The organism is Streptomyces sp. NPDC093018, assembly GCF_040684035.1.
GTDB lineage: Bacteria > Actinomycetota > Actinomycetes > Streptomycetales > Streptomycetaceae > Streptomyces > Streptomyces murinus.
Window position 1 is genome coordinate 170594 of record NZ_JBFBFF010000009.1, and the last position, 56611, is coordinate 227204.

Sequence of the window (56611 nt, forward strand, 5' to 3'; positions counted from 1 at the left end):
ACGGCGAGGTCGGAGGTGGCCTGGCCGGGCCCGGCGATGTGCCGTCGGCGGATTCCGGTGCGGGTACGGATCCAGGTGTCGTCGGTGTCCAGCCGTTCGGCGAGTTCCTCGTTGGCGACCACGCGGGGCGGCACCCATCCGGCAAGTCCGCACAGGACGGCCGCCGGACCCGACGGCCCGCGGGTGTTGCTGGGCACAGCTGTTCTCCTCATGAGGTTCATGGGTGGGGCGGGGCGGGCCGGTTACGCGGCGGGCGCACGGCTCGTGCGCAGCGCCAGGGTGAGCGGGGCGCCGCAGCAGAGGGCGGCCGCGACGGCGAAGACGGCGATGCGTATGCCGGTGAGCCGGCTCTCGTCCGGTGGGCCTTGACCGGCACCCGAGGACAGCGCGACCAGCAGGGCGAGGCCGATCGCGCCGCCCACCTGGAGGGTGGTGGAGGCCATGCCGGAGGCCACCCCCTGGTCCTCGGCGGCCACCCCGGAGGCGGCGGCGATCCACATGCCGGTCCAGGCGGCGCCCTGCCCGAGCCCCAGGAGCACGATGCCGGGCAGCAGCAGGAGGTACGGCCCGTCTCCGGTGAGCGCGAGCCCGAGCACGACGGCCCCGCACGCGCCCAGCGCCATGCCGCCGCCCAGCACCCGGCCCAACCCGGCGCGGGCGACGGCCAGTTCACCGGCTTTCGTGCCCAGGGCGGTCACCACGGCGGGGACGAGGAACGCGAGGCCGGTCGTGAACGCGCTGTAGCCGCGCACGTTCTGGAAGTAGAGGGTCATGAAGTACGGCAGTGAGCTGAAGGTCGCGCTGTAGAGGGCGGTGAGCGCCATCGCGGCGAGCAGCCCTCGGTGGGCGAACAGCCGTACCGGCACCAGCGGATCGCGCGCACACCACTCCACGACCGCGAAGACGGCCAGCAGGCCGACCGCGAGCGCGGCACCGAGCAGCGCGGACGGGCCGGCCCAGCCCGCCTCGGGGGCGCGTACCAGCGAGAACACCAGGAGCGTGATGCCCCCGGTGCCGGTCAGGGCGCCCGTCAGGTCGTACCGGCGAGGTCCGGTCCGCGGGCCGTCCCCGGGGAAGAGCCGCCGGCCCGCCCATGCCAGCGCCGCCGCCACGGGCACGTTGACGAAGAAGACGGACCGCCAGCCGAACGCCTCGACGAGCACGCCGCCCAGCAGCGACCCGAAGCAGAGGCCGCCGGCCCCCGCGGCGCCCCAGACCGCGAGGGCCCGGTTCCGGGCGGGGCCCTCCTCGTACAGGGTGTTGATCAGGGCGAGGGTGGCCGGGAACAGCAGCGAGCCGCCGATGCCCTGCGCCGCGCGGACGGCGACCAGGGCGCCCGCCGACTCGGAAAGCCCGCCCGCCAGCGAGGACCCGGCGTACACGAGGGCCGCGGCGACGAAGGTCCGGCGCCTGCCCAGCAGATCGGCCGTCCGGCCGCCCAGCAGGAGGAAGCCGCCCGTCGTCACGACGTAGGCGCTCACCACCCACTGGAGATCGTGCGCGGAGAAGCCGAGACCGGTGCCGATGTCGGGCAGGGCGACGTAGACGATGTTGTAGTCGAGCGCGATGACCAACTGGGCCAGCGCCAGGACGAGAAGGGAGAGCCGTGCCCGCACCGGATTCAGCCGTCCCCCAGGAGGCGCCTGATCTCACCGATGAGCGCGGTGAGAGCCAGCCGCTCCGCAACGGTCGTCTCCGGATGCCAGAGGTCCACGAGGAGGCAGGTCCGCGGCCTGTCACCGTCATTGCGCGCCGCGTGCTCGAAGGAGTAGTCGAACAGCAGGCACTCGCCCTCCACCCAGGTACGGGTCTCCCCCGCCACCGTGAGGGCGCAGCCGTCCGGTATGTCCACGGCGAGATGCATATTGATGCTGAAGTTCCACAGGTCGCAGTGCGGGGCGATGACCGCGCCCGGCAACAGCGTGGAGAAATGGGCTTCCAGGAGCGGGCATATCTTCTCCGTCCGCACGGCGAACTCGTCGAGCACCTGGTACGCCGTGGGCGCGATGCCCGCCGATTCCTGGACCAGTTGGCCGCCTCGGTACAGATGGAGGGCCTGCCAGTCCTCCTGGCGGGTCAGATAGTGCGCGTAGTGCGAGAACGCCTCCCGGCGTCCCTCCCATGCGGCGGTCAGCTCCTCCTTGATCAGCGGCTGGGCGGCTTCGAACGCCGCGATGAGCGGGGTCAGTTCGGGATGGCCGTGCGGGTCGTGCCAGGGGGTGGGCGACAGCCCCGGAAGGATCCACTTGGCGCCTCGCTGGAGCGGGTGCCGCGGGCCCCCGCCCCCGGGCCGGAGCATGAGTTCCACACGTCCGATGGAGTCCGCGCCGTGCTCGCTTCTGATCGCCGCGAAGGCGCTCTCTGTCTCGGGTGTCATGCGGGCCCCCTGGTCTCTGCGGCCGACCGTCGGGTCGGTGCCGTCGCGGTAGGAGTCGGCGCGAGGGGCTGGGGAGTTCCCGCGAGGTCCTGCCGATTCCGGCTCAGGGCACGGCAGTTGCCTCGCGTCATCCGCTTGTCGTCGATTCCCACACCCCAGTAGTCGGCCGCCCCCGCCGTCGAGTTCCCGGCGGCACGATCCCCGGCAGAGGACCGTGCCGCCGCACACGCGGTCAGGAACGTCCGGCCCCGAGAGGGCTCGGGGTCAGCCGCCGAGGGTGCTCGCCGACTCCGCCTCCCGCAGCACCCGTTCGAGAGTCGCGCGGGCACGGGAGACCCGGGAGCGGACCGTGCCGACGGGACAGCCCGCGAATCCGGCCGCTTCCTCGTACGACAACCCGACCACCTGGGTCAGCAGGAACGCCTCCCGGCGTTCGTCGGGCAGGGTCTCCAGGAGGTCGAGCAGGGCGATGCCGTCGTCGAAGCCGGGCAGGCCGCGGGGCTGAGTGCCCTCCACCGCGGTCTGCCAGTCGACGCTGTCCGCGATCTTGGGGCGGACCGCGGCGCGGCGCAGGCTGTCGGCGACGGCGCGGCGCGCGATCGACAGCAGCCAGGTACGGGCCGAGGCCCGGCCTTCGTAGCGGTGCAGGCTGCCGAACGCCCGCGCGAAGGTGTCCTGGGTGAGGTCGTGGGCGGTCTGGGGGTCGCCGCTGAGGTAGGTGACGTAGCGCAGGACGTCGGCGTGCAGGGCGCGGACGAAGTGGTCGGCCGCGTCCGGGTCGCCGCCGCGGGCGGCCAGCGCCCAGGCGGTCGCGGAGGCGTCCGCGGAGGCACGATCCGCCCGTGGAGCGGGCATGACAGAGATCATCGTGTGATGTCCTTCTCGGTCTTCCGGGGCCGAGCCCGCACAGGGGCATGGCTCACCGGGGCATGGGGTGCGCCCGTACGCGGAGGTAGGGCGAGGCCCGGAGCCCGTCGGGACCGGTCCGCTCACGGCGGCGCGTGGGTGTGCCGGGCAGCGAGGCGTGGGCACGACCGCGCGCGAGAACACCGCGGGACGAGACGAGGAGGGCGAGGAGCTCCGGTGGATCCGGCTGTCTCAGCGGACAGCGGCACCCACGGGTGGCCCGCGGAAGGTGAGGGAACAGCACAGCAGCAGACGCACCGGGGCGGGCGCGTCGACGGCGCGGCGCCTGTGTACGCCGGGGCGGTGGTACGGCGTGGGCAGGGCGCCGAGCAGCCGCAGCGGGGCCGCGAGCCAGGCCGCCGTCGCCCGCAGGACGCGGAAGACGGCCCGCTCGCCGTAGGCGAGCCACAGCCCGCACAGGACCGCGGCCAGGAAGTGGGCGGCGAACATGCCGACCGAGGCCGCACCGCTCATACCGGCCATGTCGTGCAGGGGCCCGGGACCGGCCATGCCGTGCAGGGCGTGCCCGGCGGAACCTATCTCCGCCCCGCCCATGGAACCCATGTCCATCCGCATGGACCCCATGGAGCCCGCAGAACCCATGTCCATCGAGCCCATCGAGCCCATCGACCCCATGTGCATGGCGCCGGTGCCCGTCGGCGGACCGCCGTGGGACATGGCCATGGAGCCGGACGCCGACCCCTGCGCCAGCGAGAAGGTCTCGTGGAGCACCACCTGGGCGGCGGTCACGACCGCGACGATCGACACCCGGCCGCGCTCCCGCCCGGCGAGCAGCCAGCCCGCCGCGCCGGTCCCGAGCGCGCCCGCGGCCATGGCCCACCAGGGGACGGGAGTTCCCGACATGGTGGCGTGGCCGAGGGCGGCCAGCAGCACACAGGCCGCGGCGAACACGCCGGCCCGCGCTGCGCGGCACCACCCCGGGACAGTCATAGCCCGCTCATCCTCGCACCCGGGGCCCGCTCGTCGGCAGGGGGGCGGCGGGAACCCTCGCCCTCCGGTTCGCCGACAACGGGGGGACGCAACGCGCCAGACGGAGCGGCGGACACATCAGACACAGCGGACACAGCAGACACAAGGGAACCCGGGAAGCACAGGGAACGACTACTGGAGCGCCACCGTGCCCGGCCGCACCACCACGGCCAGGACCCTGACCGGGCCGCCGCGCCGGAACTCCAGCGTGAACGGCACGCGATCGCCCGCATGCCACGCCTTCGAGGGCGCGGGCACCGTGAGATCGACCCCGGTCGGCGACATGGCGAGGCCCTCGCCCGCCGGGACGGCCACGGAGTCGATCACGGACCGGTAGGCCGCGTTGCCCGGCTTCATACGGTGCCGGGAGAGGGTGACCGCGCCGGGGACGTCACGTGCGGTGATCCGTACGAGGGTGTCGGCGGAGCCGCCTTCGTTGGCGATGCGGAAGAACGCCGCCGTCTCCGCGACCCCGACGGAGGGCAGCAGGACCCGCCCCTCCGCGACACGGATACGCGCCGGACTCCCGGCCCGGCCCGCGCCGACCCAGCCGGTCAGCCCCACCAGCGCCGTACAGGACGCCACGACGGGCACCAGGACGGCCAGGGTGCCGTCCCTGAGCCGCCGCCGGCCGAGGCCCCTCAAGAAGGAGGCCCGGTCCGTGATCCGCCTCATCGCACAACCGCCTTCCCGCCGCGCGTCCCACTCGTCCTGCTCGTCCCGCGCATCCCATACGTCCCGTGCGCCCGGCCTCGGGTCCCGGACGGCCGGCGGCCGCGCAGCCGCAGGCTGTTCGCCACCACGAGCACGGAACTCGCCGACATCGCCGCGGCCGCGACCATGGGATCGAGCAGACCGACCATGGCCAGGGGCACGGTGACGACGTTGTAGCCGAACGCCCAGACCAGGTTGGCCCGGATGGTGCCCAGGGTGCGCCGGGCCAGCCGGACCGCGTCGACCAGCGCCTCGATGTCCCCGCGGGCCAGGGTCAGATCGGCCGCGCCGATGGCCACGTCGGCGCCGCCGCCCATGGCGATGCCCAGGTCGGCACCGGCGAGCGCGGCGGCGTCGTTCACCCCGTCGCCGACCACCGCGACCCGGGCACCCCCGCGCGTCAGTTCCCGCACGAGGGCGGCCTTGCCCTCGGGGGTGCAGCGGGCGTGCACCTCCTCGATGCCGAGCGCGGCGGCGACCGCCTCGGCGGGCGCCGCGCCGTCGCCGGTGGCCAGCACCGGGCGGATACCGAGCCGGCGCAGCCGGTCCACGGTCCGGTAGCTGCCGGGGCGCAGCACATCGCCGACGGCGATCAGCGCTTCGGCCCGCCCGTCCACCCGCACCAGGACCGGGGTGTGCGCGGCCGCCTCCGCCGCGGTCAGCGCCGCGGCCAGCTCGTCCGGCAATCGGCCGTCCGCCGCTCCCACCTCGATCATCAGACCGTCCACCCGGCCGCTGACCCCGTGCCCGGGGACGGCGGCGAAATCCGTCACCTCCGGCAGTGGTCCGGCGTCGCCCGTACGGCGCGCATACGCGGTGACGGCCTGTCCGATCGGATGCTCGGAGCCCTGTTCCACGGCTCCGGCCAGTCGTACGACCGCCTCCTGCCCGAGGGCGCCCGGCAGCGCGGTGACCCGGGCCACCGTCATATGACCGGTGGTCAGCGTGCCGGTCTTGTCCAGGACGACCGTGTCCACCTGCTGAAGGGCCTCCAGCGTCTGCGGCCCCCGCACCAGCACGCCCAGCTGCGCCCCACGCCCGGTGGCGGCCATCAGCGCGGTCGGTGTCGCCAGCCCCAGCGCGCACGGGCAGGCCACCACGAGCACGGCCACGCAGGCGGTGAGAGCCGCCTGCGGATCGGCTCCGGCTCCCAGCCAGAAGCCGAGGACGGTCACCGCGAGGGCGAGGACGACGGGTACGAACACACCGGCGACCGCGTCGGCCAGCCGCTGTGCCCGGGCCTTGCCGGCCTGGGCCTCCGTGACGAGACGGGTGATCCGCGCCAGCCTGGTGTCCGCGCCGACCGCCGTGGCCGCCACGAGCAGCAGTCCACCGGCGTTGACGGCGCCGCCGACCAGAGCCGATCCGGGGCCCACCTCCACGGGCTCGCTCTCGCCGGTGACCAGGGACAGATCCACGGCGGAGGTGCCCCGCGTCACCCGCCCGTCGGTGGCGACCCGTTCCCCCGGGCGCACCACGAAGGTCTGCCCCACGCGCAGCCGCTCGATCGGGATCGACCGTTCGCCGAGCTCGTCCTCGTCCCGTACCGTCACGTTCTTGGCAGCGAGTTCGGCGAGCGACCGCAGCGCCGCCCCGGTCCCGCGCCGGGCCCGCCCCTCCAGGAACCGTCCGGTCAGCACGAACAGCGGGACGCTCACGGCCGCTTCCAGATACAGGTGCGCGCTGCCGTCCGACGCGGCGGGCAGCAGGCTGAACGACATCCGCATCCCGGGCCCGCCCGCCCCGCCGAGGAACAGCGCGTACGCCGACCAGGTGAACGACGCTACGGTACCCAGCGAGACCAGCGTGTCCATCGTGGCCGTGGAGTGACGCAGGCCCCGCAGCGCCCTGACATGGAAGGGCCAGGCGCTCCACACGGCCACCGGGGCGGCCAGCACGAAGCACAGCCACTGCCAATCGCGGAACTGCAGGGCCGGCACCATCGAGAGCACCAGCACGGGTACGGCCAGCAGCGCGGTGACCGTGAGCCGTTCCCGCTCGCGCCGGGACTCGGCCTCTTCACCGCCTGCGGCCCCGGAGTCCTCTTCGTCCTCGCGCACCGGCAACGCGGCCTGGTACCCGGCCTGTTCGACCGCGGCGAGGAGGCTCTCGGGCGCGACATCGGCCGGGTGGCTGACCCGGGCGAGCCCCGTGGCCAGATTGACCGAGGCCGTGACGCCCGCCAGCTTGCCGAGCTTCTTCTCCACCCGACGGACACAGGCCGCGCAGGTCATTCCGCCGACGGTGATGTCGGTGACAAGGAGTTCCGCCGCCGGTTCGACCGCGGTCACTCGCCGCCCCCATGGCTCATCCCGGGCATGTCGTCATCGCCGCCGCTCCCGGTGCCATGTATGCCGGGCGCCACCGGCCCCGCCGCCGAGCCGACGGCGTAGGAGACCGCGAACAGCAGCGTCAGCAGGAGCAGGAATCCCCAGAGCGCGGGAGACGGCAGCGGCCTGCCGCGGGTCGTACCGGTGGAGCCGGGTGACATCGGAATATCGGCCATGCCCGACCTTCCTGGTCGCATCGGACCGTCGTGCGAGAGATGGCGATTGGAGCCGTACCGTCGCAGTAGTCGGCCCGACGGAGCGCCGGGTTCCGGGACTTGATCGTGACGTACGCCATAACTGCTGGCACGTCGGCGTGCACGGCCGCCCGGCGGCAGAGCACGCGGGTCCTCGAAGCGGCCGGGGTGTCAGCCGTCCCCGCCGAGCCGGCCCGCCCACCGCTGCTCGACCCCGGCCAACCGCCAGTACGCCAGCGCCGCCGCCCACACGACCACGAACAGGCCGACGATGACGTACCCCACGTTGTCCAGGTCCAGCCCGGCGATCCAATCGGTCACCACGTCACTGAGATCGAGCTTCTCGTGCAGCACGCCGACCAGTTCGATGGTGCCGATCAGGAACGCGACCGCGATGGACAGGCCGGTGATGGTCAGGTTGTAGAACACCTTGCGCACCGGGTTGGAGAACGCCCACTGATAGGCGAAGTTCATGAACGTGCCGTCGAGCGTGTCGAACAGGCTCATCCCCGCCGCGAACAGCAGCGGCAGGCACAGGACCGCGTACCACGGAAGTCCGGCCGCGGCACCGCTGCCCGCCATCACCATCAGGGTGACCTCGGTCGCGGTGTCGAAGCCGAGCCCGAACAGGAAGCCCAGCGGGAACATCTGCCCGGGCCGGGTGACCGCCCCGGTGAAGCGACCCAGGAACCGGTTCATGAACCCCCGCGAGTCCAGGTGCTGTTCCAGGGCGGCCTCGTCGTACGTCCCCGCTCGCATCGCCCGGAAGACCCGCAGGATGCCCGCGAGGGCCACGAGGTTGAGCGCCGCGATGAGGTAGAGGAAGGTCCCGGAGACGGTGGTGCCGACGACGCCGAGGGTCTGGTGGGTACGGGAGTCGTCGTCGAGCAGGGTGCCGGCGAGCTGTGCGCCGCCCGCGACCAGGGCCGCCATGGCGACCACCACGCTGGAATGGCCGAGCGCGAACCAGAAGCCGACCGACACCGGCCGTTTGCCGTCGGCCATCAGCTTGCGGGTGGTGTTGTCGATCGCGGCGATGTGATCGGCGTCGAACGCGTGCCGCATGCCCAGGGTGTACGCGGTGACCCCGAGGCCGATCCCGAACGCCTTGGAGCCGACCTCGTAGTGCCCGGGCACGACCAGCAGGAACAGGATGCCGAACGCCACGACATGCAGGGCGGCGATCACCACCAGCAGCCCGGCGGTTCGGACGGTGTCCTCGCGCCGCCAACGAAAACGGGTCGACTCTGCGGGCAGGGTCATGGGGTCACGCTCCAGCACCTCGTGGATCAGCTCGTGAAGTGCCGTGGCCGGTCTCCTGGCTTACGGGTGCGCGCGTGTCCGTCCCGGCCTTCCCGTCCGCCGGGCGGCGGACGGTGACCGTGCCCAACTGGGACGGATACTCCCCGATCACAGTGGCGAGGGCCGCTCCGGTCTGAGCCCCGCTGGGGGCTGTCACCGGTCTTCCCGAACACCACGGCCCGCCCACCGTAGAACCGGTCACCCGCTCCCGCACAATCGGACGGTCCCCGGGTATCCAAGATCACATCAGGCCGCCCGCGAGGAAGTCCCCGCACCCATGCTCATTTGCGCAGCATCACCACGAGCAGCACCACCAACGCGATCAGCAGCGCGCCGCCCACCGAGGCCAGGGCGATCTTGGCCGCGCTGTACGGCCGTTCGCCGATGACCTCGCCGGTTCGGGCGTTGACCATGACCGGCCACGCCTTGCCCGCGTGGAGGTAGGTCAGGAACCAGACGGGCAGCAGCACCAGCTTGTAGGTGAGGCCGCTGTAGGCGGTGGACATCGAGTGCACCCGCTGCTCGTCGCCGCCGATGTCCCGCTTGCAGTCGGCGCGGATCACCGGCGCCATCCGGGCCTTCGCCGACTCCAGGCCGGTCTCCGGCTCGACGTCGAAGCGGACGGTACGGAAACCCGCCAGGTACTCCTCCTGGTAGGGAACCGTCTCCTCCAGCGGCCAGGGCGTGAGCTTGTCCAGTTCCTTCTCCGGCACCTGACTGCTGCCGGGCACCAGCACATCGTCGAAGAACCGGTCGACGGTTCCGGACACATGGTGCCAACGGGTGTGCCGCACCTGCCGGGTGTTGCCGTCGGAGTCCTCCTCCTCCACCCAGTAGTGCTCGCCGCGCTGACCGGAGTACTCGGTGAAGGTCTGCGCGTCGTACGTCCAGTGCGGCAGGTAACTGCCCCGGAACGTCTCCGCCTCGGTGACCTTCTTCAGCTCGCCGGGCGCGAACCAGCGGGACTTCGTCCACTTCGCCAGGGCGTCCCGGGCCTCCTCACGGCTCACCCCGAACGGCAGTACCGCCTCGGGTACGACGCGTTCGGTGCCGGCGGCGTCCGCGACCAGCGGGGTGGCGCAGAACTGGCACTTGTCGCTGAGGGTGTCGCTCTCGGTCACCGCGTGGCAGCCGGGGCAGGTGTACACCTTCACCCGGCTCGGCGCGGACGCCCGCCGCAGCTCGGCCAGTTCCTCGATGGGGTGCTCGGTGACCTGCCGCGGTATCGGCGTGATGTCCTGCTCGTGCTTGCAGTACGGGCAGCGCAGCGCGTAGGTCCCGGGCGCGTACTCGCTCACCCCGCCGCACGCCTCGCACTGGAACGCCCTGTCGGGCGCCGGCGCGACGTCCTGATCCGTCAACTCACTTCTCCTTGTGACCTGTTACCCGAGGTGCCGGACGGCGGATCTCAGCCCTGCGGGGGCAGCGGCGGCGGCACGTCGGCGAGCAGCGACGCCAACTCCGGGACCTGGTCCGCGGGTTGCCAGGCGGCCTGCCCGCTGCGCCAGACCAGCGTGGCGCGGGTCAGGTTGCCCGCCGCGACCTGCCCGGCCAGCGCGCTCTCGTCGTACGGGCCCTGCTGCTGTCCGGCGACCGCGAGGAACCAGCGCGGCGCGGTGGGCAGCGGCGGCGGGACATCGGCGGCGGGTGCGGCGGGCTGCGCCGGTCCCTGTGCCGCCGGGGCCGCGGGGGCCGTCGTACCGGACATGCTCTGTACGACGCGCTGGCCCAGCGCCATGCCCACGCCCAGCCCGAGCGCGTCACCGCCGGTGCCCGGGTTGGCGGCGGCGAGCGGGATCGCGTCGGCGGCCTGGAGCTTGGCGTAGTCGTCCAGGTTGCCGGTGATGGCCATCCGGGAGCGGGTGTCGATCGCCGCCTCGATCTCCGGCGGGACGCTGATGTTCTCGATGTAGAACCGGGGGATGGCGATGCCGGTGGAGGCCAGTTCCTGGGTCAGCGCGTCGGCGAGCTGCCGCCCGATGCCGTCCTGCCGGGCGGCGAGGTCCAGCAGTGGCACACCGGCCGAGCCCAGTGCGGAGCCCAGCTTGGAGACGATCAGCTGCCGCAGGTGCTCGCCGACCTCCTCGGTGCGGAACTGCGGGTCGGTGCCCACCAGTTCGCGCAGCAGCGCGGCGGCGTCCACCACCTTCGCGGCGAAGGTGCCGAAGGCGCGGACCCGGACCATGCCGAACTCGGCGTCGCGCAGGATCACCGGGTTCTGGGTGCCCCACTTGAAGTCGGTGAACTGCCGGGTGGTGACGAAGTAGACCTCGGCCTTGAACGGCGACTCGAAGCCGTGCTTCCAGCCCTTCAGCGTGGACAGGACCGGCATGTTCTGGGTCGAGAGGGTGTACGTGCCCGGCTGGTAGACGTCGGCAAGCCGGCCCTCGTTGACGAAGACGGCCACCTGCGACTCGCGCACCACGAGCCGCGCGCCCATCTTGATCTCGTTGCCGTAGCGCGGAAAGCGCCACACGATGGTGTCCCGGCCGTCGTCGGTCCACTCGATGATGTCGATGAACTCACCGCGGATACGGTCCATCAGCCCCACGACAACCCCCCACTCCTCGCGTTTCCGGAATCTCTCGCTCCCCGGCCGGTCCCGGGTCGGTGATCGCACGACGATCAATCGGTCAGGCGATCAGCCGACAGTATGCCTGCCGCGGCCCGCACGGCTACCGGTGGGGCGGGCCCGGACCGACGGCGGCCACGAGTCCCCAGCCGCCCTCAGCCGCAGGTGGGACCGGACTCCACCGGGCATCGTCACCGAACCCCCATCAGCACCCCGGGGTTGACCACGCAGACCTGGTGCGCCTGCTCCTCGCTCAGCCCGAACGCGCACAGACCGGTCAGCGCGCGCAGCCGCCGGACGTGCTCCCAGGACAGTTCCGGCGAGAGGTCCACCTGTCTGACGTGCCCTGGTTCGTCGGCGCGCGGCGAACGCAGGTTCTCGCACACCATGCCGGGTGGCAGGTCGTGGAACGCATGATCAGGGGTGCCGGACGCAAGGCGGGGCAGCGGCGGTTGGCGGCCACCCCGAAGGGGATGGACGGATCCGGCGGGGAGGACCGGCAGACCGTCCAGGGCGATGTCGTCGTCCGGCATCTGGACGACGGCCGAAGAAGGTTCCCTGTAAGCCTGCTGACGGCGGGGCGGCCCGGTCGGCAGGGGTTGCCGGGGCTCGTGTCGTCGTCAGCGAGCCTGCGCAGCAGGTAGGCGGTCAGCCGGTGGCGGCGCAGATCTCCTGGAAGCAGTCGGCGCCGACGGTGGTGTCGGGAAAGGTGATGCCCTCATCGCCGTTGACCCGGGCGAAGACCCTCGAAGGCCGGACAGCTCCCCGATAGATTTTCACCAATCTTGAGGCAACCATGGGCCGATGCAGAGCCTCTGACATCTCGCGTGCCGCAGTCGACGGGAGCAACGGGATGAAACCTCGCACAGCACCGGCCCGCCGACCCCGGCGTTCCCTGCCCGGCTGGGCTCCGCCGGCGGCGCTGCTTGTGGCCATGACGACGTCCTGCGCCGGTTCCGCGCCGGGGGACGGAATTGCCGCGGCCGCGAAGCCCGGCGCGGCCGGAGTGGGTGACCCGCTCTTCCCGACGCTCGGCAATGGCGGCTACGACGTGACGCATTACGGGCTGACGCTGGATTACACACCGGAGACCAATCATCTGAAGGGCACGACGGTCATCACGGCGCGGGCCACCCAGGATCTGAGCCGCTTCGACCTCGACCTGTCGGGCCTGCGGGTACGCACCGCGACGGTACAAGGGTCGAAAGCCCACATCTCCCGTTCGGGCGACGAGTTGGCCGTCACACCGGCGAAGGCATTGAAGAACGACGAGATCTTCAAGACGGTCGTCACGTACGACGGCACCCCACGAACGGTCAAAGGCGACGACGGGGGCCTGGAAGGCTGGATCGAGACCGATGACGGCTCGACCGCCCTGGGCCAGCCGACCGGCTCCATGACCTGGTTCCCGGGCAACCATCACCCGTCGGACAAAGCCACGTTCGACATCTGGGTCACTGTCCCCCGGGACGAGGACGGCGACTTCTACGACGCGGTGAGCAACGGCGAGCTGGTCGCGCAGAAGGACAAGGGCGAGACGATGACACGGCACTGGCGCACCACGGAGCCCATGGCCGGCTACCTCGCCCATGTCTCCATCGGCTACTTCGAGATCCACAAGACCCGGACACACGACCGCCTCCCGGTCTACGTCGCCGTCGACCCCGACGAGTCCGAAGGCGCCGTCGCCGTACCGCACTTGGTGCCCGAGATCATTGACTGGGCCGGCGAACTCTTCGGCCCCTACCCCTTCTCCTCGACCGGCGCCGTCGTCGACCACCTCCCCGGACTCGGCTACGCCCTGGAGACCCAGACCAAGCCCTACTTCGCCGCGGCTCCGGACGAGACCCTGCTGGTCCACGAGTTGGCGCACCAGTGGTTCGGCAACTCCGTGACCCCGCGGACATGGAAGGACATGTGGCTCAGCGAGGGGATGGCCACCTACGCGGAGTGGCTGTGGGAGGAGAAGCGGGGCGGCAGGAGCACCGACGAGATCTTCGAGGACTTCTACGACGGCACGGACGACGAGGCCGAGGGCATCTGGGCCTTCCCGCCCGCCGATCCGCCCAGCGGCGGGCGCGTCTCCGACCCGCCCGTCTACGGCCGCGGCGCCATGGCCGTACACAAGGTGCGCAGGGCCGTCGGCGACGAGGTCTTCTTCGGCATACTCCGCGCCTGGACGCGCCGGCACCGTCACGGCAACGCCGACACCCGGCAGTTCATCACCCTGTGCGAGAAAACGTCGGGGAAGGACCTGACCGGGCTCTTCGACACCTGGCTCCTCAACAGGGGGAAGCCGTCCCGGATGTGAGGAGGAGCCCGGGTCGGCCACCTGAAAACCGTTCGTCGCCCGGCGCCCGGCGGCGCTAGCCTCGCCGCACATGGGAGCACGAGCGCAGTACGTGGTGGTCGAGAACGGCGCCTGGCAGCGGTACTTCTCGCACTGGGCGGCCAACCGGGTGGTCGATGATCTGCTGCCCGGTCCGGCCGCGGCGACGCGCTGCTTCCGCGCCCAGCGGAAGATCGACGAATGGCTCGACGACGTGTGGTGCGAGGGCGCCGCGCTCGTCGACCACGACCGCCGGATCCTCCTCTGGTTCGGATTCGCCGACAGCTGGGCCGACCACCGCGCCGCCCGCGCCGTACTGGCCCGGACATGGCCCGGCTGGGACGTCCGCTTCGCGCATGACGGCATGGGTGACCTCACCCACCATCTGGGCGTCGGCAGGGACCTGACCCGTGCGCCGGGCTGGTTCGAGACCTTCGAACCCTCTGAGTTCGCGGGCAGCGAGAGCACCGATCCCTGGTCCGTCGTCTCCCTGCGCCTGCCCGACGCAAGCGTGCGCGCATGGGGCAGCGCCGGGGAACCCATCGATCATCTCGCCGGCGGCCCCGCCCTGATCGACCTGCTCCCCGCGTCGCCGGCCACCCCCGCGCCCACCGACATGCCGTACGGCGGTGTCCATTTCGACCCGCAGGCCCGCACCGTCTCGCTCTGGGCGGTGCAGACCGTGACCGGCGTTCACGACTGGCCGTTGCCCGGCTGGGAGAACTGGACCCTGGACTTCCACGGCGACGACCACTCCCGGCAGGCCGCTGTCCTCCCCGCCGACTTCCCCTTCCCGCACCTCCCTCTCACGACCGCACTCCGGCGACTCGGCACCAGCCTCGGCACCCCGCCACCCGACCCGGCCCCGCTCCTCACCCGCGCCACCGACGCACCCGCCCCCGCGGGCACCACCCCCGTGCTGAACCCCGCCGCACTGATGGCACCCGAACCGGCCGACCCCACCCCGGCCGAACTGGCCAGGCTGCGTGCGGCACTTGATGCGCTGATCGCAGGGGCCGAGGTCGGCTGACCAGCACCCCGTGGGCTACGGCTTGTGGCTCACCCAGAGCAGTTCCGCGGGCCAGCGGTGTGCCCAGTCCGGTGGGTCGGTTTCGTTGTAGCCGTTGGATGTTCCGAGTTCGGGCCGCGGCTCGATGAGGTCGTCGATGACGAGTCCCGCGCCGCACAGGACCTTGACCCAGTCGCCGTAGGTGAGCTGATAGCTGGTCGCGCCGTCGCCTTCGGCGATGCTGTTCAGCCCGAAGTAGTCCTGCCGCAGCGTCGTGGTCACGCGGGCGGCGGCTTCGTCGTAGCACGCTTCGAACCATGGGCTGGCGACGTTGAACACCAGGCGCCCGCCGCGGCGCAGGACGCGTGCGGCCTGCGGGACGGCCCGCTGCGGGGGCGCCCAGCTGAGCCCACCGAAGTCGCAGAACACCAGGTCGAAGCTGGCGGCGGCGAAGGGGAGTTGTTCGGCGGCGCCTTGCACCAGCGGGTAGCGGACCGCTCCCATCGCACCTGCCGCAGCGGCGAGTTGGGCTTCGGACAGATCGAGCCCGACCACGATGGCGCCCTCGGCGGCGAGCGCCCTGGACCACTGGCCGGCGCCGCAGCCGAGTTCGAGGACGCGCTTGCCGGTGACGTCGCCGAGGGCGTGCAGGTGTGCGTCGGGGATGGAGTACATGCCCCACAGCCGGGGTGTGGCGCCGGTTCGCGGGTCGTGTTCGTGCTGGTAGGCGCCGCTGATCCGATTCCAGAGCCGCCGGTTGGCGGGGATGCTGTCCACCTGCCGACTCCAGCATCGCCCGCCGGGGGCGGTCAACACGTTTAAGGCACTGGCCGGTCCGCGCCTCGGTCCGGCCCCGGCTCGGCCGATGATCCGGCGGACGAGCCCTGCGCCTCGGCCCGCTCGCCCCTCCCCCGGGCCCGCTCCCGCTCCCGCTCCCGCCGGTACGCCGCCGCGCGGGCGAGGTAGTCCCGGTGCTCCTGCTCGTGGTCCGGCGGCAGATCCGGCTCGTCGGTGGTGGCGAAGAACTCCACCAGGGCGTCGTTGGAACTCGCGGCCAGTTCCCCGGAGCGGGCGAACATGGCCGACTCGTAGTCGGCGACCGCCTCGTCGAGGGTGGCCACCGGGTCGGGGCCGACCGCACGGCTGACGGCGTGCGCCAGTTCCGCGCCGTCCAGCATCGCGAGGTTGGCGCCATGGCCGCCGAAGGGCGCCATCAGATGGGCCGCGTCCCCGATCAGCGTGACGCCGGGGACGTGTTCCCAGGTGAGCGGGGCGGGCAGCGCCGAGAAGGACCGCGGGACGTAGTCGCCGTCGTTGCGGACGATCAACGCGCGCATGGCCGGCGACCAGTGACCGAACTCCCTCACGAGATGGGAGCGGATGCTCTCCCGGTCGGCGAGGTCCACGCCGGCCGCGCTGTGCCAGTCCGGTGCGGCGCGGAACGCGATGTAGCCGCGGACCACGCCGTCGCCGTTGCGCTGAAGGATCACCGCGCGGCCGTCGTTGTCGTTGGAGAACAGATGACCGGCGCCGACCAGCCCGGCGACCTCGGGGTGCCGTGAGTCGACCTCGTCGAACCGTGCGTCCAGGAAGCAGACCCCGAGGTGCCGCGGGGCGGCGTCGCTGACCAGGGGGCGGACCTTCGACCAGGCCCCGTCGGCGCCGATCACCAGGTCGGCCCGCACGGTGGTGCCGTCCGCGAACTCCAGGAGATGTCCGCCGTCGCCGAGCGGGTTCACGCGGACGAGCCGGTGGCCCCAGCGGACGGTGCCGGGCCTCAGGTGGTCGAAGAGCATGCGGCGCAGCCGGCCGCGGTCGATCTCCGGTGCGGCCTCGTCGCCGGGGCCCGGGGTGAACTCCGCCAGGACGGTGCCGTGGTGGTCACGGCGGGTCTTGGCCTGCCCCTCCGGCCGGGCCCGCGCCAAGAAGGCGTCGAGCAGCCCGGCGTCCTCAAGGGCGATCTGCCCGGAGTCGGCGTGCAGGTCGAGCGTGCCGCCGGGATCGCGGGAGTCCACGGCCTCGTCGGCGTCGTACACCGTGACCTCGACGCCATGTCCTTGCAGGACGCGGGCGCAGGTCAGACCGGCGGGCCCGCCGCCGATCACGCAGATCCGGGGCGTGCTGCGGAGTGTGCTGTCCATCATTCGGGGCCTTCCCCTCGCATGCGGGACCTTCCCCTCGGTCGCGCGGATCGCGAACGAGTCGCGACAGCACCCAGCTGGGTGCAACCGCTAAAAAAGCGTAACAGCTCAACTTTCTTATTCGCTCCACGATCGCGATATGATGACCGGGTGACCGAGATGGGGCGCCGAGAGCGCAAGAAGGCAGCCACCCGCCAGGCCCTCGCCGACGCGGCGCTGCGGCTGTTCTCCGAGCGGGGTTACGACGAGGTCGGGGTGCGCGAGATCGCCGACGCGGCCGACGTCTCGGTGACGACGCTCTTCAAGCACTTCCCCGACGGCAAGGAGGCGCTGGTCTTCGACCAGGACGTGGACCGCGAGGCGGCCCTGGTCACGGCCGTCCGTGAGCGCCCCGCCGGCCAGTCCGTACCGGGGGCCCTGCACCGGCTGCTGCTGGGCGAGCACTCCCGGCGGGTCCACGCCGACCCCCGGTTCGACGACTTCCTGCGCCTGGTCGACAGCACCCCGGCCCTGCGCGAGTACGCGCGCCGGATGTGGCTACGGCACGAGCACGCCCTGGCCGCGGCGATCGCCGACGACGCCGGACTGCCCGCCGACGACCCGAGCTGCCGGGCCCTGGCCCACTTCGCCTTGGAGGCGCCCGTCCTCGTCCGCGGGTCCCACGACCCCGACACCGCCCTCGGCCGGGTCTTCGACCTCCTCGACAAGGGCTGGACGGGGCACAGGCAGAAGTAGCCGTACGGCAGTTCTGCCTGTGCTTTCGCATGGTCCGGCCCGGCTCGACCGTGATCGACTTCCTCTGCCCGGCGAAGGGGAGCCGTCCCCGACGCCGTCGCCGCCGGAACCTCGACCACGTGAAGGAATCGGACATGCACAAGTTCAAGGCCGCGCTCGTCGCCGCCACCATCGCCTTGGGCGGACTCGGTATCGCCGCCGCGCCCGCCCAGGCGGACACCTGCAAGCTCATGGGCAAGGCCTACAACTGCAGTTACACCGTGACGTCCGAGCCGCTCCCGAACGGCACGCAGCAGGTGTTCGTCATCGGCACCGACCGCGCGGTGTGGACGAACTGGAGCCTGCCCGACGGCAGTTGGTACGGATGGGAGTCCATGGGCGGCGTCGCGCAGAGCGGGATCTCCATCTGGGACGTGAGCGACGGCGGCTGGGTGTTCTCGATCGTCATCACCGGCACCGACGGCAACCCCTGGCACCGCACCCGCTCCGCCGGCGGCACCTGGTCCCCCTGGTCCCTCCCCACCTGCCCCGAGCCGGACTACAACGCGTCGTGCTGACGCCCGGCACGGGCGGCCTCGCGCCCACGAAGGAGCACGCGGGGCCGAGACTCCGGCCGGGCGGGTGAGGCGGACCGGGCGGCCGGCGCGGCCGCGGCCTAGGTTGGGGGCAGGCACCGGCGGCAGCGGGTACGAGGAGTGGCGAGATGGCGGCAGAAGTGGATCACGCGGCCCTGTTCGCAGCCGTCCCCACCCCGTGTCTGGTGCTGGGCCCGGATCTGGTGGTCGCGGACGTCAACCGCGCTTACCTGGAGACCACCGGCCGGACGCGGGACGACCTGGTGGGCCGGCACATCTCTCAGGCTTTCCCCGAGAGCCCCGGTGATCCGGACGCCGACGGACCGCGGAACCTGAACGCCTCCCTGCACCGGGTGCTGGCCAGTCGAAGACCGGACACGATGCCGCTCCAGAAGTACGACATCCCCGTCCCGCACCGGCCCGGCATGTTCGAGGAACGCTGGTGGTCCCCGCTGAACACCCCCGTCCTCGGCCCGGACGGACAGGTGGCGTGGATCATCCACCGGGGCGAGGACGTCACCGCGTTCGTCAAGGCCCACCAGGCCACCCACCCCGCAGGCGTCCGGGTGGGCGAGAAGCTGGAGGCAGCCGAGTCGTTGGAGGCCGAGCTGTACGCGCGGGCGCGGGAACTTCAGCGGCTGAACGAGGAGCTGCGCCAGGCCCACACCCGCGAGCGCGAGGTCGCCGTCACCTTGCAGGAGGCCATGCTGCACACTCCCGACCTGGCACATCACTCCCAGGACGTGGTGGTGCGCTACCAGCCGGCGGTCGGTTCGCTCAATGTGTGCGGCGACTGGTACGACGTCGTCGACATTCCCCCGGACCAGGTGGCGCTGGCCGTCGGCGACGTCATCGGCCACGGCCTCCGGGCCGCCGCGGTCATGGGCATGCTGCGCAGCGCCCTGTCGGCGGCCGTCCGCGCCCTCCCGCGCCCCGCGCAGGCTCTGGAGGTGCTGGGCCTGTACGCCCGGTCGATCGACGACGCGCTCGGCACGACCGCGGTCAAGGCCATCGTCGACCGGCGAAGCCGGCTGATCACCTACAGCAGCGCCGGACATCCGCCCCCGGTCCTGGTGCACACCGACGGCCGGACCGAGCTGCTGGACCAGGCGACCGACCCGCCGCTGGGCGCACGGCCGCAGCATGTGCCCCGCCCGCAGGCCAGCATCCACTACAAGCCGGGCGACACGCTGGTGCTGTACACCGACGGGCTCATCGAACGCCGCGACGAGGACATCGACACCGGCCTGAACCGTCTGACCGATGTCCTGTCCGAGTGCAGCCGCCTGGGCCCCGAACAGGTGGCCGACACCGTACTGGCCCGCCACGGCGTGACCGGCGGCGGCCGCGACGACGTGGCCCTCGTCGTCGTCCGGCTCTAGTCACCTACGCCCCTCCCGCTCCTCCCGGCCGCAGCCCCCTCAGAAATACCCTTCCTTCTCCGAAAGCCCCCTCTCGCGCGCCCCCGGCAACGGCCCCGTCCCCGGGCTCTCCTCCGTCTCCGGGAGCCGGCGGACGGCGTAGATCGTGGTGTCGTCGGTGAGGCGGCGTCCGCTGTGCCGGAGCACGCCGTCGCGGACGCGGCGGACCAGGGGGCCGGGCGCGGCGCAGCCCGGGTCGGCGGCCACCGCGGCGGCGACATCGCCCTGCAGGTCGTAGAACTCGCCCTTGCGGTCACGGGCCTCGGTCACCCCGTCGGTGACGAGCAGCAGCGTCTCCTCCTGCGCGAGCGGCACCCGGCGGGTCGGCGGCAGCCCGCCGGTCAGATCGCAGAGCCCGAGCGGCACCCCGTCACCGCCGGGCAGCTCGCGGACGCCGTGCGGGCCGATCGCGAGCGGCGCCTCGTGCCCAAAGTTGATGACGTCGACCACTCCGGGCGCGCCCCTGGAGAAGGCGACCAGTACGGCCGTGGCGAACCGGTCGCCGTCCTCCTGTCCGATCGCGGTGGTGTGCACGCGGTGCCGCAGCATCCGGATCTCCAGCCGCTCGGCGACCGTCCCGAGATCCTCCTCGTGATACCCGGCTTCCCGGAAGGTGCCGAGCAGCGCGGCCGCCGCCTCCACCGCGCCCAGTCCCTTGCCCTGCACATCGCCGACCAGCACCCGGGTGCCGTAGGGGCTGGGCTGGATGTCGTAGAAGTCGCCCCCGACCTGCGCCTCGACATCCGCGGCGAGATACGCGCCCGCCTGTTCGAGACCGGCCCAGCGCGGGGGCAGCGGGCGCAGTACGGCTCGTACCGAGGTGTCGAGGATGTCCTGCATGCGCAGCATGCGCCGCTCCTGGCGCACCCGTAGCGCCGCCACCAGCGTGGCCAGCGCACCGCCGAGAGCGACGAGGACGAAGTCGGGCAGGCCCGCCTTGTAGTGGTCGGGCCAGGCGTGGTCCACGAGGGCGTACGCCACCAGGGACACCACGGCGATGCAGGCGGTGGCCCCCACCCCGCAGACGGCGGCGGCGAGGCCGGGCACCAGGACGATCCAGGAGACGATCCGGAACTCCGCGCCGGTGTTGAAGTCCAGCATCACGATGCCGATGAGCAGCAGCGACGGCAGCAACCAGGCGTAGCCGCGCATGCGCTCCCACTGCGGGCGGCGCCGCTCGCGCCTCGTCCCGGTCATGGCGCCCGCGTCTCCATGTTCCACAGAGAAGCACGAGGGGCAGCGCCCCGCATGCGGAGCGAGAGACAGGAGATGCGGCGCCATGCCCTACCTTCAGCTGGACGTACCGACCCACTACCCGGCCGACCTCAAGCAGGATCTGGCCCAGCGCATGGGCGCGCAGTTCGCCGAGCTCATGCAGACGACCCCGGACCTGGTGAACGTCGCCTTCCGCGAGCTGGGCGAGGGAGGTGTGTGGAACACCGGCGACGGCGCTCCGGTGCCCGCGGCCGTGCTCACCCTGGCGATACGCCGGGGTCGCTCGGCGGAGCAGCGCGAGCGTCTCGCCGAGGCCCTGCACACCACCGTGACCGAGGCGCTGGGCCTCGACCCGGTCTCGCTGACGATCGAGTTCAGCTACCACGCGGGCGATGACATCTACAAGAAGCGGAACATCGACGGGGTGCTGCGCGGCTCGCTGGGCCGTGACTGGACCCCCGGCGAGGCCGAGCGCTCCTTGCTGGACACCCTCGAACAGGAGGTACGGGGGTTCGGCCCGGCCGAGTGACAGCGGCGACCACGCGCTGCGGGCGGTTCTTCCCTCATGCCCGCCCCTGGCACTGACACCGTGCCCCCGCCCGAGCCGGGCGGGGGCATTTCCGGGATGAATGAGAATGGTGACCATGGCGAGGCAGAACGCGGATCAGCGGCGAGAAGCGGTACTACGGGCCGCGGTGACGGAGTTCGGGCGCTTTGGACAGGACGGCGCCTCGACCACGGCGATCGCACAGGGCGCCGGAATCTCGCAGGGCTACCTGTTCCGGCTGTTCCCCCAGCAAGCGGGCTCTGTTCCTGGCGGCCGTCGAGCGGGCCTTCCAGGAGACCGAGGCCGCTCTGCGCAGTTTTGCCGGCGACTCCCCCACGTTCCCCGAACTGCGGCGGCGATACGAGGAATTGGTGTCGGGCGGGGATCTGCTGCGCCTGCAACTGCACGTCTATTCAGGGGCGTTGGAGGATGCCGAGTGCCAGGAGATCGCGCGGCGCGGCTTCGTCCGGCTCTGGCGCACGGTGGCCGAGCTCACCCGGGCGCCGGCCGCGGAGGTCCTGGACTTCTTCGCTCACGGCATGCTGCTGAACGTACTGGCCGCGCTCGGCTTCCCGCTTCCCACGGGGCGGGACGCGCTGGCCTCTTCGTTCGCATCGTGGGCGACGGAAAGCCCCGCGGAGCCGCCCGTATCGCGACCGGCTTCGTGAGGACACCCGTTCCGTCTCGCACCGGGCCCTGTCGGACGGCCGTACGGCCGCGTCCGCGGTAGTGGCATCCGGTCGGGGAGGGGGCGTTCCCACGGCACTTCGGCCCCACGGGCAGACGCTGCGACCGACTCCGTGATCACGGTTCCTGTGTGCGGGACACTCAGGAATCCGCCCGGTAACACCCCCGTCCCGGCAGCGGACTACGACCTGGGCAGCTGAAGCGCGGCTCGCGCTGAGGCCTCAGGCTGTCGCATCGGCAGCGGGCTTGTCGAGAGGGCGGGCAACGCCATTCCGCCCATCACGTGTTCGAGCTCGCGCAATATGCTCGTCGCCGCGTCCCTTACTCGCGCAGGTACATCGCCACGCTCCGCGACAAGTTGGTGGTAGATCGGAGCGTCCTGGAACATGGGGTCCCTTCCCGTAGTGATCATGACTGGTACGGGCGCCGAGTCTAAGGGCTGTCCGCGGTCGGCCGTGCCTGACGGCAGAACGGTGACCGATTACGTCGAGTCCGCAGCCGCGGCCCGCGCGCCCATCCGGAAGGCCGGGCCCGAGCCCGTCGCCGACGCGAATGCGGACGAGATGCCCCCGCGGCACTTCGCGGAAATGAGGCGCCGTCCGCTCGGCCGCCGCTGAGACTCCGCGTCGTACGCAGCGACGCGGACGCGTTGCTGGGCTGCACGGATTCCCTTCTGCCGACCGGCATTTCGAAGGTCGTGGGGCTCGCCTCCCACCAGTTCGTGATCGACCTCACGCCGCATTTCGGCCCCGAACCACCGTCCACGGCAGCCGCCTTCCGCCCGCGCCGACGGAACCGGGCGATTCGTACGACGGCCCGCGTGACGACCATCGGCGTTTCGGCCACCATGGGCGCCGGCCCGTGACCACCGAGTACCGCCAGCCGTCGCCATATCCCTGGCCGCCGCGAACTTCAGCGCGTCCTCGTCCTTGATCAGCTCCATCGGGCGGACGTCCAACAGCCGCATCCCTCCAGCGACTCGAAGCCGTGCCCTCTGCCCGTGGACGCCATCACCTTTAGACCGGGACGATTCGGACCCGGATTCCCCGCGGAAGCAGCTCGCGGGAGAAGGTGCGGGCCATCGAGCGCAGCGCCGCTTCGCCGGCCGCATGGACGTTGGTGTCCACCATGCCGATGACGTTCGCGATCGAGCCGAGTCGGACAGTGAGACCGCATTCGCCCGGACGGCCACGGCATTCCCGCCGAGCCGCTCGCGTGCCGCGTCGAGCTTGGCCATGTCGATATCCCCGGATGCCGTTGTTCATGAGGCGAATCAGCCGAGAGTTTCGATCTTCAGGCCGCCTGTGGTGACCGTGCGGATGTGATCGCTGGCGAGCAGGTCGTGCGGATTGCCGAGGTCGATGGTGCTGACCTCGTCGAGGCGGGCCAGCTGGGAAGGAGCGAGGTCGACTTGCAGGGCACCCAGGTTGTCCTCCAGCTGCGCGATGGTGCGGGCGCCGATGATGGGCGCTGTCACGTCCGGGGCGTTCAGGGTCCAGGCCAGCGCGACCTGGGCGGGTGTACGGCCCAGCTCCGAGGCCACCTCCTTCACCGCGTCGGCGATGGCAAGGTTGCGGTCGGTGACCCATCCCAGGGCGACGTTGAGGCTCTTGCGGTTGCCGGCGGTTTCGCCGACCACGGAGCCCGCCTGGTTCTGGTCCTCCCGGCTGTACTTGCCGGTGAGCACCCCGCCGCCCAACGGGGCGAAGGGGACCACGCCGAGTCCCATCTCACGTGCCATCGGGATCAGGTCACGCTCCGCGGTGCGCGCGACCAGGCTGTACTCGGTCTCCAGTGCGACCAGTGGCGACCAGCCGCGCAGGTCGGCGATCGCCTGCATGCGCGACACCTGCCAGGCCGGGGCGCTGGAGATCCCCACGTACAGCACCTTGCCCTGCCTCACCAGGTCGTCCAGGCCCCGCAGTATCTCCTCCACCGGCGTCCTGAAATCCCATACGTTCACATAGAGCAGATCGATGTAATCGGTGTTCAGCTGCCGCAGGCTGGCTTCCACCGACGCCAGCATGCTCTTGCGGTGGGTACCCCCGGAATTCGGGTCACCGGGCTGACGCAGCGTCGAGTACTTCGTCGCCAGCACCATCTTGTCGCGGTCGGTGCGGGCGAATTCGCCGAGCAGTCGCTCGGAGCTGCCGTTGGTGTAGGTGCTGGCGGTGTCGAAAAAGTTGCCGCCGAGCTCGGTGTAGTGGTCGAAGAGCTTGCGCGCCTCGTCGCGCTCGGCGCCCCAGCCCCACTCGGTGCCGAAGGTCGCCGTGCCCAGCGCCAGCGGTGAGACCCGGAGTCCGGAACGGCCCAGCAGCCGATAGGTGTCGAGAGTGAGTGCCATCGTGTCCTCCTGTGAGGTGTGGTTCGTGGCGTTCGAGAGGTGCGGATCGGTCGACTCGCCCTGGTTTCAGGCGCCGAGCCCATAGCCGCCGGCCCCGGTGATGAGAGCCGCAGGCATGGCAGACCCTTCGTCGCTGAAGCGATGGGTGAGACCACCCGCAACCGGGGACCTCCCCGGTTGTCTCACCGTACACTGAAACGGGGACGTCCCCGAATAGTTTCCGAGCCTCATCCGCCACTCACGATCGCGAAGGTCATGACACCTCCACGCAGCACCCTGCGCGCCGACGCGCAGCGCAACCGCGAGCATCTGATCGCCACGGCCGCCGAGGCCTTCGCGTCCGGACGCCCGATCTCGCTGGACGCGATCGCCAAACGCGCGGGAGTGGGGAACGCCACCCTGTACCGGCACTTCCCCACCCGAGAGGATCTGGTCGAGGAGGTCTACCGGGACCAGATCCGGCCCTTGCGCGAAGATGCCCGCACCCTGCTGGCTGCCGAGCCGCCCGCGCAGGCCCTCCACGCGTGGATGCTCCGCTTCGCCGACTGGGCCGGTGAACGACGCGGCGTCTGCGAGGCCCTTGTCGCCATGAGCGCTTCCGGCCGCTTCGGCACCGGACCGGTCTGCGACGAGGTCCAGCAGGTCCTGGCGATGGTGCTGGAGGCCGGCGCCGCAGCAGGAGAACTGCGCGGCGACATCGACCCGGTCGAGGTAGGCGGCATCCTCGCCGGTCTGCTCTCCGTGGCCGGCGCACCCGAGCAGCGCCCCCAGCTGAACCGCATGCTGGACATCGTCGTCGACGGGCTCAGGCCCCGCTGAGCGATACGCCGACGGTTCGGCGGGGCGTCGGCCGATGCCGGACGGCATGGCCCCGGCCGCGGCGGTCGTGGCGCCCCGGATCTTGGTGAGGACCGTCGGGACAGTTGCCTGCGTTCGGCTCGTCTCCCGCCTCGGCCGAAAGACGTGTGTTCGACACAGGGGCCCTTGTCGTTGATCCAGGTGACCCGTCCCCGTCCACGGAGGCCACCATGGACCGCTTGCTCAACCCGCAGACCGTCCTCCCGCCCGCTCCCGCCACGCCTGGCCCGCTCGCCCCCACGCCGACGCACGCCCGAAGTGCCGTCGAGTCCGTCCGTGCGGCATGTCCGGATACGAGGTGGGCGGCATGAACAGGGCCACCGATGAATCAGCCGGCCGCGTGCCCGGGCCGCGCACCTCCCCGACAGCAGAGTCCGCCGAAGCCCTCGACCGCTCGGGGGAGCAGGACACGCCGCCTCCGCCGGAGTCCGGTGGCGAACCGCAGATGCGGTACGTCGACCTGACCGGCAGTCGTGAAGCGGCCGGCCGGTCGATCCGGCTGCGTGACATGGCCCGGCGGCTGCCGCAGCTGGTGCGCCGCTCCTTGGCTCTGGCCTGGCAGGTCGACCGACCGGCGACCATCGGCCTCCTGCTGTGCCAGGCCACCGCCGGCGTCATGCAGGCCCTCGGCCTGGTCGCCATCAGCGGCACCCTCACCGCGCTGCTCACCAGCGACGACGTCTACGACCGGCTGCTTCAGGCATGGCCGTCCGTCGCCCTGCTGGCCGGTACCGCAGGGGCCCGCGCGCTGCTGGGCATCACCGTCGGCTGGCTGTCCTCCCGGCTGGGCCCGCTGATGTCGCGCGAGGCCGAGCAGCAACTGCTTCTCGGCTGCGCGGCGGTCGAGTTGTGCGCCTACGACGACCCCGAGTTCAACCGCGCCCGTGAGGCGGCCGACCGCGGCGCGCAGGTCACCGGGGACCTGATCGACGAGGGGCAGGACCTGATCGCCTCGGCCGCCTCCTTCGTCGCCGGAGCGCTCGTGCTGGCCGGAGTGAACTGGCTGCTCCTGCCGCTCCTGATCGCGGCGAGCCTGCCGCAGGCCCTGGCCCAGATCAGTGCCGCGCGGGTGCGGTACCTGGCGAATGTGCGCAGCAACGGCGACCTGCGCATGTTGTCGGTGCTGCGCTGGCACATCTACAACAGGGACGCCGCCGACCAGATCCGCGCCGGCACCATGGCACCGTTCCTGTCCGGGCGGTACCGGGAGACGGTCGCCCGGATCAACCGCGAGGACCGGACCGCGGCCGACAAGGGTGCCCGTATGTCCCTCGTCGGCGCGCTGTGCGGTGGGCTGGGATCGGCCGTCGTATGGGCGGCGGTCGTTCTGCTGCTGGCCGACGGGCGGATCAGCGTCGGTCACGCGGGGACGGCCGTTTTCGCGCTCCAGATGGTCGGCCAGTCGGTCCGCGGCCTGGTGGCGATCGGCGCGCGGGCCGTACGCACGGGCCTGTACATGGACGACTGGAGCGACTTTCTGGAGCGGGCGGGCGGCTTCCGGATGCGCCGCGGCTCGCACCGCCCCGAGCCGCCGAGGACGATCGAGGTCAAGTCGGTCACCCACCGCTACGCGGGCAAGGACCGCGATGCCCTGTCCGATGTCTCACTGACCCTGCGCCGCGGGGAGGTCACCGCTCTGGTCGGCTTCAACGGCTCGGGGAAGTCGACGCTGTCCAAGCTGATCAGTGGCCTGAACCTGCCCACGGCCGGGGAGGTGCTGTGGGACGGGAAGCCCGTCGGCGGGGCCGATCCTCAAGATCTGTGGCGGCAGGTGGCCCTGGTGCCCCAGGACTACGCGCACTGGCCGCTGACCGTGCGCGAGAACGTGAATCTGGGGCAGCCCACGGCGCGCGGCGACACCGCGGTGCGGGAGGCGTGCGAGGCCGCCGGCGCGGACGAGGTGGTCGACCGACTCGCCTCCGGTCTGGACACCCTGCTGGCGCGCGAGTGGCTCAACGGCGAGGAACTCAGCGGCGGTCAGTGGCAGCGCATCGCGTTGGCCAGGGCGTTCTTCCGCGAGGCCGGACTACTGGTCCTCGATGAACCGACCGCGAACCTCGATCCCCGCGCCGAGTACCGCATCTTCCGACGCCTGCGCGATCTGGCCCGGGACCGCGTGGTGCTGCTGGTCACGCACCGGATCACCAATGTGGCCGTGGCCGATCGGATCGTCGTCCTCGACGAGGGCCGGATCGTGCAGGAGGGCACCTACCAGGAGCTGTCCCAACAGGAGGGCATGTTCCAGCAGTTGCTGTCCTACCAGGTCACCTCCGAGGCGACCGGCGAGCAGACCGGGGCCCGCCCATGAGCCACGCCGACGCCGCTCCGGGCCGTACCACCGCCATGGCCGCGCCCGCGTCCCCGCCCGGCTCGCCCACGCCCCGCTCCGCACTCTCCCGAGGTGATGACGTGCCGCCCACCCGCTCCCACATCCGTACGACCACCGAGGCGTACCTGGCCCGGCACCCGCAGGAACGGGACGCCCTGGCCGGGCTGTCGGCCCTCCTCGACGGCTCCGACGAGCCGACGAGCCGCGCGACGCTGCCCGGCCACATCACCTGCGGCGCGGTCGTCATCGACCGCGACCGACGCGTGCTGCACATCGGCCACAAGGCGTCGAAGAAGCTCCTCGTGCCGGGTGGCCATGTAGCGGACGACGGGACCCTGCTGGCTGCCGCGCTGCGCGAGGTGTGCGAGGAGACCGGGCTGCGGCCCGGGGATCTGTGTCTGACCCCGCAGTTTCTCGGTGCACCGGTCGACATCGGCGTCCATGACATCGACGCCGACCCGGCCGAGGGCGAACCCGCGCACCAGCACTTCGACTTCCGCTTCGCCTTCTGCCTCACGGCCGACGCGGCACTTCGGCTCGCCTTGCAGGAGGAGGAAGTCACCGGCGCGCGGTGGCTGCCCCTCGCCGAGGTCGGTGCACCGACGCTGCGCGCCAAACTCCTGGACGCCGAAGCGCGGGGCCTGGACGGTCAGCCCGAGCCGGTCAACGCCTCCGCCCTGATCCACGACGGCCGCGGCCGCTATCTGCTCCATCTGCGGGACCGACGGGACGGCATCTGGGAGCCATGGACCCTCGCCCTGCTGGGCGGCGGCCGCGAGCCGGACGACGCCGACCTGGAGGCGACCCTGCGCCGTGAACTCGCCGAGGAGACACCAGGGTTGGAGATCACCGGCCTGACGTCGTACGCGGTGGAGCCGTCGATCAGTGTCGACGGCCTCGTCGTGCCGACCCAGGTCTTCGAAGGCCGCTGGAGCGGCCACCCCGACTCCGTGGACCTACGGGAAGGGGTCCTCCTCCAGTGGTTCACCGTCGACACGCTCGACCGGCTGCGGCTGAGCCCCGGCCTGGACGACATGATCCGCCGCCATGCCGCCGAGCAGCCCGCGCTCGGCCGCGCGCAGGACAGTGGCTCTCGCCCGCTCAGTGACGCACCGGCGGGGACCGAGCTCCACATCGTCGGTGTCCACCTCTACCTCCAGGATGAGCATGGCCGGCTCCTCCTCGGGCTGCGGCACCCCGATGCGGCCTTCGCGGCCGACACCTGGCACTTCCTGGCCGGGCACTGCGAGCACGAGGCCGCGGTCAACTGCCTGGTGCGGGAGGCCGAGGAGGAGGCCGGGCTCCTCATCGACCCGGCCGGCGTCGAACTCGTCCATGTGGTCCACCTTCTCGACCCGCCCAAGGCCCGCCCTCGGATCCAGCTCGTCTTCCGCGCCCGCACCTGGTCCGGCAGCCCCGAGGTCCTGGAGCCCGACCGGTGCGCGGAGTGGCGGTGGTGGCGGCCCGAGGCCCTCCCGCGCCAGCTGGTCCCCTACGCCCGCACCGCCATCGAGGGCATCCTCGCGGGTCGCTCCTACTCCGAACTGGGCTGGTCGTGACCGCGATGTCCGGCCCCATGACAGGAGGTGCACGATGAACCACGACCTGGAGTCCGCCGCCAAAACCCGTCCGCCGGATCCGCCGGGGCGGGCGGTGGCCCGTGCGGCGACGCCCGCCGATGCCGAGGTCGTCATCCGGATGCGCTCCGCGCTGCTCGATCAACTCCGGGACGAGCACGTCACCTTGTTCGAACTGCACACCAGTGAAGAAGCGGCCCCGCTCTACCGTGAGTTGGGGTTCGCGGCCAGTCCCGCGCTGATGCGGATGACGCGATTCGAGGAGCCTGTGAGCGGCACGGACAAAGCGCGGGACGCGGACGTCCCGCTCGAAGGACGACAGGGCTGGATGCCGCCGGAGCAATACGCGGAGACGGTTCCGAAGGCAACGTGCTTCGCCTGCCTGTACTTCACCGACGAGGACGACAGACCCCTGCAACTGCACTCCGTCTACTCCCCCGCGCATCCCTGGCAGTTGGCGGGCGGCACGATGGACGCGGGCGAGCGTCCGTGGGAGACGGCCGTACGGGAGTGCAGGGAGGAGACCGGTCTGACGGTGTCCGGGCCGCCGCGACTGCTGGCGACGGTGTACGGACTGCCCGGCGCCGAGTGGCCGTACAGCACCGTCGGCACCGTCTTCGACGGCGGCCGCCTCTCGGCGCAGCAGATCAGCTCCATCGTCCTGGACCCGTACGAGCACGACGAGTTGCGCGTACTTGCCCTGCCCCGGTGGCGGGCGCTGATGCCGTCCCGTGACTTCGCCCGCCTCGGCGCCGTGGCCGAGGCCCGGCGAACCGGCCGGGCGGCCTACTTCGACACCTGGGACTGGGGCCCGACGGAGTGACCGGAGCGCCGTGACGGTGCGCGAGGACGGCGGGCTCCGGTCGACGCCCTGGTGATCGAGGTCGTCGGGAGGGGCCCGGCGTCCTCGCGCATCCCGGTGAGGCGGCGCGGCCGGTCCCGGTCAGATGGCCGTTGCTGCCCGCGCCTGGCCGACCGGGGTCAGAGGGGGGCCTTGTCCGCGAACACCCACCTGTTGCCCTCCAGGGCGTCATTCGGCTCGGGGAGAGGGCCGCGGCCGTGTCGATGGGTGAATTCGAAGGGGGTGTGGACCGAGGTGGACCAGCCCTTGGCCGTCAGGTGGCCCGCGGAGTCGGGGCGGGGTCCCCTGTCGAAGAGGTGGAGCAGGTCGATGCCGATCTGTTCGCGGGTCGCCGTGTAGATCGCGCTGTCGCGGTACTGCAGCAGGTCCTTCTCCAGCTTGGCCTCGTACGCCAGGGCGCTGCCCTCGGCGCTCAGCCGGTCCACCATGTCGATGAGGAAGGTCTCGGCGGGGCTCGGCAGGTAGAAGAGCAGCCCCTCGGCCAGCCAGACGCTCGGCACGGCCGGGTCGAAACCGGCGGTGGACAGCGCGGTGACCCAGTCGTCGCGCAGATCGACCGGCACGGGAACGCGCTTCACCCTCGGCGTGGCCGACAGGTCCGTGAGCACCTGGTGCTTGAACGCCAGCACGCCCGCCCGGTCGATCTCGAAGACCACGCAGTCGGACGGCCAGTCAAGCCGGAAGGCGCGGGTGTCCAACCCCGCGCCCAGCAGCACCACTTGGCGGGCGCTCGTACGGACCGACCGGAGGAGGAAGTCGTCGAGGACCCTGGTGCGCAGGCCGAAGTAGCGGGCGAACCGCCCCCACAGCGGATCGGCGTCCCCGTCCGGGACCTGCTGGATGCGCACCGGCCAGTCCGCGCACGCCGGGGCGGCGCGCACGAAGGGTTCCGCGTAGATGTCCTGGGCCAGGCTGTCGTGGCGGTGGGTCTCGATCGCCCGTGCCGCGGCGACCAGGAGGGCGGTCAGGCCCACTCCCCCGTCCACGCCTTCCACGTCCGTGTGCTGCGGCGCCGCATCGACCATGTTTCCTCCGTTGGCGGAAGTGGGGACTGCGAGGGGCCTGCTTGCCGGATGCGGTGGTGCCTCGCCGTCGTACGCCTCGCTCATCGGCTTCCTCTCTCCGGGAGCAGTACGGGTTTGACCACGCGGCCCTCGTCGCAGTCGCGTTCGGCCCTGTTGATGTCGGACAGGGGGTAGGTGCGGATCAATTGGTCGAAGGGGAAGCGTCCGGCCTGCCACAGCCCGGTCAGCCGGGGTATCAGCAGCCCCGGTACGGCGTCCCCTTCGCAGATGTGGCGGATGCCGCGGCCGCGGTCCAGCGTGCCCGGTTCGAGCGGCAGCGCGGTGTGGAGGCGTGCCACCAGGCCGAGGCTCCCGGTGGGGCGCAGTGCGCGGAGCGCGTCGTTGATGAGCGGGGGCGAGGCCGTGGTGTCCAGCGCGTACTGCGCGCCGCCGTCCGTCAGCCGCCGGATCCGCTCGGGCAGTCCGGCCGCCTCGGCGGGCAGCGGGATCGCGCCGAACCGTTCGGCCAGGGCCAGCCGTTGGGGATGCCGGTCGACGGCCACGGTCCTCGCGCCGGCGGCGGTGGCCGCCATCACCGCGGCCAGGCCCACCGCTCCCGCGCCGAAGACGGCGAGGGTGTCGCCGGGGCCTGCGCCGAAGGTGTTCAGCACGGCTCCGGCGCCGGTGAGGAAGCCGCAGCCGAGCGGCCCGAGCAGTTCGAGGGGCAGTGCCGGGTCCACTCGTACGGCGTTTCGGGCGGGGACGAGCGCATACCGGGCGAACGAGGACTGGCCGAACCATCGGGGGGCCAGCGCTCCCCCGGCGGCGTCGGTGAGCCGCGGTATGTCCTCCTTGCGTCCTCCGAAGAGGTTGAGGGAGGCGAAGGAGTCGCAGTAGGCGGGGGCCGCGCCGCGGCAGTTGCGGCAGTGCCCGCAGGAGTCGAAGCTCAGTACGACATGATCACCGACGCCGATCGCGGTGTCCGGGCCGCCGCCCGTCCGCACCACGACCCCGGCCCCCTCATGGCCGAGCACCGCGGGCAGCGGGCTGCGGCCGGCCGATCGCCGTACCGCGAGATCGGTACGGCACATCCCGCAGCCCGCGATCTCGACCAGGATCTCGCCGTCCGCGGGTTCCGTGCGCAGGGTCACCTCCTCGATCGTGAACGGGTTCTCGTAGGAGCGCAGTACGGCCGCCTGGAACCGCATCGTCAGTCCTCCCGCGGGCGGTGGACGACGAACGGGCGGAGGTTGCCGTAGAGCCCCCACGGTCCGCCCGCGACGCCGACGCCGCTGTTCTTGATGCCCGCGAAGGGCTGGGCGAGGGACAGCTCGGCATGGTGGTTGATCCAGGCGGTGCCGCATTCGAGCCGGTCGGCGACCGCCTCGGCCCGGTCGGGATCGGTGCCCCATACGGAGCCGCCCAGTCCGAAACCGGTGCCGTTGGCCGCGTCGACGGCTTCGTCGAGGCTCCGGTACGGCAGCACCGGCAGGACCGGTCCGAACTGTTCCTCGGTCACCACCGGGCTGTCGGGCGGGACATCGGTGAGGATCGTGGGGGCGAAGAAGTAGCCCGGTCCGTCCAGTCGTTGACCGCCTGCCGCGGCGCGGGCGCCGTCCGCGAGGGCCTGCTCGGTGACCTGTTCGACCCGGGCCAGCTGGGGGGCGTTGTTGACCGGGCCCAGCCGGGTGTCCGGGTCGAGGCCGGGCCCGACGGCGACGGATTTCGCGCGCTGGGCGAGGGCTTCGACGACCTCGGTGTGCAGCCGGGCCGGGGCGTAGACCCGTTTCACCGCCATGCAGACCTGCCCGCAGTTGCGGAACGCGGCCCAGAACAGCCGGTCCGCGATCCGGTCCACGTCGATGTCGTCCAGCAGCACGGCGGCGTCATTGCCGCCCAGTTCCAGGGTGACCCGGGCGAGCGAGGCCCCGGCCGCCTGGGCGACGGCCCGCCCGGTGGGCACCGAGCCGGTGAAGGTGACATGGCGGATGCGCGGGTGGGAGGCGAGGCGGGCGCCGAGGGGTTCTCGGCCGGTGACGACGGTCAGTACGTCCTCGGGCAGTGCGGTGGCGAGGACGGAGCCGAGCAGTCGGGTGGCGAGGGGCGTGAACGGTGACGGTTTGAGGACCACGGTGTTGCCCGCCGCGAGCGCGGGCGCGAACTTCGCCGCGGCGAGCTGGAGCGGAAAGTTCCACGGCACGATCGCGGCGACGGGTCCGAGGGGGCGCCAGCGGATCTCGCTGTGCACAGGCCGGCCGTCGGGGATCGTCCGGGTTCTGGGCGCCAGGTCGGCGAAGTAGCGCAGGCGGGCCGCCGTACGGGCGATCTCCGCGTACGACTCGGTCAGGGGCTTGCCCTGTTCCCGGGTGAGCAGCCGGGCGAGTTCGTCGCCGGCCGTCTCCACGGCGTCGGCCGCCCCGCGCAGGGCGGTGGTGCGGGCGGCGGGGTCGGCGCGCCAGTCGTGCCAGGCCCGGTAGGACCGGTCGACCACGGCGTCCAACGCGTCCGGCTGCTGGTCGGGGGCCTCGTCGAAGGTCTCCCCGGTCGCCGGATCCACGACGGCGAAGCGCGCGCCCCGGTGTCCGGGGACGCGGTCGGGCTCGGTTGTCGGCATACCGGCGGTCAGTTCACGGCGGGGACGCCGACCGCGTGCTCCTGGGCCTGCCGGTCCATCTCGGCCCGGAAGGCGGCCACCAGATGCGGCTGAATCCTTCCGGCATTGCGGTCGCCGCCCTCGCAGACGGCTCCGCGCACGCCCACGATGTCCGTGCCGATGCGGGTCAGCGGGCCGAGGTCGGCCTGTTTGACGCTGCCCGCGAGGGCGGCGAGCCGACCGGACTCGTGGGCCAGCCGGACGAACTCGGCGCAGATGTCCGGCGGAACATGGTCGAACAGCCGTGTCCCGTCCTTGATGGCGGTGTCGAGCATGGCCGCGTCGGCGCCGGAGCGGGCGGCGATATCGGGTACGGCGAGCGGGTTGACGCAGCCGATGCGGTGCGCGTCGGCGTAGCCGGAGGCGACGACGAGCGCGTCGGGGCGGTGGTCCTTCACCGCGCGTACGACCGCGCGCATGACCTCGATGCCCTGCTCGGGCGTCGTGCATCCGTAGAGGCCGACCTTGATGTACGTGGCACCGGAGACGACCGCGCCGAGCGCCGCCTGGGCCACCGTGCCGGGCTTGTACGGTACGTCGCCCACGGTGGCGGACACCGGTTTGTCGGCCGGTACGGCGTCGCGGATCTCCCTGATGACCCAGGGGAAGTTGGCGCCGAGCGAGCCCTCGTCGGGCTTCTTGACGTCGACGATGTCGAGGTGTTCCGCCGCCTTCGCACAGTCGAGGGCCTCCTCGACGCCGTCCGGGGAGATGAGAAGCAACACCATGAGCTCCTTCCGCCGCAGGTCCGCCCGACCGGGGGTCAGGGGGTGCGGATCACCTGGTTCATGTGCGGTGCGCTCATCATTTCCGGCGCCCATGGGCGCCGGTAGAGCGTGCGGGGTTCCTGCGGGGCGCGCGTGGGTGTGCACAGTGCGCCGCGTGGACCGGCGTGAACCGGCCACTGTCAGCGGCTGGTGGGAGCCGTCCGCCCCCTCGCCGATGGCGACGCCGGGGCGGACGTCCGCTCGCCGCGGGATCAGGCGCTGACCTTCAACGGCGCGTGCTCCGCCTCAACTTGACGGCGCGGCCGGGGAGCGTATGCCGAGCCACTGCTCGGCGTCCCAGGCCTCGAACCGCTCCACCTCGGTGAATCCCAGCTTGGCCGCGAGACGCATCGAGCCGACGTTGGCGCTCTGGGTGTGGAGCACCACCGGCTCCCCGGGAAGCGCGTCTTCGAGCCAGCCGAGCACCGCCGTGCACGCTTCGACGGCGTACCCGAATCCCCATGCCCGCGGCAGGAACAGATAGCCGAGATCGACCTTCCCCGCGGCGGCCGGGCGACTGTGTCCCGGCGCTCGCCTGAGCAGGATCTGGCCGATCATCGATCCGTCGAGATCGACGACGAAGCTGCCGGGCCGGCGCTCGGGCGTCTCGGGCATCTCGCGCTCGAGCTCGTCACGCGGGCGGGGGCCGCCGAGATAGGTGTGCACCTGCGGTGAGGCGAGCAGCTCGATGAACGCCGTACGGTCCCGTGGCTCGGGTTCACGGAGCACGAGCCTCTCGGTTTTGATCGGCTCGGGCGGCCACGTCATGCCTGTCAGATCTTCCACCCGCACAAGCTAACAGGAGGTCAAACCGACCGAACGGAATCGCTCGGCTCTGTCACTCATCATCGACGCCGTCGACCCGGAGCGGCTTGCCGCGTTCTGGTCCGAAGTGCTCGGCAGGCCGATCGTGGGCCGTACGGGGCCCTATGTTCGGCTGCGGCGCGAGAACGACCTGGGGCTGGGTTTCCAGCGGGCCTCCGGGGCCAAGGGCGGCAAGAACCGTATGCACTTCGACGTCAGTTCAGCCGATCCTGAGGGCAATGAATTCTGCGTCATCCCCGAGGGCCCCTTCGAACTCGACGACGAAGGACGCGCGGACTACCTCAGCCGGCCGCCAGTTCCGCCGCCCAGCCATGCCCGGGATGCACACGCGTGAGCCACTCACGGAGACGATCGCGCCGCGCCCGGCTCAACAGCGGGAGGATCCCCTCGAAGTCCGCCCGGTCCTTGGGGCGTGTCGCCTTCGCCTTGAACAGGAGGACCAGTTCCGGGATCAGATAGGGGATCCCGTCCGCGGTCCGCTCGATGATCGCGTCGTACGGCAGCCGCAGGCTCTGGTCCCGTCGGCAGATCCACATCCCGCCGTCATGCGGCTCACGGAAGACATCGAACAGGAACCGGCCACTCGCCGGGTCCCGTAGCCAAGTCTGGTGGGTGGCCGCGAGTTCCTCGGCCCCGGCGCCCGCCCAGATCTTTCCCGAACCCACCGCGTCAAACGTGTACTCGGGGAGGCGGTCCCGAATCTCCGCGAACCCCGCTGCGGGTACCGCGAGTTCCAGGTCACCGTGGGGCCGTGTCTGTTCTCCGCGGAACAGGTCGAGCGCCCACCCCGCCGCGATGCACCAGGGCACGCTGACTCCGTTCAACCGCTGCGCGATCTGCTCCGGGCGCCAGGCATCCGCCCATCGGGCATCGAGTTCGTCCGCGTCGAGAACGACGCCGCCGGGCGGCAGAGATTCGGTCATCGGACCAACCTACTGTCGCGACCCGAACGAGTGACGGCTCTTTCCGGCAGTGACCGGCGCTCCCGGCACAGCAACCCGTTCGAGGGACAAAGCGGCTATCCAGCTATTTTCGGGGCATCGCTGGCACTGACCGTTTCAGCACCCGAAAGAGAGATCCCCGTGTCTGCTCGCTCCCTCACGGCGGCCGTCGGCGCTGCCTGCAGTGCCCTTGTTCTGCTGCTGGCCACGCCGGGTTCGGCCTCGGCGGCAACCGGCCAGTTCCGCTACTCGTACACCACCGCCGAGGGATACGAGGCCGTCGGTTTCCTGAACAACCCCGCGAGCGGCGAGTGCATCAATCTGCATGGCCCCGGTTCCGAGCCGGGATCGGCCGGCCGGGCCCCCAAGAACCGTACGGACGCCACCGCCACCGTCTTCCTCGCCCCCGACTGCGAGGGGGACGTCTACTACACCCTGCGTCCCGGCGCGGGAGCCGGTGACCGGCTCCTCGTGCGGTCCGTCGTCTTCTCCTGACTCCGGATCCGCACCGCCTCCCGGCCTGCCCCGTGTTCGTGACGCCCTGCGCGGGCGAGACGCTGCCATGGCGCACGACACGGGGTGCCCTCGGCTGGATCACCGCGGCGCCGCGTGACCGTACCGGTGCGCGGGCGCGAGTGCGGCGTCCGCGGGGTCGCCGTACCTCAGGCGGGCGAGACCCGGTGGACGGCCAGCGCGTCCAGGCGATGGGGCCGTGCGTCCGAGGGGGCGTACACCAAGTGATCGGCTCTCCGCGCCGGGCGAGGCGGGACGGGCTCGCCGCGCATCGCCGTCTCGACGAACCGCCGCATCCGTTCGCCGCACCTTCGGTAGAACCGCAGTTGGGTGCGGCGGCCGAACAGCCGCCATCCGAGAGCGGTGACCGGGCCCAGTGTGGGCGCTCCCTGGGAATGGCAGGTGACCAGGAAATCCACCGCGCCCGTCCGGCTGTCCTTCACCACCTCGTAGGTGACTTTGCCGCGCTCCAAGTGGCCGTCGAGGGTCTCGTAGGCCCAGCCCCAGACATGGTCGGTGCCGTCGCGCGTCTCGTCGACCACCTCGGTGACCCGTACGCCGCAGTAGAAGTGCAGGCCGTGGAACCTGGCTTCGAGCAGCATGTCACGGCCGAGGAGGGACGCCGCCGGGTCGTACAGCGCACGGACGATCTCCGGCGGCGAGAACTCGTAGTCGCGGACGAGACGGCAGGCGTGCGTCCAGGACCCGCCGGGCGCGGGCGGGCCCGGCGGCTCGGCGGGCAGCGGGATGCGGTGCGTGTCGAGGTTCCACGCGGGACGACGTACCTCGTCGGCCGAGTAGTTGACGGACGCGTCCGCGAGGCCTTGCCATGCTCGTACCGCGTCGAACCGTCCGAAGAGCCGGTCGCCCAAAGGTCATCACTCCGGTTCCCGCAGCGATTCACCGATCAGCCACAGCATCGGTGGCCACAGGCCGACGAAGAGCGCGCGCCGCTCGGCGTTGCCTCGCTGCTCCTGGTCGATGGTCTTCGCGCGCACCCACAGCGACACGCACAGACCGATCGCGGCGAACGAGGCGAGGTGCAGGTGGGCGCTGCGCATGCCCGCTCGGTGCAGCAGCCGGACCACCATGCGCGCCTCCGGGTTCGTCCGCTCGTGTCACACCACTGTGTCATCAGCGCTATACCAGGGTATTCACCTATTCATGCATATGTACGCCCATCCCATGATCTGAGGGGGTCCGATGCCCCGACAGCGCTGGCAGCGGGGGCTGACCGTGCTGGCGCGGTGGTTCCTCGGCACGATGCTTGTCACCTGGCGATATCTCTGGGAGACGACGCCCCTGTACCGTGCCGGGGAGTGCGAGGGCAACGAGCGGGACCGCCCGCCACTGCTTCCTGCCACTGCGGTCGACGACCGGGTGCAGCCGGCCGAGGACGGCTGCGGTCCCCTGTTCCATCGGGTCTTCCGGGTGCGTATCGCCGGGGCCGATGTCGACGGCGCCCGGCTCGTCGAGCACGTCTGCCGTCATTTCGAGCACTTCGTGCCGTCGGAGGTGGTCGGGATCCGCGCGGGTGAGCTGCGCGCCCAGGGTCTGGATGTCGCGGACGAGCTGCTCGTGGAGATGCCGGGCCCCTGGAACGGCCCGGTGCGGGTCCTCCGCCGCGACCGGGGGTTGCTGCACCTGGTGACGCTACGCGGTCACATGGAAGCCGGGCAGGTGCGGTTCCGCGCGTACGAGGACGGTGACCTGCTCGTGTTCGAGATCGAGTTGTGGGCACGCGCCGCCACCCGTCTGGTGCACGTCCTCTACTCGTACCTGCGTGTGGCGAAGGAGATCCAGCTCAATATGTGGGTCCGTTTCTGTCTGTCCGCGGTCGCGGACTCGGGCGGCCGGCTGGTGGACGGCGTGCACATCCGCACCCGTCGGCTCCGCCCGTCTCGCTCGACACCGATGGAGGGGTGAGGGGTACCCCCTCGCTGAACCCCCCTTCCGGGACCGGACCTTCGGCAACCAGGTCGATCGTGCGGCCGTCCTCAACGACGGGTCGTCTCAAGGAGGTCATGCGGTGGTCACGCACGCCGATGTCGTCAAGCCGCTGCCGGAACTGCTCGGGGATCACGCTCGCCGTCTCGGGGACAAGGCCTGTTTCCAGGACCGGTTCAGGCAGCTGACCTACCGGGAGCTGGCGGAGCGTACCGCGCGGCTCGCCGGTCATCTGGTGGGGCTCGGGGTGGCGCGCGGTGACCGGGTGGCCGTGCTGCTCGGCAACCGTGTCGAGGCGGTCGAGAGCCTGCTGGCCGTCACCCGGGCGAGCGGCGTGGGCGTGCCGCTGGACCCGGGGGCTTCGGAGGAGGAGCTGGCCCGCTTGCTGGACGACAGCGGGGCGCGGGTACTCATCACCGACGACGCCTGTCCGGCACGGCGGCGCGCGCTGTCGATCCGCCCCGGCCTGACCGTGGTTGTGGCCGAGGGCAGCGCCGAGGACGGCGGCGGGAGCACGGCCGCGCACGCGGACGACGAGGAGGCGGCGAACGACTCCGGCCCGGACGGGGACCGGCCCGCCGCCGCCAACCCCCCGCTGTCGTACGAGGACTTGGCGGGCACGGAGCCTAGGACGCCTCCCCGGGACGATCTCGCGCTGGACGAAGTGGCCTGGCTGCTCTACACCTCGGGCTCCTCCGGCGTGCCCAAGGGTGTTCTGTCCACACAGCGCAACCGCCTCTCGCCGGTCGCGACGGGCCTCGTCGGTGTCCTGGATCTGTCCGAACGGGACCGTGTGCTCTGGCCGTTGCCCCTCCATCACGCGATGAGCCAGATCGTGTGCTTCCTCGGGGTGGTCGCGGTGGGCGCGAGCGCGGTGCTGCTGCCCCGGTTCTCGGTGGCGGGTGTACTCGGTGAACTGCGCGGCGAAGACGCCTCGTTCACCTTGCTCGGCGGGGTCCCGACCACATACTCCGCGCTGCTCGACGCGGTCCGGGGCGAGGAGGACGGCGTCGGTCTCGGCGCCCCCGCGCTGCGGGGCTGCGTCAGCGGTGGTGCCGCGGCGGGGCCCGGGTTCCGTGAGTCCTTCGAGGCGGTCTGCCGCGCCCCCTATCTGGAGCACTACGGCAGCACGGAGGCGGGCCCGGTCACCATGGCGGGGCCGGGCGAGGCGACGGCGGACGGGGCGTGCGGCCGGGTGCTGCCCGGGACCCGGGTCCGGGTCGGCGGGGCTGCCGACGGGCGGGACACGGGCGAGGGCGAATTATGGGTCAACGGGCCCGGGATCATGGCCGGTTACCACGGGCGGCCGGAGGCGACCGCGGAGGTGCTGCACGACGGCTGGCTGCGCACGGGCGACCTGGTCAGGATCGCTGCCTCCGGTGAACTGGTGATCACCGGCCGGGCGAGCGACCTGATCATCCGGGGCGGGGTGAACATCCATCCCTCGGAGGTGGAGGCGGTACTGCGACGGCTTCCGGGGGTGGCGGACGCCGCCGTGGCCGGGCGCCCGCACCCGGTCTTCGGCGAGGTGCCGGTCGGCTATCTGGTCGCCGTGCCCGGCGGCGACGCGCTGGACAGGGGGCGCGTCCTCGCCGCCTGCCGTGCACTGTCCGCCACCAAGGTGCCGGTCGAGCTGTTCGAGGTGCCGGGCATTCCCCGTACCGCCTCCGGGAAGATCCTGCGCCGGGACCTCGCCGGGCTGCCCGCACGGGCCTTGGGCTCGGAGGCCGCCGCGGAGTCCGTACGGCGGGGGACCCGCGAGCCCACCGGCCCGCGCCGGCCGGCGTCGGAGGACCTGCTGGCCCTGGTGCGCGGCGAGGTGGCGGCCGTGCTCGGGTGTACGCCTCAGGCCGTGGAGCCGAGCACCGCGCTGCGGGACCTGGGGATGGACTCGCTGACGGCGACGGTGTTGCGGGAGCGGCTGTCGGCGGTGACCGGGCTGCCGCTCTCCGAGGCCGTCGCGTTCGACTTCCCGACGGCCGACGCGCTCGCCGCCCACCTCAAGGAACGCACGGTCGCCGCGCCCGCCGGTGCCGGGCCCGTGCGCCGGACGGCGGTGCGGTCGGACGACGACCCCGTGGTGATCGTGGGGATGGCGTGCCGCTTTCCCGGGGAGGTGGCCTCTCCGGAGGATCTGTGGCGGCTGGTCGCCGACGGGAGGGACGCCGTCGGCCCCTTCCCCACCGACCGGGGCTGGGACACCCGGGCGCTGTACGACCCGGATCCCGGACGGCCCGGACGGACGTACGTACGCGAGGGCGGTTTCCTCTCCGGCGTGGACCGCTTCGACCCCGGTTTCTTCGGCATCTCCCCCCGCGAGGCGCCGGCCATGGATCCGCAGCACCGGCTGCTGCTCGAAGCGGCTTGGGAGGCCTTCGAGTACGCCGGTCTCGTCCCCGCCACGCTGCGCGGCTCGGCGACCGGGGTGTACGTCGGGCTGATGTACAGCGACTACGCCCGCCGACTGACCAGGACGCCCGAGCAGGTCGAGGGGTACCTCGGCCTCGGCAACGCCGGAAGCGTCGCCTCGGGTCGTATCGCGTACACCTTCGGGCTGGAGGGCCCGGCCCTCACGGTGGACACGGCGTGTTCCTCGTCCCTGGTGGCCCTGCATCTGGCGGCCCAGGCGCTGCGCCGGGGTGAGTGCGCCTTCGCGTTGGCCGGGGGCGCCACGGTGATGTCGGGGCCCTCGTCGTTCGTGGAGTTCAGCCGCCAGCGGGCGCTGGCACCGGACGGCCGCTGCAAGGCGTTCGGTGCGTCCGCCGACGGCACGGGGTGGGCCGAGGGCGCCGGAATGCTGCTGCTGACCCGGTTGTCGCAGGCGCGCCGCGCGGGGCTTGCGGTGCTGGCCGTGGTGCGCGGTTCGGCGGTGAACCAGGACGGCGCGAGCAACGGGCTGACCGCGCCGCACGGACCGGCGCAGCAGCGGGTGATCCGGCAGGCGCTCGCGGACGCGGGGCTGGCCCCGGGGGACATCGACGCGGTGGAGGCGCACGGCACCGGCACCCGGCTGGGGGACGTCATCGAGGCGGAGGCGTTCTTCGCGACGTACGGGCGCGATGCGCGGCGGCGTCCCCTCCTGCTGGGCTCGGTGAAGTCGAACATCGGTCACACCCAGGCCGCCGCCGGAGTGGCCGGTGTGATCAAGATGGTGCAGGCGATGCGGTACGGCGTGCTGCCGCGCACACTGCACGCCGATGAGCCGACCCCTCGCGTCGACTGGTCCTCGGGGCGGATCGCGCTGCTGACCCGGGCGGTGGAGTGGCCTGCGGGGGATCGTCCACGCCGGGTGGGGGTGTCGTCCTTCGGCATCAGCGGCACCAACGCCCATGTGGTCCTCGAAGAGCCTCCGGGGCCCGCGCGGGAGGGTACGACACCCACCGGACCGGAGCCCACGACCCCCGCCGCACGGCCCGCAGTGGCCCTTCCCGTGTCGGCCAGGACCGTGCAGGCACTGCGCGCCCAGGCACAACGGCTGTACGACCATGCGGTCGCCGCCCCCGACGCGTCTCTGATGGACCTCGGATACTCGCTCGCCACCACGCGCGCCCGCTTCGAGCACCGGGCCGTGGTGGTGGCCCGGGACCGTTCCGAACTGCTCGGCTCCCTGCGGGCGTTGACGGCGGGCGACGATCGGCCCGGAGTACACCGGGGCACATCCCGCAGCCGGAGCCGGGTCGCCCTGCTGTTCACCGGTCAGGGCAGCCAACGCGTCGGCATGGGCCGTGAGTTGTACGCGTCGCGCGATCTGCACCCCGCCTTCGCCCGCTCACTGGAGGAGTGCTGCGCCCTGCTCGACCCGTTGCTGCCGGTACCCCTGCGGGACGTCATGTTCGCCGCGCCCGGTACGGAGGCCGGCGAGCTGCTGCGGACGACCCGGTTCGCGCAGCCGGCGCTCTTCGCCCTGGAGACGGCCCTGTTCCGGCAGTTCGAGGCCTGGGGGGTGCGCCCCGGTCTGGTGGCCGGGCATTCGGTGGGCGAGGTGACGGCGGCCCATGTCGCCGGGGTGCTGTCCCTCGCGGACGCGTGCACGCTGGTGGCGGCCCGCGGCAGGCTGATGGACGCGCTGCCGTCGGGCGGCGGGATGGCGGCGGTGGCCGCGAGCGCGGACGAGGTGGCCGCGCATCTCGCCGGGACCGAGTGTGCGGCGGAGATCGCCGCGGTCAACGGGCCCGCCTCGGTGGTCGTGTCCGGTGACGAGGAGGCGGTGCGGGAGGTGGCCGAGCACTTCCGGGCGCGGGGCCGTTCGGTGACTCCGCTGCGGGTCGGCCATGCGTTTCACTCCGCTCGGATGGAGCCCGTACTGGCCGACTTCGCGGACGTGGTACGTCATCTGTCCTTCACCGCACCCCGGTTGCCGCTGCTCACCGCCGTCGCGGACCGGGCGGCCACCGACGAGGAGCTGTGCACACCGGACTTCTGGGTGGACCATGTCCGCCGTCCGGTCCGCTTCGCGGATTCCATGGCGTATCTGGGTGAGCAAGGCGCCACGCATTACGTCGAGTTGGGGCCGGACGGGGTGCTCACCGGTCTGGTGCGGGACTGCCTCTCGGCGACCGGAGCGTCCCCGGCCCACCCGGCAGCAGGCGATGGTGAGCAGTACCCCGAACTACCGCTGGTCCTGCCGACTCTGCGCACATCACGCCCGGAGGCGGACGCCCTGCTCGACACGCTGGCCGCGCTGCACGCGCACGGCGTCCCCGTCGACTGGCCGGCCGTCTTCGCCGGGCGCGGCGGGCGGCGCGTCGCACTGCCCACGTACGCCTTCCAGCGCCGCCGGTACTGGCTGGAGGCCACCGCCAGGGAGCCTGCGCCGGTCATCCCGGCGGCCGAGGCCACTCACCCCCTCCTGCGGTCGTACACCGCCACCGCCGACGACGACGGTCTGCTGCTGAGCGCGGTGCTCTCGGTGTCCGAGCAGCCGTGGCTCGCCGACCATGTGGTGGCCGGGGAGATCCTGCTACCGGCGACCGCGTTCCTCGACATGGCCCTGCACGCCGGTGAGTTGGCGGGCACGGCCGTCCTTGAGGAGCTGGTCCTGGCCGCGCCGCTGCCGTTGCCGTCGGACGGCGCGGTCGCCCTGCAGGTCAAGGTGGCGGGTCCGGACGGCGCGGGACGACGGGCCGTGTCCTTCCACTCCCGGCGGCACACCGCGGCAGGGGACGAGCCCTGGGTCCGGAACGCCGTCGGGACGCTCTCCTCGACGCTGGCCCCCATGGCGGCCGGGATCGAGAACGCGCCCTGGCCGCCGGAGGGAGCGGTGCCCATGCGGGCCGACAGTCCGGGCACCGGCTCGTACGACCGGCTGGCCGCCGACGGGCTGCGCTACGGCCCCGCCTTCCGGGGCCTGCGTGCCGCCTGGAGGCGAGGGGCGGAATTGTACGCCGACGTCGAGTTGCCGGAAGCGGTCCGGGCGCCGCAACCGGGGGCGGACGGACCGGAGTTCGTCCTGCACCCCGCGCTGCTCGACGCGGCACTGCATGTCCGGGCCCTGGACGGCCTCCTCCCGGACGGCTCCGGGGCGGACGCTCCGGCAGCCCACGGGCTGTCCCTCCCTTTCGCCTTCGGCGGCGTGCGCGTGCACACCACCGGAGTACGGCGCCTGCGGGTTCGGGTGGCCCCGGGACCCGACGGGCAGACCCAGGTGGAACTGGCCGATGAGGCGAACTCACCGGTGGCGACGATCCGTTCGCTCACACTCCGGCCCCTGCCGCGTGCCGACTCGGCGACGACGGACGTGCTCACGGGCGCTCTCCACCGTACGGAGTGGGTGCCGCTGACCGAACCGCCCGCACCTGTGGCGATGCCTCGCTGGGGGGTTCTGGGTACGGCGGGTACCCGGCTGGTGGACGCCCTCGCGCCGCCGGGTTCCGGCATCCCCATGTACCCGGGCCCTGCGGCGTGCGACGCGTCGTCGGACATCGTCCTGGCGCCGTGCCCGCCGCCCGACACGAGCGGCGACCCGGGGGACCGGGCCGCCGAGTTGCTGCGGACGGCGGACCGGGCGCTGAAGCTCGTACAGGAGTGGCTCGCAGAGCCGCACCTGTCCCGCGCGCGGCTCGTCCTCGTGACGTCCGGTGCCGTCGCTTCGGCCGCCGACGGTGGCCCCACGGACGCTGCCGCCGGCCGTGAGGGCGACGGCCGGCCCGGTGGGACGGCGGCCGTACCGGCGCACACACCGGTGTGGGGGCTGATCCGCTCGGCCCTGCGCGAGAACCCGGGCCGCTTCGCCCTGATCGACATGGATGAACACCCCGACTCCTGGGGCGTGTTGCCCGCACTGCCGGCCGCCCCGGTGGCGGAGGCGGCCGTACGCCGGGGGACGGTGTACGTACCGAAGCTGGTGCGACTGGCCGAGGCCGCACCGGAGTCGCGGCGGCGACGGCCGCTCGACCCGGAGGGCACCGTCCTGGTCACCGGCGGCACCGGATCCCTCGGCATGCTGGTGGCACGGCACTTGGTCACCGCCCATGGCGTTCGTCATCTGCTGCTCGTCGGCCGACGCGGGCCGGACGCCCCGGGGGCCCGGGAACTCGTCGCGGAGTTGAGCGGGGCGGGCGCCCAAGTGGCCGTGCGCGCCTGCGACGTAGCGGATCGTGCCGCGCTCGCCGCCCTGCTCGACGCGGTACCGGCGGCCCACCCGCTGACCGGCGTCGTACACACCGCGGGGGTGCTGGACGACGGCGTCGTCACCGCGCTCACCCTCGACCGGCTGAGGCGGGTGCTGCGCCCCAAGGCGGACGCCGCGCTCGCCCTGCACGAGCTGACCCGTGGCCGCGACCTGGCCCTGTTCGCGCTGTTCTCCTCGGTGGCGGGCACCTTCGGCTCCGCAGGCCAGGCCAACTACGCCGCCGCCAACTGCGTGTTGGACGCCCTGGCACGGCACCGCGCCCGGCTCGGACTGCCCGGTACGTCGATCGCCTGGGGCCCCTGGCGGCAGGACGACGGCATGATGGCGCACCTGGACGACGCGGACCTGCGGCGGATGGCCCGTGCCGGGTTCGCCCCGCTCGGTCCTGAGGAGGGCCTGGCCCTCTTCGACGCCGCCGTGGCCGGTGACGAACCCGTGGTGGTGGCGGCCCGTCTCGCTCCGGCCGTCCTCCGTGGCGCCGACCCCGCGGTGGGACGGGACCGGAGCCGTGCCGCCGACGGAGACAGGGGCGGGGCCCGACTCGGCGTGGCATCGACCGCCGCTTCCCCTCGCGAGCAGGCCAAGATGCTGCTCACCGAGGTCCGGGCCCTGGCGGCCCGCGTCCTGGGTCACGCGGACGGGGTGAGCGAGATCGCCGAGGACGCCCTGCTCGCGGACCTGGGGCTGGACTCCCTGGCCGCGGTCGATCTGCGCAATGAGCTCGCGGCGAGAACGGGGCTGGCGCTGCCGACCACGCTGCTGTTCGACTTCCCGACGCCACGCGCGCTCGCCACCGAGCTGGCGCGACGGTACGCCGCCGAGGCCCCTTCCCCTGGCGTCACATCCGATGACCAGGCAGGGCCCGGAACCGTCGATGCTCCGGCTGCCCCGGGCCAAGTAGGCGACGGCCAGGACGTGTTCGGCCCCTCCGATGCCCACGGCCCACAGGCCGCCGACGCGCCGAACGCCGACGAGGCTCCGGACTCCCTGGGCGCTCTCTTCCGCACCGCATGTGCCCGGGGGCGCACCTGGGACGGCATGGTGCTCCTCACCGTCGCCGCGCGCCTGCGCCCGGTGTTCGACAGGACCGGTGCGCGCGATGCGGCACACGAACCCGTCATGCTCACGGCGGGCGGTACGGGGGCCCGGCTGGTCTGCTCCCCCGCGCTCAGCGCGGTGTCGGGACCGCAGGAGTACGCGCGCCTCGGTGCCGGTCTGCGCGGGCTGCGACCGGTCTCCGCCGTACGGCACCCCGGGTTCGAGCCCCGCGAGGCGCTGCCCGCCACGCTGGACGCCCTGGTCACCGCCCAGGCCAGGGCCGTTCGCGCCGCCGCGGCCGATGGCCCGCTGGTACTGCTGGGGCGGTCGGCCGGCGGCTGGGTGGCCCATGCCGTGGCCGAACGTCTGGAGTCCGAGGGGGCGGGCCCGGCGGCCGTGGTCCTGCTGGACACCTATCCCCCGGGGCACGGCGACCGGGATCGGGCGCTCTCCGCGATGACGTCCGACATGCTGCGCCGGGCGGCGGCATTCGCCTCCGCGAGCCCCGGCCGGCTCACCGCGATGGCCGGATACTTCGAGCTCTTCGACGGCTGGAAGCCCGCGCCGCTCGCCTGCCCCACCCTGTACGTACGGGCCCAGGACCCCCTGCCCGGCGCCGAGCCCGCCCCGGCCTGGAGCCTGCCGCACGCCGAGATCACCGTGCCAGGGGACCACTTCACCATGCTGGAGGAGCATGCTCGCACCACCGCGGTCGCCGTCCATCAGTGGCTGGGGGACGGGCCGGTCTGAGGGGGTACGGCGGGGAGGGACGGGGGCGGGGGCACGTACGGGCGGGCCGCCGAGCGGTATTGCACCCCCCTCTCGGCACCCCGCCCCCTCGCCACCGCCGGCATCAGCCTCCGCCGAACAGCGGAACCCGCTGCCCCGCTCACCCCACCCGAACGACGTACTTCCCGACCCCCGCGCCCTTCGCCATGAGGTCGTGCGCGGCCGGTACTTCGGCGAGCCCGGGGATTTCGGTGACCGGCAGGTCGAGGCGGCCGTCGGCGAGCGGTTCCAGTACCCGGCGGATCGCCCGCGCGACCTTGGCCGGGGCGCTCGCCGCCAGGCCCTTGTGGCTGAAGCCGGTGAGGGTGAGGTTCCCGGCGAGCAGCCGGCCCGCCGGTGGGAGGGCGTCGATCGCGCCGCCGCCCGCGTTGCCGAAGAGCACGATCCGCCCGCCGGGCACGGTGACATCGAGGTCAAGCCCCAGAGCCTCGGTGCCCAGCGGGTCGAGGACGAGGTCGACGCCCTGGCCGTCCGTGGCGCCGAGAAGTGCCTCGCGCAGCGCCTCGTCCCGAGGGAAGACGGCGCCGTAACCCGCCTTCAGCGCCTCCGCCGCCTTTTCGGGGCGGCCCACGGTGCCGATCAGCCGACCGCCGCCCAGCGCGGGTACCAACCGGGCGATCGCGGCGCCGATCCCGCCGGAGGCCGAGTGCACGAGCACGGTGTCCCCCGCGGTGAAGCGGCCCGCGTCGGTGAGCAGCAGCATGGCCGTGGTGAGCCCCAGGGGCACGGCGCCGGCCTGCCGTAGGCCGACTCCGGGCGGTACCGGCACCGTGAGGGCCGCCTCGGCGACGACCACCTGCGCCAGTCCCCCGCCCGCGGGGGCGGCCACCACCCGGTCGCCGACGGCAAGCCCGGTGACCCCCTCGCCGAGCGCGCGTACCGTGCCCGCCACCTCCCTGCCGGGCAGGTACGGCCACTTCGGGACATAGCCCGCGTCACCCCGACGGGCCATCACATCAACGAAATTGAGCCCCGCGTAGGCCACCGAAACGGACACCTGCCCGGGTCCGGGCACGGGCTCCGCGATCTCCCGGATCTCCGAGTTCTCCGACCCACCCGGTGCGGTCATGACCAGTGCGCGCATACCGAACTCCCCCTGTTGCGACCCTAGTACGATGTTCTACGAACGTCGAATGACGAGCGACGCTCATGACACCACACTTATTCGATGAATGTCGAACATGGAGCCCGCACATGGCCCGCGCCAGCCGCCGAGCAGCCCTCACGCACCCCGAGCCCGAAGAGATCGATCTGTTCGACGTGTTGCACGCGCTCTCCGACCCCACCCGGATGACCATCGTGCGCACGCTCAGCACCGAGCCCGAGCGCGCCTGCGGCACCTTCCCCGTGGAGGTCGCCCCCTCCACCCTCAGCCACCACTTCAAGGTGCTCCGCGAAGCCGGCCTGATCCATCAGCGGGAAGAGGCCAATCGGCGGCTGACCGCGCTGCGCGCCGCCGAACTCGAAGCACGCTTCCCGGGCATGCTCGCGGCGATCCTTGCGGCATACGACCGCTCGCCGGAGGCCCGATAGCCAGTCCGGGATGCGGTTCATGCCCGCGATGTGGGCGCCGTCACGCTCACGGGATGTCACATCCGATGCCGCCGCACCGGTCCTTTCCACTGGAAGCGAGAGAAGGGATCGTGAGGATGAAGAGCGTCATCGTGTGTGCCTCCGTGTCGCACGGCAATACGCGTCGCGTCGCCGACAGCATGGCCCAGGTGCTGGGCGCGAGGGTCGTCTCCCCCGGGCAGGCCGACCCGGCGGAGCTGGCCGACGCCGACCTGGTGGGATTCGGCTCTGGCGTCTTCTACAGCAGGCTCCATCCCGACCTGGTGTCCTTCGTCAAGGGGCTTCCCACCGGGCGGGGCCGGGCGTTCGTGTTCGCCACCAGCGGGCTGCCGGAGATCCCGCTGATGTCTTTCACCCGCCCCCTGGTCCGGCTCCTGGAGGGCAAGGGCTTCGAGGTGGACGGGAGTTTCGCGTGCCGGGCGTTCGACACGTGGGCGCCCTTCAAGCTCGTCGGCGGTATCAACAGGCAGCGTCCGAACGCCGGGGACCTGGCCGCCGCGCGGGCGTTCGCCGGGCGGCTGCGGACCGGGCGAGGACACCTTTGACTACCCGATGACGGAGCGTCTACGTTCGCCCGATGGACATCCTGCGCTACGTGGCCTTCAGCAGCGACCCCCTGGGCGGGAACCCGGCGGGTGTGGTGCTGGACGCCGCCGGGCTCGACGAGGCGACGATGGCCGCCGCCGCAGCCGAAGTCGGCTACTCGGAAACGGCGTTCGCTGTCGCGCGTCCCGACGGGTCGCTCGACATCCGGTACTTCAGTCCTCAGGCCGAGGTCCCGTTCTGCGGCCACGCCACCATCGCGACGGCCGTCGCACACGCCTCCCGGCACGGCGTCGGCCGCCTGCTGCTGCACACCAAGGCGGGGCCCGTCCCCGTCACCACTTCGACCGCCCCGGACGGTTCGGTGACGGCCACGCTGGTCAGCGTGGAGCCCCGTACGACGGACCTCTCCGACGCCGATCTCGGCGAACTCCTCACCGCCCTGCGCTGGTCCGCCGCCGACCTCGACCCGGCCCTGCCGCCGCAGGTCGCCTACGCCGGCGCCTGGCATCCGGTCATCGCCACCGCCGACCGGGCTCGGCTGGCCGATCTCGACTACGACATGCCCGCGCTCAACGCCCTGATGGCGCGCCGGGATTGGACGACGATCGCCCTCGTGTACCGCGAGTCGGACACCGTCTTCCACGCCCGCAATCCCTTCCCGCCGGGCGGCGTCGTCGAGGACCCGGCCACCGGAGCGGCGGCCGCGGCCTTCGGCGGATACCTCCGCGGCAACGGGCTCGTCGCGCCGCCCGCCGTGGTGACCATCCACCAGGGCGTGGACATGGGCCGCCCGAGCCTCCTGAGGGTGGAGATCCCCGCGGATCCGTCCAGCGGCATCGAGGTGACGGGCACGGCGGTCCCCATCTCCTGAACGCGCCCCGTCGCCCGATCGTCGCGGCCATCGCCGCCCCGGGCGAATCCGGTCGCGGACGCCTCGACGCCGCTGGAGGCGAGCGGGGTGGAAGCGAACGGGGTGGGGATGAGCGGGGTGGGGGCGAGCGAGGTGGGGGCGAGCCTCTTGAGGATCGTTCTCCGAGTCATGCCATGGGGCGGGAGAGTCGGGCCAGTTGAGGGGCCGCACAAGGCTCGGCCGGGAGGATACGGGGAGCGGGGCGGACGTCCGTGGGACAGCCGGGGCCGCGTCTTCCACCGGGTTCCGCCGATGCGGGCGTAGGCGCGGCGCGGGGCGATGCCCATCGTGCCGTGCAGGCGTCCGGTGGCGCGGCGCCGCGCGATCGCCGTCCCGACCCACTCGCAATCCCACCGGGGGCGCGCTGTGCCCGGTGGCGTCCTAAGCTGCTGATATGCGCATGCGTCCGATCGTCGGCCCCGTACCCGACACCGGTATACGTCCCGCCGGCGGGATGGACGAGATCGCCGGGCAACTGGCCGCAGGTGGGGTGGCGGTGCTGACCGGGGCCGGAATCTCCACCGAGTCCGGTATCCCCGACTACCGGGGCGTGACCGGGCGGCATCGGCGGCACTCCCCCATGACCTACCAGGACTTCGTCTCGGACGAGGAGAACCGGCGCCGCTACTGGGCCCGGGGCCATGTCGGGCGCCGTGCCGTCGCCGAGGCCCGGCCCAATGCCGGGCATCACGCCGTGCAGGCGCTGCGTGCCGCCGGGTACGTCGATGCCGTGATCACCCAGAACGTGGACGGGCTGCACCAGGCGGCCGGGACGACGGACGCCGTCGCCCTGCACGGCAGCCTGGACCTGGTCGTATGCCTCGACTGCGGGACGATCGGTCCGCGCGACGAACTCGACGCACGGCTGCTCGCGGCCAACGGGGAGTTCCTCGCCGCGCAGGACGCCGCCGGGCTGCGGGTCAATCCCGACGGCGACATCGAGCTGCCCGACGACATCGTGCACACGTTCCGCGTCGTACCGTGCGCGCGGTGTGGCGGTGTGCTCAAGCCGTACGTCGTGTTCTTCGGCGAGAACGTGCCCAGGCCCCGCACCCAGCGCTGCTTCGACCTGATCGACGCGGCCGACTCCCTGCTCGTCCTCGGCTCGTCCTTGGCCGTCCTGTCGGGTCTGCGCTTCGTCCGACGCGCCGCCAAGGACGGCAAGCCGGTCTCGATCATCAACCTCGGCCCGACCCGCGGCGACGCCCTCGCGCACGCGCACGTGGCACTGCCCCTCGGCCAAGCCCTCACCGAACTGACCGAACGCCTGGCCCGGCCCCAGACATCCACTGCCGGAGCAGGCCGTCCGCCGGGCCGGGAAGCAGGTCATCGCGGCGACGGGCGCGGGTGAGCGGTCCAGTGCTCCGGGGCGGTGCTGCCGAGCAGCACCACATCGTGGAAGTCCCCGGCCAGGAACTCGTGTTGGCGCAGTCGGCCCTCTTCGGAGAAGCCCAGCTTGCGGTAGAGGGCGGGGGAGGCGTCGTTGAAGGCGTGGACCTCGACTTCGCGCTTGTGGTGGCGCCGTTCGGCGAACATGTAGGTGAGCAGGAGTTCGGTGGCCTCGGCCGCGTAGCCCTTGCGGCGGTGGTCGCGGGTGACGGCGATGCCCCTCTTGAATCGCCCCGCGCGGTTGTCGGTCTCGCCGACCGTCACTTTCCCCGCGAACGCGCGGTCGGCCAGCGTCTCGATCACCCGCCGGAAGGCGTCACCTCCCGGCGTGCGCCCGGCGCGCTCGACGGTCCAGGAGCAAAAACCCTCGTCCGAGCGGGGAGGTCCGAGTTGCGGACGTCGACCGTGTTCCGGGCCAGGCCGCGAAGCCCTTCCCGGTCTCCTGGCTCGACGCCTCGCAGCCGTACCTTTTCGCCTGTCCATATGTCGGCCATCTCGCCCACCACTTCGTCGGTCGCAGGCACTGTCGGCCATGCACGTCGAACGCCCGATGCCAGCGGCAGGATGCGCTCCAGCGGCCGGTCTTTTCCGGCGGTGCGATGGTCCGGCTGCGCGTCACCGGCCCCCGCCGGCCGCGCCCTTCCGGGCGGCTCCGTCGGTGCCGGTGTTCTCGCTGCGGCCCTCGGGATGGGGGGCCGCGCCAGTCCAGGCACATCACGGTGGCGTCGTCCTGGAGGTGTCCGCCGCAGGTGTCGGCGACCGCCTCGGTCAGGGCGCGTACGACCTCACGGGGCCGTTCGTCGGCGGTCTCCTGGATCAGGCCGGGCAGGTCGACGGTCCGGGCCCAGCGCCCTTGCATACCGTCGGTGTAGAGCACCAGGCGGTCGCCGGGGCGCAGATCGAGGTCCTGCACCTGGTAGGAGCCGTACGGGGCGGGGACGCCGAAGGGCAGGTTGGCCTCCAGGGGGATCTCTTCGACCGCGCCGTCCCGCAGGCGCGGCGGCCGGGGATGGCCGGCGTTGACGAACTGGGCGCCGCTCCCGTCGAGGGCGATGCGCAGCAGCTGGCCGGTGGCGAAGGTGTGGCGGCCGTGGTCGAGCATCGCCTGATGGGTCCGGCATGCCTGTTCGACCAGGTCGGCCCCGGCGCGACGGGCACCCCGGGAGGCGTTGACCAGCAGAGTCGCATCAGGGAGGCGTCGATGTCGTGGCCCATGGCGTCGGTGAGGGACAGGTGCAGGGTGTTGTGGTCGAGGGTGTGGTCGCAAGTGTCGCCCGCGATCGTGTCGGCGGGGACGAGGGCGCAGGAGAGGGCGAACTCGGCCGCTTCGCAGGAGGGGGCCGAGGGCAGCAGCCGGCACTGGATCTCGGCGGCCAGGCTGAGCCCGGTGGTGCGCCGGCCCCACTGGTAGAGGTCGGTGAAGCGGCGGTCGGTGACGACGAGGTACGCCAGCGCGTGCGCGGCCTCCTCCACCTGCTCCAGCACGTCCTCGCCGACATCGGGCAGGGACAGCTCCAGGACGCCGATGGTGTCGCCGCGGTTGGTGACCGGGGCGATCACCCTGTGCCACCGCTCGCCGTCCGACGAGGTGCACACCAACTGCTGGGAGCGCAGGACCTCGTCGTAGACGCTGCCGTGCAGGTCGACCTGATCGGCGCGGCGGCCCTCCTGCGTGGCGGTCTCCTCGCTGACCCGCACCAGCTTTCGGCCGATGACGTCGACGAAGAGGAACGACACGTACCGCGCGCCGAACCGGTCCCGCAGATTGCGCGCGACCACGTCCGGCGAAGCCAGGGGCGCGGCTTCCTCCGCCGCGGCCAGCACCTCGGCCAATCCGATCCGATCAGGTGTCACGCGAGCCTCCCTGCCTTCCCCCCTTCCCCCCTTCCCTCTCGCTCCTCCGGCATCACAGGTACCCGTCACGGCCCGCCCCTCCGTTCCGGCTTCCGTCCCGGTCAGGGCCGGGACCGGCGTCAGACGGACAGGAGGGAGTCGTCCTCGACACGGGCGCCGGGCAGCCGGTGGCGGGCCGCGACGAGGGCGGCGTCGATGTCGCTGGTGCCCGTGGCCACGCACAGCGTGTAGGCGATGTCCTCCATGCGCCGCTGCACCTCTTCGTCGCCCTCTTCGGCGGGCAGGACCCGCAGGGTCTCGTACTGCTCGATCAGGTTCTTCAGCACGGCGGGGTGCGCCATGAGCATCGCGAGCCTCCTTGTGGCCACCGTTCACATGAGTCGTACACCGACCCGTGTGCCCTGCCTCCGCTACGCCATTCCGGTCAAGATCAGCAACCTGCTCGGCGCGGCCGAACAAGGCCCGGAGCGGGTTCTCCGTGACGACGCCACACCGACTGCTGTGTCATGAGCCGGATAGGCGGCGGTGCTCGGGGTAGAAACGATGTCGGCTCCTACTGCCAAGGGAGCCGGAGCGGCCCCGGACATGGGTGGCTCCCGGTATGAACGAAGGATCGATTGATGGCCAGCGGCACCGTGAAATGGTTCAACTCCGAGAAGGGGTACGGCTTCATCGCCCAGGACGGCGGAGGGGCTGACGTCTTCGCGCACTATTCCGAGATCCAGGGTGGTGGATTCCGCGAGCTCACCGAGGGCGAGCAGGTCACCTTCGACATCGGACAGGGTCAGAAGGGCCCCCAGGCCCAGAACATCGTCCGGGGCTGACCGGCCATACCCGTGACATTCCGGGGCGGCTGCCGTACGGCAGCCGCCCCTCACGGGTGAGGACCGCCCCACCTGGGGCTCCTGCCTGCTCCGCGGGCCGCTCATTCGGCCGCCGTGTCACGCGCGTCCCCGCGATCCGCCATGGCCAGGGCCTCGGCGGCGCGGCCCCGGTGGGCGCGGAACCGGCGCAGGTACGACCGTGCCATGGGGCCCGGCAGGACGCCCCGGGCGAAGGCCCGCATATTGCGTTCGCCCGTGTTGTAGCCCAGGGCGAGCAGTTCGTCGCGGCTGTAGCGGCGTACGTGCCGCCGCGGAAGCCCGCGGTCGAGGTCCTTCAGGTGCAGCGCCGCCGCGTGGATGGCGAAGGCGGGGTCGTCGCGCAGGTCTTGCCACCGCCCCGGCAGGTCGTGCGTCCGCCGTACCCGCTCGAACGTCGCTCGGTGCATGTTGGCCACCCCGAAGGACGCCCCGGGCTTCCACCACTGCCACAGCCGCTCCAGCAGCGGATGGTGCGGCTTGTACGCCTCGTTGTGGAGCACCGTCATGACGAGCAGCGGAGACACTCCGGCCTGCCCGGCGCCGCGCACCACGGCTTCGGCGTAGTCGGCCGGGTCGTAGCCACCGGGCCGTACCGGCGGCACCCGCACCTCACCGTGCTCCGCCGCCGAGGGCTCTTGCCCCGATTTCACCGTCGACTGCCGGATCATCCGCACCCACCCCTCCCGCCACCTTCGCCTTCGCCTTCGAGTCACCGTCCGGCGGACAGCGCGCCCATCGGCCTGCGGTGCGCCTTCCCGCCCGGCCCGGCCCCAATCAGGGCAGTGCCTCCGTCCAAGGCGGCTTGGAGGGCGGCGGGTCGGCGTTCACCGGGTGGCGCACAGTTCGGCGAGGGGGGGTCGGCCGGGATCTGGAAGATGACTCCGGACGCCGTACCGGGGGAACGACGCCGCCGCGGCGCCCGATCCGCGGACCGGGCGCCGCGACCGCTCACCGTCAGGCCGCCGGGGTGACCGCCCGGCCGAGGTGCCGGGCGAGGAACCGGACCGCGCTGTCGGCCTCGAACCTGGGCCAGTCGAAGTGCTTGCCCGCGTTGGCGTGCAGCGTCTTCTCCTTCGAGGCGAAGGCGTCGAACAGCGCGAGGCTGGCCTCGCGCGGGATGCGCTCGTTGTCCCACTGCATGTCGAACTCGATCGGGACGGTGATCCGCTTCGCCGTCTCGACCAGGGCGTCGGGCCAGTGCATGCCGAAGACCGCGGCCGTGATCCTGGGCTCGGCCGCCACCAGCGGCACCCCGATCGCGGTACCCAGGCCGAGGCCGGTATAGCCCACCGGCCCGTCGGCGCCGATCTCCGGAAGCTGCTGAAGGGCGTCCAGGACCGCCTGCCACTCGGGCACGGCGAGTTCGGCCAGGCGGGCGTTGTACGGGACGACGATCGGGCCTTCCGGCTCGCCCGCCGCCTGTGCCGCGCGCAGCGCGGCGATGTCCCGTTCGTCGTGCGCGGTGCGCGGGCGGTCGCCGTGACCGGGCGCGTCGATGACGGCGGCATGGAAGCCGCAGCCGTTCACGAGGAGGCGGGCGCGGCCCGTCATGGCGGGCTCCTTCTTGTGCCTGCCGCCGCCGTGGCCCATCAGGACCAGGGGTGCGCGATCGCCGCCGGAGGCCGGCGACCAGAGAACCCCGGGGATGTCACCCACGGTGAAGTCGCGCTCGACCATGCCGTCCGACGAGGACTCGGCGGTGAAGTGCGGGGAATGCATAGGTGTTGCCTTTCGGGAGTGCCTTGTTGTGGAGGCGCTCCCGGCGACAGCTAGGTCGATCGCCGGCCGTGACGGAAAAGGGGGAGCACCCACGTCGATACTGCGTTCATGGGTCTCACCTCCTCGGGCGGTGTCACGGTCGACTGCAAGCTACAAGCCCGCTCGCCGTCCCGTCCAATCCTTTTCCCGGGGCTGCGGATCACGACGCGGAACGCGCCCCGGCCCTTCCCGGTGACCCGAGGACCCGGGGCGCAGGCGGCATCCCGCGGCCGGGCCATGCCATGTCGTCGACGGCCAGGAACGGTTCCCCGGCCACGGTCGTGGGCGTCGCCCCGGTGAACGCCATGACGTCCCGGCACAGATGGGACTGGTCGGCGTAGCCGGTGTCGGCCGCGACCCGGGCCGCGCCTTCGCCCGCGACCAGACGGTGCGCGGCGCGATCGAAGCGGACCAGCTTCTCGGCGCGCTTGGGCGGCAGTCCGAGCTGCGAACGGAAGCGGGACCACAGCCGTTTACGGCTCCACCCGACGTCCTCCGCGAGTCCTTCGACCCTGGCCAGGCCATGGCTGGCGACGATCCGGCGCCAGGCCCAGGCCACCTCCGGGTCCACCGGCGGCCCCGCCCGGTACCGGCGGG

50 protein-coding genes, 3 pseudogenes and 1 riboswitch (2 of these 54 cut by a window edge) are annotated in these 56611 nt (G+C 72.2%); of the genes and pseudogenes, 20 read left to right on the forward strand and 33 right to left on the reverse strand.

The window, feature by feature from the left end; translation table 11 throughout:
• The 13 genes from AB0N90_RS21345 to AB0N90_RS21405 all read right to left on the reverse strand — a co-directional run.
• Positions 1-197, reverse strand: partial view of a beta-ketoacyl-ACP synthase III gene (locus AB0N90_RS21345; protein ID WP_365198774.1) — the 5' portion only. Its footprint begins 853 nt before the window's first position; only the first 197 of its 1050 coding nucleotides appear in the window; the start codon lies at positions 195-197; its stop codon lies beyond the left edge, outside the window.
• A gap of 45 nt (positions 198-242) precedes the next feature.
• Complete coding sequence (locus AB0N90_RS21350; protein ID WP_365198777.1) at positions 243-1616, reverse strand: MFS transporter; 1374 nt, start codon at positions 1614-1616, stop codon at positions 243-245.
• 5 nt (positions 1617-1621) lie between these two features.
• On the reverse strand, positions 1622-2377 hold the full coding sequence (locus AB0N90_RS21355) for an aspartyl/asparaginyl beta-hydroxylase domain-containing protein (protein ID WP_365198779.1): 756 nt from the start codon (positions 2375-2377) through the stop codon (positions 1622-1624).
• A gap of 264 nt (positions 2378-2641) precedes the next feature.
• Positions 2642-3232, reverse strand: a complete 591-nt coding sequence (locus AB0N90_RS21360) for a sigma-70 family RNA polymerase sigma factor (protein ID WP_365198782.1) — start codon at positions 3230-3232, stop codon at positions 2642-2644.
• A gap of 243 nt (positions 3233-3475) precedes the next feature.
• Complete coding sequence (locus tag AB0N90_RS21365; protein ID WP_365198785.1) at positions 3476-4234, reverse strand: hypothetical protein; 759 nt, start codon at positions 4232-4234, stop codon at positions 3476-3478.
• Positions 4235-4405: 171 nt separating this feature from the next.
• Complete coding sequence (locus AB0N90_RS21370) at positions 4406-4948, reverse strand: copper chaperone PCu(A)C (RefSeq protein ID WP_365198787.1); 543 nt, start codon at positions 4946-4948, stop codon at positions 4406-4408.
• On the reverse strand, positions 4945-7278 hold the full coding sequence (locus tag AB0N90_RS21375; RefSeq protein WP_365198790.1) for a heavy metal translocating P-type ATPase: 2334 nt from the start codon (positions 7276-7278) through the stop codon (positions 4945-4947). The genes AB0N90_RS21370 and AB0N90_RS21375 overlap by 4 nt, the downstream gene beginning before the upstream one ends.
• Positions 7275-7493 (reverse strand): hypothetical protein, encoded by a 219-nt coding sequence (locus tag AB0N90_RS21380; RefSeq protein ID WP_365198792.1) that lies wholly within the window; start codon positions 7491-7493, stop codon positions 7275-7277. The genes AB0N90_RS21375 and AB0N90_RS21380 overlap by 4 nt, the downstream gene beginning before the upstream one ends.
• Before the next feature lie 189 nt (positions 7494-7682).
• A complete protein-coding gene (locus AB0N90_RS21385; protein ID WP_361678550.1) occupies positions 7683-8774 on the reverse strand; it encodes a HoxN/HupN/NixA family nickel/cobalt transporter in 1092 nt (363 codons plus the stop codon).
• Between the two features lie 27 nt (positions 8775-8801).
• Positions 8802-9005, reverse strand: a riboswitch (cobalamin riboswitch).
• A gap of 89 nt (positions 9006-9094) precedes the next feature.
• Positions 9095-10174 (reverse strand): hypothetical protein, encoded by a 1080-nt coding sequence (locus tag AB0N90_RS21390; RefSeq protein ID WP_365198795.1) that lies wholly within the window; start codon positions 10172-10174, stop codon positions 9095-9097.
• Between the two features lie 47 nt (positions 10175-10221).
• Positions 10222-11364 carry an SPFH domain-containing protein gene (locus AB0N90_RS21395; protein WP_365198798.1) on the reverse strand — a complete coding sequence of 381 codons (1143 nt, stop codon included), beginning with the start codon at positions 11362-11364 and terminating at the stop codon, positions 10222-10224.
• Between the two features lie 212 nt (positions 11365-11576).
• Positions 11577-11918, reverse strand: coding sequence for a hypothetical protein (locus AB0N90_RS21400; RefSeq protein ID WP_365198801.1), 342 nt, complete (start codon positions 11916-11918; stop codon positions 11577-11579).
• Between the two features lie 115 nt (positions 11919-12033).
• Positions 12034-12165 (reverse strand): hypothetical protein, encoded by a 132-nt coding sequence (locus AB0N90_RS21405; RefSeq protein WP_365198803.1) that lies wholly within the window; start codon positions 12163-12165, stop codon positions 12034-12036.
• A gap of 154 nt (positions 12166-12319) precedes the next feature.
• On the opposite strand from AB0N90_RS21405, the gene AB0N90_RS21410 reads away from it, so the two are divergent.
• The gene (locus tag AB0N90_RS21410) at positions 12320-13696 is read left to right on the forward strand and encodes a M1 family metallopeptidase (protein ID WP_365198805.1); all 1377 of its coding nucleotides are present in this window, start codon (positions 12320-12322) and stop codon (positions 13694-13696) included.
• A 70-nt stretch (positions 13697-13766) separates the two neighbouring features.
• A complete protein-coding gene (locus tag AB0N90_RS21415; protein WP_365198808.1) occupies positions 13767-14744 on the forward strand; it encodes a hypothetical protein in 978 nt (325 codons plus the stop codon).
• A 15-nt stretch (positions 14745-14759) separates the two neighbouring features.
• On the opposite strand, the gene AB0N90_RS21420 is transcribed toward AB0N90_RS21415, so the two are convergent.
• Both AB0N90_RS21420 and AB0N90_RS21425 read right to left on the reverse strand, forming a co-directional pair.
• Positions 14760-15500, reverse strand: coding sequence for a class I SAM-dependent methyltransferase (locus AB0N90_RS21420; protein ID WP_365198811.1), 741 nt, complete (start codon positions 15498-15500; stop codon positions 14760-14762).
• Positions 15501-15541: 41 nt separating this feature from the next.
• On the reverse strand, positions 15542-16864 hold the full coding sequence (locus tag AB0N90_RS21425) for an NAD(P)/FAD-dependent oxidoreductase (RefSeq protein ID WP_365198814.1): 1323 nt from the start codon (positions 16862-16864) through the stop codon (positions 15542-15544).
• Between the two features lie 159 nt (positions 16865-17023).
• On the opposite strand from AB0N90_RS21425, the gene AB0N90_RS21430 reads away from it, so the two are divergent.
• The 3 genes from AB0N90_RS21430 to AB0N90_RS21440 all read left to right on the forward strand — a co-directional run bounded on the left by AB0N90_RS21430 (position 17024) and on the right by AB0N90_RS21440 (position 19556).
• Positions 17024-17599 (forward strand): helix-turn-helix domain-containing protein, encoded by a 576-nt coding sequence (locus tag AB0N90_RS21430; RefSeq protein ID WP_361678786.1) that lies wholly within the window; start codon positions 17024-17026, stop codon positions 17597-17599.
• 134 nt (positions 17600-17733) lie between these two features.
• Positions 17734-18156, forward strand: coding sequence for a hypothetical protein (locus AB0N90_RS21435; RefSeq protein WP_365198816.1), 423 nt, complete (start codon positions 17734-17736; stop codon positions 18154-18156).
• Between the two features lie 146 nt (positions 18157-18302).
• Positions 18303-19556 carry a SpoIIE family protein phosphatase gene (locus tag AB0N90_RS21440; RefSeq protein ID WP_365198819.1) on the forward strand — a complete coding sequence of 418 codons (1254 nt, stop codon included), beginning with the start codon at positions 18303-18305 and terminating at the stop codon, positions 19554-19556.
• A 39-nt stretch (positions 19557-19595) separates the two neighbouring features.
• Here AB0N90_RS21440 and AB0N90_RS21445 read toward each other — a convergent pair whose 3' ends face one another.
• A complete protein-coding gene (locus tag AB0N90_RS21445) occupies positions 19596-20792 on the reverse strand; it encodes a PP2C family protein-serine/threonine phosphatase (RefSeq protein ID WP_365198821.1) in 1197 nt (398 codons plus the stop codon).
• A gap of 82 nt (positions 20793-20874) precedes the next feature.
• On the opposite strand from AB0N90_RS21445, the gene AB0N90_RS21450 reads away from it, so the two are divergent.
• Complete coding sequence (locus AB0N90_RS21450; protein WP_365198824.1) at positions 20875-21339, forward strand: tautomerase family protein; 465 nt, start codon at positions 20875-20877, stop codon at positions 21337-21339.
• Between the two features lie 115 nt (positions 21340-21454).
• The gene (locus AB0N90_RS21455; RefSeq protein WP_365198826.1) at positions 21455-22087 is read left to right on the forward strand and encodes a TetR family transcriptional regulator; all 633 of its coding nucleotides are present in this window, start codon (positions 21455-21457) and stop codon (positions 22085-22087) included.
• Positions 22088-23078: 991 nt separating this feature from the next.
• Here the strand turns inward: AB0N90_RS21455 and AB0N90_RS21460 are convergent.
• A pseudogene (locus AB0N90_RS21460) lies at positions 23079-23278 on the reverse strand (hypothetical protein); the annotation flags it as partial.
• Between the two features lie 39 nt (positions 23279-23317).
• Positions 23318-24388 (reverse strand): aldo/keto reductase, encoded by a 1071-nt coding sequence (locus tag AB0N90_RS21465; protein WP_365198829.1) that lies wholly within the window; start codon positions 24386-24388, stop codon positions 23318-23320.
• A 255-nt stretch (positions 24389-24643) separates the two neighbouring features.
• Between AB0N90_RS21465 and AB0N90_RS21470 the strand changes: the two genes are divergently transcribed.
• The 4 genes from AB0N90_RS21470 to AB0N90_RS21485 all read left to right on the forward strand — a co-directional run bounded on the left by AB0N90_RS21470 (position 24644) and on the right by AB0N90_RS21485 (position 29975).
• Positions 24644-25207, forward strand: coding sequence for a TetR/AcrR family transcriptional regulator (locus AB0N90_RS21470; protein ID WP_365198831.1), 564 nt, complete (start codon positions 24644-24646; stop codon positions 25205-25207).
• Between the two features lie 484 nt (positions 25208-25691).
• The gene (locus AB0N90_RS21475; RefSeq protein ID WP_365199132.1) at positions 25692-27554 is read left to right on the forward strand and encodes an ABC transporter ATP-binding protein; all 1863 of its coding nucleotides are present in this window, start codon (positions 25692-25694) and stop codon (positions 27552-27554) included.
• Entirely contained in the window at positions 27551-29134 is a 1584-nt protein-coding gene (locus tag AB0N90_RS21480; RefSeq protein ID WP_365198833.1) for an NUDIX domain-containing protein, read from the forward strand. The genes AB0N90_RS21475 and AB0N90_RS21480 overlap by 4 nt, the downstream gene beginning before the upstream one ends.
• A gap of 34 nt (positions 29135-29168) precedes the next feature.
• On the forward strand, positions 29169-29975 hold the full coding sequence (locus AB0N90_RS21485; RefSeq protein ID WP_365198836.1) for an NUDIX hydrolase: 807 nt from the start codon (positions 29169-29171) through the stop codon (positions 29973-29975).
• Between the two features lie 158 nt (positions 29976-30133).
• Here the strand turns inward: AB0N90_RS21485 and AB0N90_RS21490 are convergent, their stop codons facing one another.
• From AB0N90_RS21490 to AB0N90_RS21510, 5 genes are all read right to left on the reverse strand, one after another.
• On the reverse strand, positions 30134-31039 hold the full coding sequence (locus AB0N90_RS21490) for a class I SAM-dependent methyltransferase (RefSeq protein WP_365198839.1): 906 nt from the start codon (positions 31037-31039) through the stop codon (positions 30134-30136).
• Between the two features lie 80 nt (positions 31040-31119).
• The gene (locus AB0N90_RS21495) at positions 31120-32226 is read right to left on the reverse strand and encodes an NAD(P)-dependent alcohol dehydrogenase (RefSeq protein ID WP_365198842.1); all 1107 of its coding nucleotides are present in this window, start codon (positions 32224-32226) and stop codon (positions 31120-31122) included.
• 2 nt (positions 32227-32228) lie between these two features.
• Positions 32229-33632 carry an aldehyde dehydrogenase family protein gene (locus AB0N90_RS21500; RefSeq protein WP_365198844.1) on the reverse strand — a complete coding sequence of 468 codons (1404 nt, stop codon included), beginning with the start codon at positions 33630-33632 and terminating at the stop codon, positions 32229-32231.
• Positions 33633-33640: 8 nt separating this feature from the next.
• Entirely contained in the window at positions 33641-34396 is a 756-nt protein-coding gene (locus AB0N90_RS21505) for a (5-formylfuran-3-yl)methyl phosphate synthase (RefSeq protein WP_365199135.1), read from the reverse strand.
• Between the two features lie 288 nt (positions 34397-34684).
• A complete protein-coding gene (locus AB0N90_RS21510) occupies positions 34685-35224 on the reverse strand; it encodes a GNAT family N-acetyltransferase (RefSeq protein ID WP_365198846.1) in 540 nt (179 codons plus the stop codon).
• A 49-nt stretch (positions 35225-35273) separates the two neighbouring features.
• On the opposite strand from AB0N90_RS21510, the gene AB0N90_RS21515 reads away from it, so the two are divergent.
• On the forward strand, positions 35274-35597 hold the full coding sequence (locus AB0N90_RS21515; protein WP_365199138.1) for a VOC family protein: 324 nt from the start codon (positions 35274-35276) through the stop codon (positions 35595-35597).
• Here the strand turns inward: AB0N90_RS21515 and AB0N90_RS21520 are convergent.
• Complete coding sequence (locus AB0N90_RS21520; RefSeq protein ID WP_365198849.1) at positions 35545-36186, reverse strand: hypothetical protein; 642 nt, start codon at positions 36184-36186, stop codon at positions 35545-35547. The two genes, AB0N90_RS21515 and AB0N90_RS21520, sit on opposite strands and share 53 nt — an antisense overlap.
• 159 nt (positions 36187-36345) lie before the next feature.
• Here AB0N90_RS21520 and AB0N90_RS21525 point away from each other — a divergent pair, with 159 nt between their 5' ends.
• The gene (locus AB0N90_RS21525) at positions 36346-36699 is read left to right on the forward strand and encodes a hypothetical protein (protein WP_361678472.1); all 354 of its coding nucleotides are present in this window, start codon (positions 36346-36348) and stop codon (positions 36697-36699) included.
• Between the two features lie 167 nt (positions 36700-36866).
• Here the strand turns inward: AB0N90_RS21525 and AB0N90_RS21530 are convergent, their stop codons facing one another.
• Together AB0N90_RS21530 and AB0N90_RS21535 are read right to left on the reverse strand one after the other, a co-directional pair.
• Complete coding sequence (locus AB0N90_RS21530; RefSeq protein ID WP_365198851.1) at positions 36867-37589, reverse strand: DUF1990 family protein; 723 nt, start codon at positions 37587-37589, stop codon at positions 36867-36869.
• A 6-nt stretch (positions 37590-37595) separates the two neighbouring features.
• Positions 37596-37808 carry a hypothetical protein gene (locus tag AB0N90_RS21535; RefSeq protein WP_365198854.1) on the reverse strand — a complete coding sequence of 71 codons (213 nt, stop codon included), beginning with the start codon at positions 37806-37808 and terminating at the stop codon, positions 37596-37598.
• A 112-nt stretch (positions 37809-37920) separates the two neighbouring features.
• On the opposite strand from AB0N90_RS21535, the gene AB0N90_RS21540 reads away from it, so the two are divergent.
• A complete protein-coding gene (locus tag AB0N90_RS21540) occupies positions 37921-38643 on the forward strand; it encodes a DUF1990 domain-containing protein (RefSeq protein WP_365198857.1) in 723 nt (240 codons plus the stop codon).
• Positions 38644-38746: 103 nt separating this feature from the next.
• Positions 38747-47083, forward strand: coding sequence for a type I polyketide synthase (locus tag AB0N90_RS21545; protein WP_365198860.1), 8337 nt, complete (start codon positions 38747-38749; stop codon positions 47081-47083).
• A gap of 139 nt (positions 47084-47222) precedes the next feature.
• Here the strand turns inward: AB0N90_RS21545 and AB0N90_RS21550 are convergent, their stop codons facing one another.
• Positions 47223-48206 (reverse strand): zinc-binding dehydrogenase, encoded by a 984-nt coding sequence (locus AB0N90_RS21550; RefSeq protein WP_365198862.1) that lies wholly within the window; start codon positions 48204-48206, stop codon positions 47223-47225.
• Positions 48207-48316: 110 nt separating this feature from the next.
• On the opposite strand from AB0N90_RS21550, the gene AB0N90_RS21555 reads away from it, so the two are divergent.
• From AB0N90_RS21555 to AB0N90_RS21570, 4 genes are all read left to right on the forward strand, one after another.
• Entirely contained in the window at positions 48317-48655 is a 339-nt protein-coding gene (locus tag AB0N90_RS21555; RefSeq protein ID WP_365198864.1) for a helix-turn-helix domain-containing protein, read from the forward strand.
• Between the two features lie 116 nt (positions 48656-48771).
• The gene (locus AB0N90_RS21560) at positions 48772-49239 is read left to right on the forward strand and encodes a flavodoxin family protein (protein ID WP_365198867.1); all 468 of its coding nucleotides are present in this window, start codon (positions 48772-48774) and stop codon (positions 49237-49239) included.
• A gap of 32 nt (positions 49240-49271) precedes the next feature.
• Positions 49272-50111, forward strand: a complete 840-nt coding sequence (locus AB0N90_RS21565) for a PhzF family phenazine biosynthesis isomerase (RefSeq protein WP_365198869.1) — start codon at positions 49272-49274, stop codon at positions 50109-50111.
• Between the two features lie 433 nt (positions 50112-50544).
• On the forward strand, positions 50545-51501 hold the full coding sequence (locus AB0N90_RS21570) for an NAD-dependent protein deacetylase (protein WP_365198872.1): 957 nt from the start codon (positions 50545-50547) through the stop codon (positions 51499-51501).
• On the opposite strand, the pseudogene AB0N90_RS21575 reads toward AB0N90_RS21570, so the two are convergent.
• The 3 genes and pseudogenes from AB0N90_RS21575 to AB0N90_RS21585 all read right to left on the reverse strand — a co-directional run bounded on the left by AB0N90_RS21575 (position 51477) and on the right by AB0N90_RS21585 (position 53740).
• A pseudogene (locus tag AB0N90_RS21575) lies at positions 51477-52033 on the reverse strand (GNAT family protein). The gene AB0N90_RS21570 and the pseudogene AB0N90_RS21575 overlap by 25 nt on opposite strands.
• A gap of 197 nt (positions 52034-52230) precedes the next feature.
• Positions 52231-53393: pseudogene (locus AB0N90_RS21580) on the reverse strand (PP2C family protein-serine/threonine phosphatase); the annotation flags it as partial.
• A 119-nt stretch (positions 53394-53512) separates the two neighbouring features.
• Positions 53513-53740, reverse strand: a complete 228-nt coding sequence (locus AB0N90_RS21585; protein ID WP_365198874.1) for a DUF5133 domain-containing protein — start codon at positions 53738-53740, stop codon at positions 53513-53515.
• A gap of 273 nt (positions 53741-54013) precedes the next feature.
• Here AB0N90_RS21585 and AB0N90_RS21590 point away from each other — a divergent pair, with 273 nt between their 5' ends.
• Positions 54014-54217 (forward strand): cold-shock protein, encoded by a 204-nt coding sequence (locus AB0N90_RS21590; RefSeq protein WP_037661210.1) that lies wholly within the window; start codon positions 54014-54016, stop codon positions 54215-54217.
• 101 nt (positions 54218-54318) lie between these two features.
• Here the strand turns inward: AB0N90_RS21590 and AB0N90_RS21595 are convergent, their stop codons facing one another.
• From AB0N90_RS21595 to AB0N90_RS21605, 3 genes are all read right to left on the reverse strand, one after another.
• On the reverse strand, positions 54319-54924 hold the full coding sequence (locus AB0N90_RS21595) for a lytic transglycosylase domain-containing protein (protein WP_365198877.1): 606 nt from the start codon (positions 54922-54924) through the stop codon (positions 54319-54321).
• A gap of 286 nt (positions 54925-55210) precedes the next feature.
• Positions 55211-55975, reverse strand: coding sequence for an alpha/beta hydrolase (locus AB0N90_RS21600; protein WP_365198880.1), 765 nt, complete (start codon positions 55973-55975; stop codon positions 55211-55213).
• 199 nt (positions 55976-56174) lie between these two features.
• On the reverse strand, positions 56175-56611 hold the final stretch of the coding sequence (locus AB0N90_RS21605) for a helix-turn-helix domain-containing protein (RefSeq protein WP_365198882.1). The gene runs 457 nt beyond the window's last position; only the last 437 of its 894 coding nucleotides appear in the window; its start codon lies beyond the right edge, outside the window — the gene reads right to left on this strand; its stop codon occupies positions 56175-56177.

Excerpts from the sequence above, each read along its gene's own strand:
- AB0N90_RS21535 (WP_365198854.1), bottom strand. The coding sequence starts at position 37,808 with ATGGTGGTCCGGCTGCTGCACCGAGCGGGCATGCGCAGCGCCCACCTG.
- AB0N90_RS21410 (WP_365198805.1), top strand. The coding sequence starts at position 12,320 with ATGACGACGTCCTGCGCCGGTTCCGCGCCGGGGGACGGAATTGCCGCG.
- AB0N90_RS21445 (WP_365198821.1), bottom strand. The coding sequence starts at position 20,792 with ATGACCGGGACGAGGCGCGAGCGGCGCCGCCCGCAGTGGGAGCGCATG.
- AB0N90_RS21550 (WP_365198862.1), bottom strand. The coding sequence starts at position 48,206 with ATGCGCGCACTGGTCATGACCGCACCGGGTGGGTCGGAGAACTCGGAG.
- AB0N90_RS21565 (WP_365198869.1), top strand. The coding sequence starts at position 49,272 with ATGGACATCCTGCGCTACGTGGCCTTCAGCAGCGACCCCCTGGGCGGG.
- AB0N90_RS21590 (WP_037661210.1), top strand. The coding sequence starts at position 54,014 with ATGGCCAGCGGCACCGTGAAATGGTTCAACTCCGAGAAGGGGTACGGC.
- AB0N90_RS21475 (WP_365199132.1), top strand. The coding sequence starts at position 25,692 with ATGCGGTACGTCGACCTGACCGGCAGTCGTGAAGCGGCCGGCCGGTCG.
- AB0N90_RS21435 (WP_365198816.1), top strand. The coding sequence starts at position 17,734 with ATGCACAAGTTCAAGGCCGCGCTCGTCGCCGCCACCATCGCCTTGGGC.
- AB0N90_RS21520 (WP_365198849.1), bottom strand. The coding sequence starts at position 36,186 with ATGACCGAATCTCTGCCGCCCGGCGGCGTCGTTCTCGACGCGGACGAA.
- AB0N90_RS21560 (WP_365198867.1), top strand. The coding sequence starts at position 48,772 with ATGAAGAGCGTCATCGTGTGTGCCTCCGTGTCGCACGGCAATACGCGT.
- AB0N90_RS21495 (WP_365198842.1), bottom strand. The coding sequence starts at position 32,226 with ATGCGGTTCCAGGCGGCCGTACTGCGCTCCTACGAGAACCCGTTCACG.
- AB0N90_RS21385 (WP_361678550.1), bottom strand. The coding sequence starts at position 8,774 with ATGACCCTGCCCGCAGAGTCGACCCGTTTTCGTTGGCGGCGCGAGGAC.
- AB0N90_RS21440 (WP_365198819.1), top strand. The coding sequence starts at position 18,303 with ATGGCGGCAGAAGTGGATCACGCGGCCCTGTTCGCAGCCGTCCCCACC.
- AB0N90_RS21500 (WP_365198844.1), bottom strand. The coding sequence starts at position 33,632 with ATGCCGACAACCGAGCCCGACCGCGTCCCCGGACACCGGGGCGCGCGC.
- AB0N90_RS21355 (WP_365198779.1), bottom strand. The coding sequence starts at position 2,377 with ATGACACCCGAGACAGAGAGCGCCTTCGCGGCGATCAGAAGCGAGCAC.
- AB0N90_RS21490 (WP_365198839.1), bottom strand. The coding sequence starts at position 31,039 with ATGGTCGATGCGGCGCCGCAGCACACGGACGTGGAAGGCGTGGACGGG.
- AB0N90_RS21430 (WP_361678786.1), top strand. The coding sequence starts at position 17,024 with ATGGGGCGCCGAGAGCGCAAGAAGGCAGCCACCCGCCAGGCCCTCGCC.
- AB0N90_RS21595 (WP_365198877.1), bottom strand. The coding sequence starts at position 54,924 with ATGATCCGGCAGTCGACGGTGAAATCGGGGCAAGAGCCCTCGGCGGCG.
- AB0N90_RS21555 (WP_365198864.1), top strand. The coding sequence starts at position 48,317 with ATGGCCCGCGCCAGCCGCCGAGCAGCCCTCACGCACCCCGAGCCCGAA.
- AB0N90_RS21600 (WP_365198880.1), bottom strand. The coding sequence starts at position 55,975 with ATGCATTCCCCGCACTTCACCGCCGAGTCCTCGTCGGACGGCATGGTC.
- AB0N90_RS21450 (WP_365198824.1), top strand. The coding sequence starts at position 20,875 with ATGCCCTACCTTCAGCTGGACGTACCGACCCACTACCCGGCCGACCTC.
- AB0N90_RS21585 (WP_365198874.1), bottom strand. The coding sequence starts at position 53,740 with ATGCTCATGGCGCACCCCGCCGTGCTGAAGAACCTGATCGAGCAGTAC.
- AB0N90_RS21540 (WP_365198857.1), top strand. The coding sequence starts at position 37,921 with ATGCCCCGACAGCGCTGGCAGCGGGGGCTGACCGTGCTGGCGCGGTGG.
- AB0N90_RS21480 (WP_365198833.1), top strand. The coding sequence starts at position 27,551 with ATGAGCCACGCCGACGCCGCTCCGGGCCGTACCACCGCCATGGCCGCG.
- AB0N90_RS21415 (WP_365198808.1), top strand. The coding sequence starts at position 13,767 with ATGGGAGCACGAGCGCAGTACGTGGTGGTCGAGAACGGCGCCTGGCAG.
- AB0N90_RS21425 (WP_365198814.1), bottom strand. The coding sequence starts at position 16,864 with ATGGACAGCACACTCCGCAGCACGCCCCGGATCTGCGTGATCGGCGGC.
- AB0N90_RS21485 (WP_365198836.1), top strand. The coding sequence starts at position 29,169 with ATGAACCACGACCTGGAGTCCGCCGCCAAAACCCGTCCGCCGGATCCG.
- AB0N90_RS21465 (WP_365198829.1), bottom strand. The coding sequence starts at position 24,388 with ATGGCACTCACTCTCGACACCTATCGGCTGCTGGGCCGTTCCGGACTC.
- AB0N90_RS21360 (WP_365198782.1), bottom strand. The coding sequence starts at position 3,232 with ATGCCCGCTCCACGGGCGGATCGTGCCTCCGCGGACGCCTCCGCGACC.
- AB0N90_RS21570 (WP_365198872.1), top strand. The coding sequence starts at position 50,545 with ATGCGCATGCGTCCGATCGTCGGCCCCGTACCCGACACCGGTATACGT.
- AB0N90_RS21370 (WP_365198787.1), bottom strand. The coding sequence starts at position 4,948 with ATGAGGCGGATCACGGACCGGGCCTCCTTCTTGAGGGGCCTCGGCCGG.
- AB0N90_RS21455 (WP_365198826.1), top strand. The coding sequence starts at position 21,455 with ATGGCGAGGCAGAACGCGGATCAGCGGCGAGAAGCGGTACTACGGGCC.
- AB0N90_RS21470 (WP_365198831.1), top strand. The coding sequence starts at position 24,644 with ATGACACCTCCACGCAGCACCCTGCGCGCCGACGCGCAGCGCAACCGC.
- AB0N90_RS21400 (WP_365198801.1), bottom strand. The coding sequence starts at position 11,918 with ATGCCGGACGACGACATCGCCCTGGACGGTCTGCCGGTCCTCCCCGCC.
- AB0N90_RS21365 (WP_365198785.1), bottom strand. The coding sequence starts at position 4,234 with ATGACTGTCCCGGGGTGGTGCCGCGCAGCGCGGGCCGGCGTGTTCGCC.
- AB0N90_RS21380 (WP_365198792.1), bottom strand. The coding sequence starts at position 7,493 with ATGGCCGATATTCCGATGTCACCCGGCTCCACCGGTACGACCCGCGGC.